The following is a 57,485-nucleotide window of genomic DNA, read 5'->3' on the forward strand; positions in this document are numbered from 1 at the left end:
TTCGGTATCGAAGTCGAGCTGGATATCAGCCTGCCGGGCATGGACAAGGCCGAGGCGGATGCGCTGGTCGAGAAGGCGCACCAGGTGTGCCCCTACTCCAACGCGACGCGTGGCAACATCGATGTGACGCTGAACGTCAGCGTCTGATGACTGACGGCTGATCGCCAGACACAAAAACGCCGCCCCTCGGGGCGGCGTTTTTGATAGTGCGAGACGCTCATTGCTTTCTAGCGTGCGAGTCGATCAGACGCCCTGCTCGCGCGCCATGCGGCGGGCAATCAGCGGAGCGTTCCACAGGCTGGGCAGCAGAATCAGCGACACCGGCACGGCGGTGACGACGATGAAGGATTGCAGCGCATTGATGCCGCCATTGCCCATCGAGATCAACAGCGCCGCGACCACGCCCATCATCAGGCTCCAGAACACGCGCACGCCGCGCGGCGGGTTGTCGTTGCCGCTCATCACCATCGAGACCGCGTAGGTCATCGAGTCACCGGTGGTGGCGACGAACAGCGTGGTCAACACGAGGAACAGCACCGAGATGGTGAAGCCGAACGGCAGCTGCTGAGTGATGGCAATCAGCGCTGCCGGCAGATTGAAGCCGGTGAACGGGCCGGAGACGCTGCCCGGGTTGCTCAGCTCGAAGGCCAGACCGCTGCCACCGATGATGGTGAACCACAGGCAGGTGACCAGTGGCGAGATGACCGCGATCAGCAGCACCATCTGACGCAGGGTGCGGCCACGCGAGATACGCGCGACGAACATCGCCATCAGCGGACCATAGCCGATGAACCAGCCCCAGAAGAACAGCGTCCAGCCATTCAGCCAGCCATCGTCACCCCGGAAGGAGGACATGGCGACGAAGTCACCGACGTAGCGCACCAGGCCCTGCGGGAAGGCTTCGAGCAGGAAGCCGGTAGGGCCCATGATCAGGATGAACAGCAACAGGGCGCCACCGAGCAGGACGTTGGTGCTGCTCAGGAACTGGATGCCACGGGTCACGCCGCTGACGGCGGACAGGGTGTAGATGACGGTCAGCAGGAGCAGCAGCGTGAGCTGGGTCGCGTAAGTATCGGGAATGCCGAACAGCGCATTGAGGCCATAGCTGACCTGCAGACCGAGGAAGCCGATGGGGCCGACGGTACCGGCCACCACTGCCAGCACGCAGCAGGCATCGACCAGCGCCCCGATGGGACCACGCATGACGCGGTCGCCGAACAGCGGATAGAGCAGCGTGCGCGGCTTGAGCGGCAGGCCCTTCTCGTAGTGCAGGTACATGAAGATGATGCCGGTCAGGCTGCCGAGCATCGCCCAGGCCAGAAAGCCCCAGTGCATGAAGCTCTGCGCCAGCGCATTGTAGGCGGCATCGGCATTGCCCGTCGGGGCATCCGCACCGAACACCGGCGGCGGTGAGGTGAAGTGAGCGATCGGCTCTGCCGCTGCCCAGAAGACACCACCGCCCGCCAGCAACGTGCACAGGATGATGGCCATCCAGCGCAGCGTCGAGATATCCGGCGCCGCCAGCCCGCCCATGCGCACCCGTCCGGTACGTCCGAGGGTCAGCACGATGGCGATGACGAAGGTCGCCAGCATCAGCGCTTGCCAGTAGGCACCGAAGTATTGGGTCGAGACACCGAAGGCACTCTGGATGAGCGCGGAGACAGCGTCGAGATCCACCAGTGCGGCGATGGCGAACAGTGCCAATACGCCACCACTGATGATGAAGACGGGCCAGTCGATACCTTGCGGGGTGTGGGCGGGTTCAGCGGGGGGATTTACCGGTGTGGCGGAGCCGGACGAAACTGTCCGGGAAGAATCCGTCATTAGTCAGCCTCTGGGCATGATCTGAGTGACGGGGCAGTGTATCAGCCGTAGAACGCTGAACTGTGACACAAGCCGTTGTTTTTACACCCATGTAACGCGACGTATCACCAAGCCTACAGCCGTTTTACATCCGGGCATCGGTGATAACAACTCATGACCTTCCTGACCTGCTTCAGCTACCATCTCCGCGCCATGCCAGGCTGATCCGAGCTTGACGACATGCAAAGGCCGCGCGGAATCCAACGCCCCGCCCGCACACAGGACATACATACCGACGGTGATGATGAACTGCACCCTCACACCTCCACTGAGGAGGAAGACAGGCCAGTCCAGACGGCGGGAGCTGTCGAGCACGCCAAGCTCGGAATCCGCAGGCGATGCTGCTTGATGACAGGCCTGCCACTCCATGATTGCAAGCAAGGGCTCGCCGCGGGAGCGCACAGCTGCGAGGATGGAGTCTCACGGTGGCCAGCCTGCCGGTCGCCTTCTATCCACTGCCGCTCGCGGCCCCTGCAACGAACGCAAGCCATGACCTCGCCCCGTCGCCGCATCTTCACCCCCGCGATGAAGCGTCGCAATCAGCATCTGCTCAAGGACGTGACCTGCGCCCAGAGCACACCGCTCAATGTCGCCTTCATTCTCCTGGAACATTTCTCGATGCCCGCCTTCACCAGCGCCCTCGATGTGCTGGTCACGGCCAATCTACTCAGAGACGTTCCCTTCTATCGCATTCACACCTTCGGGGTGACGACGGGCAGCGTGCGCAGTGATCTGGGCATCGACATCATGGCCAGCGCCGGGCTCGAGTCGCTGGGGCAGGCGCAGATCGACATGATCATCGTGTGTGGCGGCTACCGGGTGCAGCTGGACGAGATACCCTTGCTGAGCGAAGTCTTGCGGCGAGCCGACCGTCAGGGCTGTCGCCTCGGCAGCCTGTGGAATGGCAGCTACTTCCTGGCGGCCGCCGGGGTGATGGCGGGCCATCGCTGCACCATCCATCCCGAGAATGCGGCGCTGTTCCGCGAGTCATTCCCCCAGCTGGAGCTGTCACGTGCTCAGCTGGTGGTGGAAGCGGCGCGCTTCAGCTGCACCAATGCCGGCAGCGCGCTGAACATGATGCTGGAAGCCATGCGCCAGCGTCACGGCGATGACCTGGCGCGCAGTGTCGAGGAAATCCTCGCCTGCGAGCGCCCCGCGACGCCCAGTCCCTGGCATCCGGATCAGACGCTGCCCGCGCCGGACAGCCAGCACCCGGAGGCACTTCGCACCATCCTCGAGCTGATGAGCAGCAACCTCGAGGAGCCTTTGAGCATGAGCGAGATCTCGCACTGCGTGACGCTGTCACGCCGCCAGATCGAGCGCCTGTTCACCCGCCATCTGGATACCACGCCCTCGCGCTATTATCTGGAGCTGCGCCTGACCCGGGCCCGCCAGCTGCTGACACAGGGCAGCGCCAGCATCACCGAGGTCACCGTGGCCTGTGGCTTCGTCAGCACGACCCACTTCAGCCACTGCTTCCGCGATTACTTCGGCATGTCGCCGACGCGTGCGCGTCAACAGCGCTGACAGTGTCCTGTTGCTGACGTGCCGGTGCCGCTACCAGGACAGCCCTGCACAGACTGCCTTCCACAGACTTTTCGCCCCGCAAACGCAGAACGCCGCCCCGAAGGGCGGCGTTCTTTCGTTGCGGCTTGTGCTCACGAGACTTTCTTGCCTCACTTTCCTGGCCTCGCGCTCACGACCTCACTTCAGGCAGAAGCCGTCTGCAGCTCGCGGCGCTCATGACGCTGACCGAGCAGGAAGACGATCAAGCCCGCGATGGCCATCGCCACCCCGACCAGACCGATGGAGGAATGCGACGGGCCATAGGCGAAGGCCATGCCGCCACACCAGGCACCCAGCGCATTGGCGATGTTGAAGGCCGCATGATTGAGCGTCGCCGCCATGGTCTGGGCGTCTTCCGCCACATCCATCAGGCGCATCTGCAGCGCCGGTGCCAGACCGATACCCGTACCGACCAGCCCGACGAACAGGATACCGCTCCAGACACCATCGGCGGCGAAGTAGAAGCCACCCTGCACCAGCGCGCTCCAGATCAGCACGGCAGGAATGGTACGCATCAGGTCGATGTCCGCGGCACGACTACCGATCAGGTTGCCGATGATGGTGCCCACCCCGAAGACGGCCAGCACCATCGGCACCAGATTCTGGGACAGCCCGGCCTGGACATTGAGCGTCTCCACCGCATAGCTGTAGACACTGAACATGCCACCGAAACCGATGCAGGCGATGCCGAGGGTATAGAGCACCCGCGGCTTGATCAGGGCTGCCAGCTCGGTGAGCGGGGTCGCGTCCTGATTGCCGGCCTGATAGGGCACGAAGCCGCGCACCAGCAGCGCCGTGGCCAGCGCCAGCAGACCGACGACGAGGAAGGCGGAATGCCAGCCGAACAGGCTGCCGAACCAGGTCGCCGCTGGCGCCCCGATCAGAATCGCCACCGTCAGGCCCATCATCACGCGACCGACGGCCCGCCCGCGCTCGCCGGCGGGGGCAGCATCCGCCGCCACCAGGGCCGCGACGCCCAGATAGACACCATGCGGCAGGCCGGCGATGAAGCGCAGCGCGGCAAAGCTGGTCAGCGACGGTGTCAGCAGGCTGGCCACGTTGCTGACCGCGAACAGCAGCATCAGGCCGATCAGCAGCCCGCGACGCGGCAGGCGTGCGCCCAGCGCCGAGATCAGGGGGGCACCGACCACCACGCCCATCGCATAGGCACTGATGGCGTAGCCGACCTGCTGGGATGACACATTGAAATCCGCCGCGATGTTGGGCATCAGGCCCATGATCACGAATTCGGTAGTGCCGATGGCGAAGGCGCCGAGCGCCAGCGCCAGTTCGGCGATGCGCGGATGGCGCGCAACGGGGGAGGCAGACATGTCCGGGTCTCCTGAAACTTGAAAAGGGGATATCACCCGTGGCCGTACTCAGCCGTGGCACCGCTGTCAGGGGCAGGCCACGGCTGACATTGCCCGCGCATGGCTGGCGCTGCACAAGGCAAAAGACCGCGCGCCATTCATCATCAGCCGGAAGGCGGGAATGAATGGCGCGCGGGACAGGTAACGGGTGATGCGCTCGTGCGCGGCCTCTCTGGCGGAGGCCTGCGGCACGTCTGGCGCTGCTCTATCGATGTATACACGCGATTTACGTACGCGGCTTGCGAAGCAAAGTTCACGAACCTCGTCTAGCAAGGCGCGATGGGAATCACGGGAGTGCGCAAGCCCAAGCCTGAGTGACGAGGTGGCGACAAGCCGTGTCTCCCATCAAGGCACAAGCGGCGCGAGCACTGGCTGACGCGAGCGCTGGCCGACGCTTGAGTGACAACTGAAATATACAACTATTGTTGCAGATAACGCCCCGCCAACCCAGCCACCTCGCGACGACAACTGTGATGCCCGAGCTGCAACATTGCATCACGGGACTGTCATGCGCGTGTGCAGCCCAAGCGGGGTGGATTATGCGATAATGCCGCGATTCAGCGACAGCAAGCGGATCACTTCCATGTCTTCGACTTCTTCAGCATCTTCCTCGGCGGCCAGCAACGCACGTGGCACGCTCTACATCATTTCCGCGCCGTCCGGCGCCGGCAAGACCACCCTGGTCAAGGCACTGCTGGAGCGCATGGACGGTATCGGCGTGTCCGTCTCGCACACCACCCGCGCCCAGCGCCCGGGCGAGCAGGATGCCGTCAACTACCACTTCGTGGATGTCGATCACTTCAAGACCATGATCGAGCAGGGCGACTTCTTCGAGCACGCCCAGGTCTTCGACAACTTCTATGGCACCTCGCGCCCGGCGGTCGAAGCTCGCCTGAGCAAGGGCGAGGACGTCATCCTCGAGATCGATTGGCAAGGTGCCCAGCAAGTGCGCGCCCAGGTGCCGGAAGCCGTCTCCATCTTCATCCTGCCGCCGTCGCGTGAAGCGTTGCTCGAGCGTCTGTCCGGTCGCGGTACCGATGGCGAGGACGTGATCGCGCGTCGCATGCGCGATGCGGTCAGCGAGATGTCCCACTACGACGAATACGACCTGATCGTCATCAATGATGACTTCGAGCAGGCCCTCGACGAGCTGTGCGGACTCGTCAATGCCCAGCGTGCGCGTCTGCCGCGCGTGCAGCATCGCCACGCGGCACTGCTCGATTCCCTGCTGGCCGACTGATGACGGCGGCGGGAATCCGGCTGCTCACTCAGCCGCGCTGACCGGCCGTTCTGACAGCAGTTCGAACAGCCTGACAGTCGGGCAGGACTTGCCGGCTTTCGTCCTGATCATGCGCGCTGTGGTCGCGTACGCCGCCGACAGGCGCGCCGGGCGAAGGAGTTGATCGCGTCTGACTTGTCATGTCACGACGGCGTCGAGTAGACTCGATTCCCTTTCAGAATCATTGGCCGCTGAGCCGTCTCGCCCCTGGCGGGCCGGCTCAGCGGCATTGTGCTTGCGTCGTGTGCGAGATACTGTCAGATGATCAGGGTAAGTGGCCCCTAGCGGTCGCGGTACTCTGCGCTGATTACACGCCGACAGCGAACCCCGAATATCCCGCTATTGATAGGTGCACCGCCATGGCTCGCGTAACCGTAGAAGATTGCCTCGAGAACCTCGACAACCGCTTCCAGCTGGTGATGATCGCCACACGTCGTGCCCGTCAGCTGTCACGCGGCAGCCGCAACGCCCAACTGCCGTGGGAAAACGACAAGCCCACCGTCCTCGCCCTGCGCGAAGTGGCGGCGGGTCTGGTCGGTCGTGACATCCTGAACGAGCCGGTCGAAGCTCCGATCCAGCGCAAGCCGGTAATGCCGCAGATCGAAGACTGAGCCCACGCTCAACCTGCCGACTGCATGTGTGCTTCCGCACCTCTGCCACTCCCGTCCTCGCGGCCGGAGCACGGGGTGCGGGCCCGGAATCACTCTGAGCCAAGGCCGCTGAATGTTCACGATCGATGACCTGGCAGACCGCCTGGGCGGTTATCTTCCCGAGGAAGAGATCCGTCAGGTTAGGCGCGCCTTCTATTACGCCGAGCAGGCCCACGATGGCCAGCGCCGGCGTTCCGGTGAACCCTATGTGACCCACCCGCTAGCGGTGGCGAACATTCTCGCCAACATGCACATGGACCATCAGAGCCTGATGGCCGCCATGCTGCACGATGTCATCGAAGACACCAGCGTGACCTTCGAGGCACTGGCAGGCCAGTTCGGCGAACCCGTCGCCCTGCTGGTGGATGGCGTCTCGAAGCTGACCCAGATCACCTTCGAAGACAAGGCCGTCGCCCAGGCCGAGAACTTCCAGAAGATGGTGCTGGCGATGTCCCAGGACATCCGCGTCATCATCGTCAAGCTGGCCGACCGTCTGCACAACATGCGTACCCTCGGCGCCCTGCGCCCCGAGAAGAAGCGTCGCATCGCCCGTGAGACGCTCGAGATCTACGCCCGCGTCGCCAACCGTCTCGGTATCAACACCATTCGCGTCGAGCTGGAAGACCTCTCCTTCCAGGCGCTGCACCCGATGCGTTCCGAACGCATCAAGCGTGCCGTCACCGCCGCGCGTGGCAATCGCCGTACCCTGATGCGCGAGATCCAGGCCAGTCTGCAGAACGCGCTGGAGCGCGATCAGCTGCCCGGCTCGGTGATCGGTCGTCAGAAGCATCTGCTGTCCATCTATCGCAAGATGCGTGACCAGCAGAAGCCCTTCAATGAATTGATGGACGTGTTCGGCTTCCGCATCATCACCGATGACGTGGACAGCTGCTATCGCATCCTCGGCGTGGTGCACAATCTCTACAAGCCGGTGCCGGGTCGCTTCAAGGATTACATCGCGATCCCCAAGGCCAACGGCTACCAGAGTCTGCACACCACGCTGTTCGGCATGAATGGCATGCCCATCGAGGTACAGATCCGTACCCGCGAGATGGAAGCGATGGCCAACAACGGCATCGCGGCGCACTGGCTGTACAAGGCCGGCCAGACCGACCGCCCCATCGGCGCCGGCAGCCATGCGCGCGCCCGCGAATGGGTGCGGGGTCTGCTCGAGATGCAGCGCCATGCCGGCAACTCGCTCGAGTTCATCGAGCACGTCAAGAACGACCTCTTCCCCGACGATACCTACGTATTCACCCCCAAGGGCGACATCATGGAATTGCCGCGCGGCGCGACGGCGGTCGATTTTGCCTATGCGGTGCACACCGATGTCGGCAATAGCTGTATCGCCTGCCGCATCGATCGTCATCTGGCGCCGCTGTCCTCGCCGCTGGAGAGTGGCCAGACCGTCGAAGTCATCACCGCGCCGGGCGCCAAGCCCAATCTGGCGTGGCTCAACTTCGTCACCACGGCCAAGGCGCGCTCTGCCGTGCGTCATTACCTCAAGCATCAGCAGCGCAGCGAATCCGTAACCCTGGGTCAGCGCCTGCTCAACAAGGCACTCGCCGGGCTGGACGCTTCCCTCGAGCAACTGCCGCCCAGGCGTCTCGATACGCTGGCCGCGGAGCTGGAGCTGGAAGGTGGGCGTGATGATCTGCTCGAGTCCATCGGGCTCGGCACCCGCGCCGCCTACAGCGTGGCCCAGAGCCTTCTGAGCGACACGACCAGCGCCACGGCGCAGCAACCCAAGTTCTCGGCCAAGGACGGCAATGTCCAGGCGGAGAACAGCGGCAACAGCCCGATGCAGGTCAGCGGTGGCAACAGCATGGTCACCAGCTACGCGCGCTGCTGTCACCCGCTGCCCGGCGAGCCGATCATGGGCCATCTGTCGGCCGGCAAGGGACTGGTGGTCCATCGTCAGGAATGCAGCAACATCACCGAACTGGCCAGCGACCCGGAACGCGTCTTCCCGCTGACCTGGGCCGATCAGGTCGAAGGCGACTTCACGGTGGCGCTGCGTATCGAGGCACAGACCCAGCGCGGCCTGATCGCCGAGCTGGCAGAGCTGGTCACCGATGCCGAAGCCAATATCGAGCGCATCGGTATCGAGGAACGCGACGCCCATCTGGCCATCGTCAATCTGACGCTGGCCGTGCGTGACCGCATTCATCTGGCGCGCATCATCAAGCGCATGCGCAACCTGTTGCACGTGGAGCGAATCACCCGCGTCCTCAGCTGATCTACCGTACTGGCCGCGTCGTCCGCCACTGGCGGGCGGCGCGGTTTTTGTTTTCAAGGCTGCCGCAGAGTAGCCATCGGGCACGTTCTTCTTGAACACCCGTGTCGCGGCCAAGGCCATGCACGTCAACTCGACGGTACGTCAGCTCGACGGCAGTGCATGACCTTGGCCGTGACCGAACTCGCTGTGGACGGCGAGCCCCTATAACCACAATCGTAATCCGCTGCTGAAAGCCGCCACCGCACAACACTCGCAACCGGCAAGGCGTGAACGCAGTCACAAGGAGCATGTCATGAGCAATCGCGCGATCATCAACACCGACAAGGCCCCTGCTGCCATCGGTCCGTATTCCCAGGCGGTCAAGGCGGGCAACACCGTCTATCTGTCCGGCCAGATTCCGCTGGACCCGCAGACGATGGAAGTCGTCGAAGGCGGTATCGAGGCGCAGGCGCGTCAGGTCTTCACCAACCTGAATGCCGTGTGCGAAGAAGCCGCCGGCAACCTGGGAGACATCGTCAAGCTCAACCTCTACCTGACCGATCTGAACGACTTCGCGCGCGTCAACGCGGTGATGGAAGAGTTCTTCACCGCGCCCTTCCCGGCGCGCGCCGCGGTCGGCGTCAAGGCGCTGCCCAAGGGCGTGGCCTTCGAAGCCGAAGGCGTGATGGTCATCGGTGACTGAACACCCGCTCACTGACGATGGCAGGTCACCCGCAAGGAGTGCCTGACGCAGAGACGACAGTGCCCGCCCCGGGATTCCGGGGCGGGCACTGTCAGTTATCGGTCAATGCTTGATCAACCTTCAACTTATCCACATCCGGTCGGACGAGTCGACGCGCAACCGCATGTGGACAAGTGAAAGATCAGCGGCCCGACAATTCGCTCTTCGGCACCGTCACGCCGTGCTCCTTGAGCACCTCGGCATAGCCTTCGCGGAAGGTCGGATAACGGAAGGTGTAGCCACTCTCGAGCAACAGGGCATTGCCGCAGCGCTTGCTGGAACGCCGCCGCAGCGGTGACTGGATCACCTCGGTGGACTCGACCTTGAGCTGACGCGCCAACCAGGCCATCACTTCGTGCAGCGGTGCGCCATCACAGTCGGTGGCCAGATAGATCGGCTCGACCGGCTTGCCCTCGAGGCTCAGCGCGATCAGGTGCGCCAGCACGCCCGCGCAGTCGTCACGGTGGATGCGGTTGGAATAAAGTGGCGGGTTGCTGGCGGCGATGCGACCATCACGCGCCTGGCGGATCAGCATGTCGCGGCCCGGCCCGTAGATGCCGGAGAAGCGCACCACGGTGCCGTCGAGCGAGGAATCGAGCAGTGCCTGCTCGCCTTCGCGCATCAACTGGCCCGAGAAGCTGGTGGCATCGGTGGGCGACTGCTCGTCGACCTCCTCGCCATCCTTCTGGGCGTAGACGGAGGTCGAGGACACGAACAGCACGCGGGTCGGCGGTTTGGCGCGCGACTCGAGCTCCGTCACCAGCGCCCGAATGCCGTCGACGTAAGCGGCGCGATAGGCTTCTTCGTCGAAGCGGTCGGCGCTCAGCACATGTACCACCGTGTCGGCATCTGGCAAGCTGGCCAGTGCACCTTCGGCAGTGATGTCCAACGCCAGCGTCCCGATATCGAGATCCGCCAATGCGGACACATCACGCCTGACACCGATGACGTGCTGACCGGCCTTGAGCAGTTCGCGCGCCAGCGCACTGCCAACGTCGCCACAACCGAGGATGAGACTCGTCTTCTTCACCTTTGCCGTGCTCCTTGGTAAAACGAATCGGTACCCACCGCATCCCAGGATGCCAGTTCCGGGCAGGAATCATGACTCTAACAGAACTCCGCTATATCGTAACCTTGGCCCAGGAGCGTCATTTCGGACGCGCCGCAGAGCGCTGCTTCGTCTCGCAGCCCACCCTGTCGGTGGCCGTCAAGAAGCTTGAGGAAGAGCTGGGAGTCGCACTGTTCGAGCGTTCCAAGTCCACCGTACAGGTCACACCGCTCGGCGAGAAGATCGTTCAGCAGGCCCAGCGCGTGCTGGAGCAGTCCAGCGTGATCAAGGAACTGGCCAATTCCGGCAAGGACCAGCTCTCAAGCCCCCTGCGCATCGGCGCCATCTATACCATCGGCCCTTACCTTTTCCCGCACCTGGTGCCGGAACTGACGCGGCGTGCGCCGAAGATGCCGCTCTACATCGAGGAAGGCATGACCGGCGACCTGCGGCGCAAGCTGCGCAATGGCGAGCTGGACGTGATCATCGTCGCGCTGCCGTTCACCGAGACCGACGTGCTGACCAAGGCGCTCTACGAGGAACCCTTCGAAATCCTGCTGCCGGCCGGCCACTCCCTGCTCGGGCAGGACAGCATCGCCAAGGAGCAGCTGCTCAACGAGCGACTGCTGATGCTCGGCGAGGGCCACTGCTTCCGTGATCAGATTCTCGAGGCCTGCCCGGCCATCGGCAATCAGATCAACAACCCCGAGAATACACTGATCGCCGAAGGCGGCTCGCTGGAAACCATCCGCCACATGGTCGCCTCCGGCCTCGGCATCACCGTGCTGCCCTACTCGGCCACCGGTACCGGTCACTACGAGAGCGGCGTGCTCGAGACGCGGCCCTTCAAGGACCCGGCTCCAAGCCGCAGCGTGGCGCTGGCATGGCGTGCCAGCTTCCCGCGCCCCAAGGCCATCGACGTGATCAGCCAGGCGATCGCCGAGTGCTCCAATCGTGCCCGCCAGAGCAATGAGAACGGCATGCAGGGCTCCGCTTCCCAGAGCCACGAACCGGCATGAGCAGGGCGGGCACGGACGCCTCATCTGCCGGGCCCGCCAGCGCTGGTGTCTTTGCCACCGGCGCGCTGGCCCGACCGCTGGACAGCCTGAGCGGCGTCGGCCCCGCGCTGAGCGAGAAGCTGTCGCGCCTCGGGCTGGAACGCGTCGCAGACCTGCTGTTCCATCTACCGCTGCGCTATCAGGACCGCACTCGCGTCACGCCCATCGGCACGCTCAAGAGTGGCATGGAGGCAGTGGTGGAAGGCGAGGTGACAGCCTGCGACATCGTCAAGGGTCGCCGCCGCAGCCTGCTGGTGCGTCTGCGCGATGGCAGCGGCATTCTCAGTCTGCGCTTCTTCCACTTCTCCCCAGCCCAGCAGCAGCAATTCCAGCGTGGCCATAGCGTGCGCTGCTTCGGCGAGGCACGCGCCGGAGCCACCGGTCTCGAGATCTACCATCCGGAATACCGCCTGCTTGGCCAGGGCGCCGCACCGGTGGAAGACCACCTCACACCCATCTATCCGGCCACCGAAGGCCTCAACCAGGCACGCCTGCGCGCCCTGATCGCCCAGGCGCTCAAGCAGCTCGAGGAGACGCCCCACGAGCTGCCGGACCTGATCCCCGAAGCGCTGCGCACGCGCTTTCGCCTGCCCGGCGTGATCGAGTGTCTGCGCTTTCTTCACGAGCCGCCGCCGGACGCCCCCGTCGACCAGATGAGTGACGGCGTGCACCCCAGTCAGCGCCGCCTCGCCCAGGAAGAATTGCTCGCCCACCAGCTGAGCCTGCGTCAGGTGCGCGCGCGTATCCAGCAGGATGGCGCGCCCTCGCTGAGCGCCAGTGGCGGCCTGAGCACGCGCTTTCTGGCCCAGCTGCCCTTCTCGCTGACCGGTGCCCAGCGCCGCGTGCTGGATGACGTGCGCCGTGATCTCGTGCGCGAGGTCCCGATGCTGCGCCTGGTACAGGGCGACGTGGGCTCGGGCAAGACGGTGGTGGCAGCCATGGCGGCGCTGATCGCCATCGGCGGCGGCTGTCAGGCGGCCTTGATGGCACCCACCGAGATCCTCGCCGAGCAGCACTACCGCAACTTTCGCGAATGGCTGGAGCCATTGGGCATCGAGGTGGCGTGGCTGGCCGGCAAGCTCAAGGGCAAGGCGCGGCTGGATGCCAAGGCCGCCATCGCCGATGGCCGGGCGCGCATGGTGGTCGGCACGCATGCGCTGTTTCAGGCCGATGTGACCTTCCAGCGCCTGGGGCTGGCGATCGTCGATGAGCAGCACCGCTTCGGCGTGCATCAGCGCCTCGCGTTGCGGGCAAAGGGGGAAGCCGGTGGTCTGACACCGCACCAGCTGATCATGACCGCGACGCCGATTCCGCGCACCCTGGCGATGAGCGCCTACGCCGACCTCGACCTGTCGGTGATCGATGAGCTGCCGCCGGGGCGCACCCCGGTGCAGACCGTCGCGGTGGCCGACCCGCGGCGTCCCGAGGTGGTCGAGCGCATCCGCGCCGCCTGCTTCGAGGGCCGTCAGGCCTATTGGGTGTGTACACTGATCGAGGAATCCGAGGTGATGACCTGTCAGGCCGCCGAGGTGACGCGTGACGAGCTGACCGAGGCGCTGCCGGAGCTGTCCATCGGCCTGGTCCATGGCCGCATGAAGGCGGCCGAGAAGGCCGAGGTGATGGCGGCGTTCAAGGATGGCGAGCATGACCTGCTGGTGGCGACCACGGTGATCGAAGTCGGGGTCGATGTGCCGAATGCCAGCCTGATGGTGATCGACAATCCCGAGCGTCTCGGCCTGTCGCAGCTGCACCAGCTGCGTGGCCGAGTCGGGCGTGGCAGCACCGAGAGCTTCTGTGTGCTGCTCTATCATCCGCCGCTGTCGCAGCACTCCAAGCAGCGCCTGGCAGTGATGCGCGAGACCACGGATGGCTTCAAGATCGCCGAGAAGGACCTGGAATTACGCGGACCCGGCGAAGTGCTGGGCACGCGCCAGACGGGGCTGGCGGGAATGAAGATCGCCGATCTAGAGCGTGACAGTGACCTGATCGCTCCGACCACGACCCTGGCCGATGCCATCCTCAGCGAGGCCCCGCAGGCCGCGGAGCCCTTGATTCGCCGCTGGCTGGGCGAGGCGGCCGGGCAATACGGCGCCGTCTGAGCGCCATCTTCCTCCCGCCACGCGTCAGCGACTCAGCTGGCGCGGCTGGCCTTGATCAACTGAGTGCCGGCGCTTTCCAGCGGCTGCAACAGCCGCAGCACCAGAATCAGCTGCGACAGCGCCAGGCGTCCGGTGGTGGATTCGACCTGCTCGACCTCGGCTTCCAGCGCCGCTATCTCGTCTTCGCTGTCCAGCGTGACGGCGATCTCGCCGCCCGCCTCCAATTGCTCCCCCAACGCCGTCAGCTGCTGACTCAGGCGCTCGCCATGGCGCAGCAGCGTCTCGATGCCGCTGCTGGCCGAGGCGGTCGATTCCAGTTCGCCACGATGCGCTGCCAATGCCGAGAGATAGCCGAGCACGGTGTGCGCGTGGAGCAGGAAGCCGAAGCCCGGCTCGACATCGCGCCGGAAGTGGCCGGGCTCCTTGCGGGCCGTGGCCAGCAGATTGGAGAAGGCCGCATCGGCGTTATGGGCATTGCGGCGTGCCAGACGGTAGGCCAGATCATCGCGCTTGCCGTGACGGTACTGGGACAGCACCTCGCCCAGATAGCGGCCGCTGGTCTTGAGGCTGACGCCGGCCTGTCGGTAGAGCTTGCGGCCCTGCCAGTCCGGCAGGATCAACACCACCGACAGCCCGGCCAGCAGGCCACCGACCAGCGTATCGAACAGGCGCGGCCAGATGAGATCGAAACCATCGCCGACCTGGTTGAAGCACGCCAGCACCATCAGCGTGATGGCGGCGGTGGCCAGGGTGTAGCGCGAGCCACGGGTGGCGAAGAACAGCACCCCCGCCACCACAGCGATACCGGCCTGGATCGTGGGCGCCGGGAAGAGGCTGATCAGCGCCCAGCCGGCGACCAGACCGATCAGCGTGCCCAGAATCCGCTGCGCCAGCGTGCGGCGCGTATCGCCGTAGCTGGGACGGCACACGAACAGCCCGGTCAGCAGAATCCAGTAACCCTGGGTCGGGTGTACCGCCAGCAGCACGCCATAGCCGGCCACCAGCGTCGCGGTCAGGCGCAGCGCATGGCGAAAGATCGGCGAACGCGGCGTCAGGTGGCTGCGGATACGCTCGAACATGTCGCGCGTGCCGTGGGGCGAGCGGTCCAGCAGGCTGTTGTCGCTTTCATTGCTGACGGCTTCGAGATCATTCAGGCGCGCGATCTGGCCTTCGATCAGGCGCAGGTTGCTGGCGAGAGCTTCCAGCGCCTGCATCAGATGATGCCACTCGGGCCGCTGCTGTTGCTTGAGATAGACGAGCGAGGCGTTGAGGTCTTCCAGCGCCTGCTGGCTGTCACTGGCATCGAAGGGCTGGCGCATCAACAGCGCCTTGCCGAGCCCGCGACAGGCGCGCCCCTGCTGCTCCAGCAGGCGCTGACAGCGAAACAGGATGTCGTGATGGAAGAAGGCGTCGGTGAGCTGGCCGTAGGGATAATGGCTGGAGCTGGCGCGCTCGTGGAGGTCCTGGGCGATGAAGTAGAGGCGCAGGTAGCGGTCGAGCTTGGTGGTATCGCGCCGTCCGGCGAGGCGCCGAAAGACCATCTCCTTGGTCTGGTTGAGCGCCACCACCACGCGGCCGTTCTGCTCGGCCAGCGCCAGACGGCGGGCAGACTGGTCGACATTGCGCAGCGGCTCGAACAGCTGCGCCTTGAGAATCAGGTAGCGCCCCAGCTCACGGTAGAGCGTCGCCATGCTGTGCTTGAGCGGCTGGCGCGAGAACAGCGCACACCACACGACCGAGAGCAGGCCATACCAGGACGCCCCCACCACCAGCAGCAACGGCTGGACCAGATTGATGCCCAGCCCCGGCTCCCGCAGCCATTCGGGCAGGCTGCGCTCCAGCACCGCGATCTGCCCATCTCCATGCTGCTGCTCGAGGCTGATCATGGTGTAGACGGCCAGAATCAACGAGGCGCGCGCGATGGCGCCGTAGCGGGCATCGATGGCGCCCAGCATCGGCATCGCGAAGGTGGCCAGCGCCAGCCCGATCACGAAGGGCAGCGGCATGCCGAACAACAGCTCCACCGAGACGGCAGCGATGCTGAAGCAGGCCAGCGTCATGCCCAGCGCGCGCAGTCGGCCGCGCCAGTGATCATCGGTTTCTGCCAGCCCCGAGGCGATCACGCCCAGAAACAGCGGAATCACCACTGCCATCTCGTCAAGCCAGAACCCCACCGCCATCACGCCACCCAGCGCGATCAACATGCGCAGCGAATAGCTGAAGGCATCCAGCGTCCACAGACGACGCAGGGAGTGCATGAGGGAGTCCAGGAGAGAGCGTGTCATGAAGTGTTCCGTGACCAGGGCGCCGTGCAGCGCATTAGACTTTAGATTTATATCGCTAGCATAACACCCCGTTCTGCCGTGTCCGAGAGCCATGGTGCATGCAAGCGTTGGCGGGCGCGTCGAATGTCGAATCGCCGCGACGTGCCACTCTGAAGACTCCTGACCTCATTGGCTTTCATGGAGAATACCGATGCATCCTCTTATCGAACGCGTCACTGGCTCCCTCGGGCTGTCACCGGAAATCGCCGAGCAGGCGGTCGGCATGGTTCTCAAGTTCGTGCGTGAGCAGGGGCCGGATGGCCCGGCCGCCTCACTGCTGGGCGCCATTCCGGGGGCCGAAGGCCTGATCGGCAGCGCAAGCGAGGAAGCCGCCGAGTCAGGTGGCGGTGGCCTCATGGGCGGCCTGATGGGCGCCGTCAGCGCCTTCACCGGCGGCAGCGGTGGCGGTGCGCTGGAACTGGGCCAGAAGCTGATGGGGCTGGACCTCGACATGAACCAGGCGCGTGGCGTGGCCGACGAGACGCTCAACTATGCCCGCGAGGAAGCCGGCGATGGCGTGGTCGACCAGGTACTTGAAGGCATTCCCGGTCTCAAGCAGTTGCTCGGTTGAGGGAAAGCCGAGAGAGGCGGAGAGACGGAGAGCGCCTGAAGGTGTGAAACGCCCTGCTGAGTGGATCAGCAGGGCGTTCTTGTTGCCATGCTCAGCAACAAGAGCGGCAACAAGGTCGGCAACGGCGGGACTGCCGGGTTATTCAGCGAATGCGCTTGAGCAATGACTGCAGACGGTTGAGCTGGGCCGAATCGCCGACCAGGCGTACGCGCTGGTCCATCAGGCCTTGCAGAAAGGCGCGCGGCGAAGGCTTGAGCAGGAAGGCCACCGCACTGTCGGCATCGGCGAAGCGCAGTTCAAGCTCGGTATCCACCGGCAGGCCATTGTCGCTGGTGACCCCTGCGCGAGACATGCGGTAGTGGCGCGCGATGCGCATGTCTTCGGTCGCGACTCCCCAGTCCAGCGGGCGCTTTTCCAGCTCGGCACGAAATTCGGGGTCGCGCTTGAAGGCGCGCTTGAGCAGCAGCCCCAGCACCCACAGCAATATCTTGAGCTTCATGGTGTCAGTCCTTGAATCGCGAAGCGGCGTTCACGCAGGCCATATGAAAATGCCACCGGCCCCGCAGGGCGGAACCGGTGGCATCAGCACGACAGCCGACATGGCCTTGGATGACGACGATTGAAGGCCATGACGACAGCTACCCGGAATCGTGCGCTGAAGCACGAAACGGGATTACTTGGTCACGGCGTCCTTCAACGACTTGCCGGGTTTGAAGGCAACGGTCTTGCTGGCCGGGATGGTCAGCGGCTTGCCTGTCTGGGGGTTCTTGCCGGTACGCGCCGCACGCTGGCGCACGGTGAATGACCCGAAACCGATCAGTGAGACGTCATTGCCTTTGGCCACGGTATGAGTGATCTCGTCGAGAATCACGTTCAGTACCTGACTGGCCTTGTCCTTGGATAGATCCGCACGCTCGGCGATGGCCGCAGCGAGTTCTGGCTTGCGCATGAAAAGCCCTCCTGATTTGGCATTCTGCACGGGCGGCCAAGCCGCCGTTTCCATTGTTGTTCTTGCACTTGCTAACGGTGGCGTATGGCGGCGACGCAATCCGCTTCCGGCAAGCTTAGCCGTATCAAACCTGTCGATGGCAGCAATCTGTCAGACCACGCCCGCCGGGCAGCATGTCTGACGGAGCATTCACTATCGTGCCTGACCGCGCTGGCAGCAAGGGATTTACGACCATCGATCATGGCATCGCCTAGCCTAGCAACGGCGGCGCCTGCCGCGCTAGCTCGACTTTCCTGCGAACGGCGGCGCCTGTCAACGCATATCCAATCAAGCGTTCGTTCATATCCAGTGCACGCGCTTCGAGATCATCGCCTTCACCGGTGATTTGCCAGCGCGCCACGGCCGAACGCGGCGGATAGGCCACCACCGGCAAGGCCGGTGTCTTGACCAGCACCGGCCACGCCTTCCAGTCGAGCACGCTCGGCTCGCCACACAGGTTGGCCGCCAGGGTGCGCGCGGCCATCTGCAGCGGCTGGACATACATGGCATTGACGCCCTCGACACTGGCGCAATCGCCAAGCGCCCAGATATGCGGCTGTGAGGTGGCCAGGTGGCGGTCGACACGGATGCCATCGCCGCCGGCACTCAGACCCGCGGCCTGCGCCAGACGAATGCGCGGCGCCAGGCCGGTCGCCAGCAGAACCACGGAGCCCGTCAGGCGACGACCGCTCTGCAGGCGCACCTCGACCGGCGCGGCCTGGCGCTCGGCCTCCTCGCCTGAGCTGGCGGCGATGGTCTCGACCATCTCGCCCTGGCGACGCGTCACACCGAGCCCATCCAGCGCCGCGCCCAGACGCTGCCCCAGTGCTTGCGGCAGCAATCCATCCAGCGGAGTTTCCTCCGGCGCGACCAAGGTGACGCAGTGGCCGGCGGCCGTCAGATCATTGGCGTATTCACAGCCGACCAATCCGGCACCGACAATCACCACATGCCCGTCTTCTCCGCGCTCGCGGGCCTTCGCCAGCGTCGCGCAGAAGGCCGCATAGTCGTCGAGGTCATTGATGCTCTGCACGCGTGAGGCCACTTCCGCGGCGACGGGGAAGGGGCGACGCGGCGCCGCGCCGAGTGCCAGCACCAGCTCGTCATAGGCCAAACACTCCTCGCCCAGCCAGAGCCGGCGGGCATCACCGTCGATGGCAGTGACGCGTTGATGGGTACGCAGCTCGGCATTCAGCTCGTCTGCCAGCGCCACCGGCGCCTGACGCGACAGGTCGGTGGCCGACATCTTCTTGGCGAAGGCGGTGGACAGCATCGGCTTGGCGTAATCGTGGCCGCTGTCCTGGCTGATGAGGATCAGCCGGCTGTCCTTGTCACGCGCACGCAGCGCGCGCGCCAGACCAATGCCCGCCATGCCGGTACCAATGATGACAAGGGTGCGAGGGTCGCGCATGGCACCATCTCCTGAGATCGATCCGAGGGAAGCGCTGATGAAGGAGCGCCAGCAGCGTCCGTCATGAACGCCGATGAATGCGCCCAGCATACCAGCCCGTCAGCAGTGCAGGCATGCCTGAGCGGGAGGCCTTGCCGCCCGGCCATGCTAGACTCGCCATTTCGTCATCCTGACAGGGAATTCACCGTGGTCCGATGCCCAGCAGGCGAGCCTCACCGCGCAGCGCTCACGCCACAGACCTCCACCTGTGAGGCGCCTCATTCGTCAGCCGAGAACCCGTACCAGCCTGCGCCTCGCTGGCCTTCGCCCACGCGCGCCGCACCCGCTGCTTCGGCGGCGGTGCGCCGTCATTGGCAGCCGGCTGCCGCGCTGCAGGGTGTCATGCCGGCCGGCTGGTGGGCGTGGCTCTCCTCGACGGACTCGCTGACCCAGCGTCTTGCCGGCGCCATGCAGCAGCAGGATGAACGCGATGGCCAGCCAATCCAGGGCCTGCGCGTGCGCCTGCTGCTGCAGGACACCGGCCCCGCACGGCTGGATGAGGCACGCCTGCTGGGCATCGGCCCACGCCGGCATGTCTGGCGACGCGAAGTGGCGCTCTGTCATGGCGATACGCCATGGGTGATCGCACGCTCTCTGGCGGCGCTGGACCTGGCCCACGGTCATCGCCTCTCGACGCTGGGCGAGCGCTCGCTGGGCCATTGGCTGTTTCGCCAGCCCGACCTGATACGCAGCGCCATCGATGTCAGCCGCGCCCCGCTGGTGCTTTCAAGCTCCAGGCCGCTGGCCCGCACCACCAGCCTGTGGATGCGCCGCTCGATGTTCTCGCATGGTCGCTTCAAGGTGCTGGTGCAGGAGGGCTTCACGCCAGCCTTCCAGCACGCGCTGCAACTGGCCTGAGCCGTGCGGCCGACTAGCCTCGTTTCCCTCTCTTCCCTTGCCCACTACCACCCGCCCAGGAGCCCCGATGACCGCGTCATCCACTTCCGCCGCTTCGCGTCCTTCCAGACTGGCCGACTACCTCGCCCTGACACGGCTGGACCGCCCCATCGGCACCTGGCTACTGATGTGGCCGACCCTGTGGGCACTGTGGCTGGCGGCAGATGGCATCCCCGAGCGCACGACCCTGCTGATCTTCATCGCCGGGGTCTACCTGATGCGCGCCGCCGGCTGCGTCATCAACGACTACGCCGATCGCCATTGGGACAAGCATGTCGAGCGTACGCGAGACCGGCCGCTGACTTCGGGCCGTATCTCGGAGCGCGAGGCACTGACGCTGTTCGGGGGGCTGGTCGCGGCCGCCTTCGTGCTGGTGTGCTTCACCAACCTGACCACGGTGCTGCTGTCGATCGTCGCCGTGCTGCTGGCGGCCAGCTACCCGTTCATGAAGCGCTTCCATCATCTGCCTCAGGTAGTGCTGGGCGCCGCCTTCGGCTGGGCGATTCCGATGGCCTTCGCCGCGACACTGGAAGAAGTGCCGACCTACGGCTGGTGGCTGTTCGCGGCCAACCTGATGTGGACGGTGGCCTACGACACCGCCTATGCGATGGTCGATCGCAACGACGACCTCAAGGTGGGCATCAAGTCCACCGCCGTGCTGTTCGGGCGGGCCGACAAGCTGATGATCGGCCTTCTGCAGCTGGGCATGCTGGCGGTATTGATCGGCATCGGACTGCACCTGGCGCTGGGCATCTTCTACTGGCTGGGGCTGGCTGCCGCCGCCGTCACCTTCGTCTGGCAGCAACGTCTGATCCGTGAGCGTGAGCGTGCGCCCTGCTTCCAGGCGTTCCTCAACAATCATTGGACGGGGCTGCTGATCTTCGCCGGTATCGCCCTGGCGACCTGGCCGATGAGCTGACGCCTGCATAAACATTCGCATTATTTAATTTAAAGCGATCCCTGCCCTCTGTTGCGCCCCAGCCCACGGTTCATGCCTGCCTGCCGCGCCTCCAAGGCGGCTGGCAGGCTTGCGTGCAAGCTGCCATGCTGGCAGTTGTCATCTCGTTGTCATATAAGCGGGTTGTAATCGTCATCGACTTGTCATTCTGGCGCGTGCGCCGACTGCTGCATGGGATCTAGCGATGAGCTCCAAGACCGTACTGATTGTCGACGATGAATCCTCGATTCGCGAGATGATCGCCGTTGCCCTCGAAATGGCGGATTACCGCGTGCTGGAGGCAGACAATGCCCAGGACGCCCACGCCATCGTCGTCGATGAAAAGCCCGATCTGCTGTTGCTGGACTGGATGATGCCGGGCACCAGTGGCCTGGAGCTCGCGCGGCGTCTCAAGCGTGACGAGACCACCTCGGAGCTGCCGATCATCCTGTTGACCGCCAAGGGCGAGGAAGACAACAAGATTCAAGGCCTGGAAGCCGGCGCCGACGACTACATCACCAAGCCCTTCTCGCCGCGCGAGCTGGTCGCCCGTCTCAAGGCCGTACTGCGTCGCACCACTCCCAAGGGGGTCGAGGAGGCGGTAGAAGTCGAGGGCCTGATGCTCGACCCGGCCAGCCACCGCGTCACCGCCCACGGCAACTCGCTGGATGTCGGCCCGACCGAATATCGCCTGCTGCAGTTCTTCATGACGCATCAGGAGCGTGCCTACACGCGCAGCCAGCTGCTCGATCAGGTATGGGGCGGCAACGTCTATGTCGAGGAGCGCACCGTGGACGTGCACATCCGTCGCCTGCGCAAGGCGCTGGGCACAGGCCATCAGCATCTGATCCAGACCGTCCGCGGCACCGGTTACCGCTTCAGCGCCCAGGCCTGAGGGATTCATGCGCTATTGGACCAACGAGCTATGGCGCCTCGGCTACCTTGCCGGTGGCTTCGGCCTGATCGGTGGCCTGCTGGGCCATCTGGGCTGGGGCCTGGCACTGGGCCTTTCGCTGTATCTGTTCGTCCATCTCAAGCACTTGAAGAGCCTCTATACCTGGCTGATCACCAATCCCCATGAAGAGCCACCACCCGGCGATGGCGTGTGGGGAGACCTGCTCGATCGTCTCTACCGCTATCAGAAGGGCCAGCGCCAGACTCAGGAGCGACTGCGCAGCATCCTCAACCGTATCCAGGAATCCTCCGAGGCCATGCGCGACGGCCTGGTGATGCTGGACAACCACGGTGACATGGAATGGTGGAACAGCGCTGCCGAGCAGCTGGTCGGTCTCAAGGCCAGCCACGACCGCGGCCAGCACATCACCAACTATCTGCGTGACCCCGTCTTCATCGATTACTTCAATCGGCTGGCCTACCGCGAGCCGCTGACGCTGCAGTCGCCGCTGTCTGACAACCTGACGCTGCAGATATCCATCACCCTGTTCGGTGACAACGAGCGTCTGGTCATGCTGCGTGACGTCACCCGCCTCTATCGCCTGGAAGAGATGCGCCGCGACTTCGTGGCCAATGTCTCCCATGAGCTGCGCACGCCGCTGACGGTGCTGGCCGGCTATCTCGAGACCTACTCCGATTACGCCGATGACCTGCCACCGCGCTGGCAGCGTGGGCTGGGCCAGATGAAGAGCCAGACCGACCGCATGCAGCACTTGGTCGAAGACCTGCTGACCCTGTCACGCCTGGAAACCGACGAGTTGTCCGACAATGGTCGCTGCATCGACATGGGTGCCCTGCTCGGCCATATCCGCGACGACGCCGAAGGCCTGTCCCAGGGACGTCACACCTTCTCCATCGAGGCCGATGCCAGCCTGTCTCTGCGCGGTGAGGAGCAGGAACTGCGCAGCGCGATCTCGAATCTGGTCTTCAATGCAGTGCGCTACACTCCCGAAGACTGCCATATCACCCTGCGCTGGAAGGCGGATGAACAGGGCCTGCTGGTCGAGGTGGAAGATGACGGGGACGGCATCGACCCGGTCCACCTGCCGCGCCTGACCGAGCGTTTCTACCGCATCGACAAGGGCCGCAGCACCGCCACGGGAGGCACCGGTCTGGGGCTTGCCATCGTCAAGCATGTGCTGATTCGCCATCAGGGCCATCTGGAGATCGACAGCCACCCCGGCGAGGGTGCGCGCTTCCGCTGTCACTTCCCCGACGAGCGCGCCTGTCAGGCGAGCGCTCCCCAGGCCAGCAGTGCGCTAGCCCAGTGATGTGCTGATTCAGTGATGAGCTGAGTCGGAGGCCAGCCCAACGCGGAACGCCCCGCAGCCACCTCGAAAGGAGGCGACTGCGGGGCGTTTCTTTTGCTCCGCCAGACGACGCTGCGGCTATCTCAATGACAAGCCAGTACAGCGGCAAGCCAGTTCAGCAACAAGCCACCTCTGCGACAGGCTGTCTTAACGACGCGGCGCCGGCAACTGACGGTAGTGGCTCTGCCACATCAGTACCGCCCCGGCGACAGCGCCCGGGATGAACAGCAGATTGGCCAGCGGCACCAGCGTCATGACGAACACCGCGGCGCCGAAGGTCAGTGAGGGCCACCAGCGCGCCTTGAGGCGCTGCTTCATGTCACCGAAGCTGACCTGATGGTTGTCCATCGGGTAGTCGAGATACTGGATCGACATGCTCCAGGCCGAGAACAGCCCCCACAACAGCGGCGAGAGCAGGTTCAGGCCCGGGATGAAGCCGATGATGAACAGCGCGATCATGCGCGGGATGAAATAGGCCAGCTTGGCCATTTCACGCTCCAGCGAGTCGACACCAATCTTCACCAGCCCACGGTCATCATCGATCAGGGTGCCATCCAGGCGATGCTCGACCTTCTCGGCCAGAATGCCGTAGAAGGGCGCGGCGATCAGGTTGGTCACCAGGCTGAAGGAGAAGAACACCACCAGCAACAGACTCACCACCAGCAGCGGCCAGATCAACCAGCTGAGCCAGTCCAGCCACGCCGGTACCTTGAGCATCCAGTAATCGATCCAGCCACCGAACTGGTTGAACAATACCCACAGCGTGATGCTGTAGAGCACCAGGTTGATCGCCAGCGGTACGAATACGAAGCGGCGCAGCCCGGGGGTATAGACCATGCGGGTCCCGCGGACCAGCGCCGATACGGCATCAATCATGCGACGTCCTCGTCATCTCAAAAGAACCGGCCAGCCAGCGGGCTGACCGGAGCCACACCCTAGCACTCCCGCCTGCGCGGCGCAGCTGTCGGCCGCCTGACACCGTTCGCGCGCCCACGACGCAATCGCCCCGCACCTGTCTGTGGGCAGGTGCGGGGCGAAAGAGGCGACACAGGGACAGGGAAACGCGTCAGCTCACTGCTTGTCCAGGTCCTGCGGCTTCAGCTCGTGGGTATCGGTATGACGCACATCCACGCCCTTGACCAGGAAGATGACGTACTCGGCCAGGTTGTCGGCGTGGTCACCGATACGCTCCAGCGCACGCAGAATCCACATCACGTTGAGCACCGGCGTGATCTGGCGCGCGTCTTCCATCATGAAGGTCATCAACGAACGCATGGCACTTTGATATTCCAGATCCACCGAGGCATCTTCACGCAGCACCTTGAGGGCAAGGTCGGTATCGAAGCGCGCGAAGGCCGTCAGAGAGTCACGCACCATGCTGCGCACGTGCTGACTGAGGTGACGCACCTCGACCATGCCGCGCGGGCTCTGGCCGTTCTCGACCAGCGAGATGGCGTTGCGTGCGATCTTGCTCGATTCATCACCGATACGCTCGAGATCGGAGGTGGCGCGGATGACGGCCAGCACCAGGCGCAGGTCGGAGGCCGCCGGCTGACGGCGGGCCAGCACCCGGGTGCACTCGTCATCGATCTTGAGCTGCATGTCGTTGACAGCCTTGTCGTTGTCGCGCACCCGCGTGGCGGTTTCACTGTCGCCTTCCAGCAATGCCGTGACGGCATCCTGCAGCTGCTTCTCTACCAGTCCGCCCATGGCCAGCAGGTGTGTCTTCAGTGCATCCAGCTCGTGATTGAACTGCTCTGAGATATGCTTGCCGTGCGAATCGCTGGTGATATCCATTTCCCTCTCCCGGAAAGTCGCCCACCGAGTCAGGGGGCGTGACATGAATGACGTGACAAGTATGGCCCACTACTGACTGACACAGCGGGCTCCCCCTCAGCATGCCGACACTTGATTGCAGTTATGTTTCACCCGGGGCGCAAAGGCGGTATCTGGCCGCCATCATCAGCAATATCAGGGCCAAAAGGCTACCTGGGTGCACGTTCGCGCATGAGCGCGCTAACCGAAACGCCCCGTGATGTAGTCTTCCGTCTGGCGGCGCCGCGGGTTGGTGAACAGCTGGTCGGTCGGGGCGAATTCCACCAGGCGGCCCTCATGCAGGAAGGCGGTGTCGTCCGAGACCCGCGCGGCCTGCTGCATGTTGTGCGTGACGATGATCAGCGTCAGGCGCGAGCGCAGCGAACGGATCAGCTCCTCGATCTTGAGCGTCGAGATGGGGTCCAGCGCCGAGGCCGGTTCATCCAGCAGCAGCACCTCCGGCTCGACCGCCAACGTCCGCGCGATCACCAACCGCTGTTGCTGGCCACCCGAGAGCCCCAGCGCGCTGTCGTGCAGGCGGTCCTTCACTTCTTCCCACAGCGCCGCGGAGCGCAGACAGGATTCGACCTTGTCATCGAGGTGGCGCTTGTCATTCTCACCGACCAGCCGCAGCCCGAAAGCCACGTTCTCGTAGACCGACATCGGAAAGGGGTTGGGTGTCTGGAAGACCATGCCGATCCGGCGGCGAAGCATCGGCACGTCCACGCCGCGCGCATGGATGTCCTCGCCCTCCAGCAGTACCTTGCCGGAAAGACGTGACTGTTCATCGAGATCGGTCATGCGATTGAAGGTACGCAACAGGCTCGACTTGCCGCAGCCGGAAGGGCCGATGAAGGCCGTCACGCGCTTGCGTGCGATCTGCAGGCTGACGTCCTCCAGTGCGCGGCGCGTCTGGTTCTCCTTGCCGACACGTGCCTGATAATCGAGGCTCAGGTGGCGGGTTTCCAGGCAGATGTCCTCAGCCGGCCGCGCAGGCGCCTCCTGAAGAAACAACTGAGGCTTGGGCTGTTCAGAGTCACGCCTCATTCGGTGGCTCCCTTGTAACGTTGTGCCAGCATGTGACGCAGGCGAATGGCACTCAGATTGAGGCATAGAATCACGACCACCAGCACCAGCGCGGTCGCGTAGACCAGTGGCCGACTGCTGAAGGCGTCGCTACTCTGGAAGGCCAGATCATAGACCTGATGCCCCAGATGCATGAATTTCCGGTCCAGATGCAACCACGGGAAGCTGTCATCCAGCGGCAGGTCCGGGGCCAGCTTGACCACCCCGACCAGCATCAGCGGCGCGACTTCACCCGCCGCACGCGCCACGGCCAGAATCAGCCCCGTCATCAGCGCCGGCGAGGCGGCCGGAATCACCACGCGCTTGAGCGTTTCCAGGCGTGTCGCTCCCAGCGCCAGCGCGCCTTCGCGCAGACGACGCGGCACGCGCGCCAGCCCCTCTTCCGTGGCGACGATCACCACCGGCAAAGTCAGCAGGGCCAGCGTCAGCGAGGCCCACAGAATGCCGCCGGTCCCGAAGGTCGGCGTCGGCAGTCGCTCGGAGTAGAACAGCTCATCGATTCCGGCGCCCAGTCCATAGACGAAGAAGCCGAGACCGAACACGCCGTAGACGATGGAGGGTACCCCGGCCAGATTGCGCAGCGCGATGCGCGTCAGGCGCGTCAGGCGCCCCTGATGGGCCACCTCGTGCAGATAGAGCGCCGCCATCACGCCGAAGGGCATCACCATGATCGACATCAGCACCACCATCAGCACGGTGCCGAAGATGGCGGGCCAGAGGCCGCCAAAGCCCTCGGTGGGCGCGCCGGCCACGAAGTCACGAAAACGCTTGAACGTCATCATCAGCCGGCCGCTGAAGCCCATCGCATTGGGCTGCCAGGCATTGCGGATATCATCGAGTGCGATGCGGCCTTCGTAGCCGCCATTGCCGCCCAGCAGCAACTGTCCGCCCGCCAGGGCATCACGCAGGGCACTCAGCTGACCTTCACGCTCGATGAAGGCGCTGCGCACCTCCTCCAACTCCTCCAACTCCTCCTGCATCTCCTGCTCGAGCTCAGCGTCCTCTTGAGTCCGCGCTGCGTCACCGTCAGCAGTGGCGCTGCGCCGGGATGCCAGAGACTGCTGCAGCGCCTGGTAGCGACTGCTCAAGGCTTCACTGTCCAGGCGCAGTGCCTGCAACTGGCGGCGCTCGCTCTCGATCATCTTCAGGCGGGCAAACAGTGGCTCGGCGTCCTCGGACAAGGGCCGGGCAGGTCCGTCGCCGACGTCAGGCGTGTGGTCCATCTCCCCTGTCATCGGGTCACTCAGCGCCCGTGGCATGCCGTAGAGAGTGCGACCGTCACGCATTTCCAGCATCAGCGCCTGGCGGGGGAAGGTCATCCTGTCGAGCAGCGTCTCCGGCAGCCACTGCCAGCTGGCCGCGGCCCCGTCACGCGAAGATGTCTGCAGCAACCACCATTGCTGGCGAGCGTCGTCCCCCTCGCCCGAGGCGACACGGCGCATCTCCTCGTGCATCAGCTCGCCGAGCAGATGGCGATTGTCGGCCGCCGGCTCTCCGCGCGTGGTGGTCAGGGCCGTGGGACTCTGGCCCGGCTGCGCCGTCAGCTCCACCTCGACCAGCCGGGAGGGCCAGAAGTGACTGAAGGAGCCCACCACCAGCAGGCTGAGCAGGCCCAGCACCAGCACCAGCGAGACACTGACAGCCATGGCGTTCAGCCAGCCCCACGGGCCGCCGTCACGCCAGTAGCGCTGCAGGCGCCCGACCAGCGGCTCGCGCGGGCGCAGCAAGGAGGAGCTGGCACGATTGGTGTCAGGGCGACTCATCCCCAGCTCCCCTGATTGGGCGGCGTGAAGCGCTGTCGCAGCACTTCCGCCAGCGTATTGACCACGAAGGTGAAGACGAACAATGCCAGGGCAGCGAGGAACAGCAAGCGGTAGTGGCTGCTGCCGACCTCGGCCTCTGGCAGCTCGATGGCCAGGGTCGCGGCCAGTGAGCGAAGGCCCTCGAACAGGCTGGCATCCACCAGCGGCGTATTGCCGGCCACCATCAGCACGATCATCGTCTCACCGACGGCACGCCCCATGCCGATCATCATCGCCGAGAACAGCCCGACCGCAGCGGCTGGCAGGATGACGCGGCGCAGGCTCTGCCAGGGCGTCGCGCCCAGCGCCGCAGAGCCGGCGGCCAGGCCACGCGGCACCGACGAGAGGGCATCCTCACTGAGCGTGAACAGGGTCGGCATCACCGCCAGCCCCAACGCCATGCCGGTCACCAGGGTATTGCGCTGGGCATAATCGATGCCGTAGTGGCTGAACAGCCACTGACGGAGGTCGCCGTCGAACCACCACTGCTCGACCTGGCCGGCGATGGTCACATCCAGCCACAGCAGCACGAACAGCAGCGGCAACAGCCCGAAGGCCGCCATGTTTTCCGGCAGCAGATTGCGCCATGCGCGCGGCGACAGGGTCCACAGGAAGCCCGCCACCATGGTGCCCAGCGGAATCAGGACCAGCCCCAGCAACACCGCCATCAGCTCACGCTCGACGAAGGGCGCGACCACCAGGGCGGCGATGAAGCCGATCACCACGGTCGGCAGTGCCTCCATCATCTCCAGCAGCGGCTTGATGCGGGAACGCTGGCGCGGCGCCATGAAGCAGGCGACATGGATGGCACAGCCGAGCCCCAACGGCACGGCAAACAGCAGCCCGACCAGCGCCGCCTTGAGCGTGCCCCACATGATGGGCACCAGCGACAGACGGGGTTCGTGGGTGCCGGTGCTCTCCAGCTGCCAGATCCACTCCGGCGCAGCGCGCCCCTCGTACCAGACCTTGCCGAAGATGGCGTCGAGCCCGACGGCCTGATGCGGGTCGTGTATCGCAAGCCCGGCATAGGCCTTGCCCAGCGCCCCCAGCGGCGCGTCCTGAGCGAGCTGGCCAGGCAGCCTTGCCTCCCGGGACGCCGACGCCAGCAAGCGGCGGTCATCATTGTCGAATTCCAGCGCTACGCCTGCCGCGACCCGGGTGGCATCCAGCCAGTCCAGCACCTGACGGCGACGCTCGCTGGTGGCCAGATAGAGGCCAAGGCGGCCGTTGGCGTCCAGCGCGGCAAAGCCGAGGCTGTGATGGGCAGCCGCCATCGTCACCACCGGCGCCGACAGGCCACTGTCAAAGACGCCGGCCTTGACCAGCGGCTGCGCGTGCGCCGGCAACAGGTAATGGGTCAGGCCACCTGCCGCGTCCCCGACGATCAGGCTTCTACCGCCACGCAGGACGCTGAGCGCGGTGATCGCCGGCGATGACGCGGAGGCAGAAGAGGCCATAGCGTGATGTGCCAACTTGCGCGCCAGCGGCTTGGTCCCGGTGGAGGCCTCGCTCAGTTGCCACTGGGTGAAGCCATCGCGGTCAGCGGTGACCAGCAGACGCCCCTGCTGCGAAGACAGCCTGGCCGGGCCCGGCAACCACTGCTGCTGCCACTCGGAGAGCGGAGTCTGGCTTGCTGCATCATCCTCCAGCGCGCCTGCGGAGGCGTGTGGAGATGACAAGGCCAGACGCGCCAACCACAGACCATCGCCCTCCTCGTACGGAATGCGCAGCCACAGCTGGTCACGGCTGAGCATCAGGCTTGCCTGACGGCGCTCAAGCCCTGCGGGAACCTCGATGGCACTGCCGCGCAGGCGCACGCCAGCGGCGGACTGCTGTACCACCTGCAGACGATCATCCGCGAGCCAGACACCCGACAGCGGCGAGGTGCGCAAGTCCGCCGTCGAATCATCACTGGCCAGCACGGGAGGCAGCCCGTCACGCGCGGCAAGCGGCATGTCAGGCAAGGCGCTCAGCCCGTCAGGATCGGACAGCCAGTCAGGTTCGGTCTGAGCGGCAGGCATCTGCTGGTCGCTCACTTGCTGTTCGAGCGCCTGCTGAGGAAGCGACGTGACGCTGGCGGACTTGAGCAGCGGCCATGACACGCTGACCAGATAGGCCAGCATCACGACGACGATGACCATCACGCCCAGCCCGGCCGCTGTCAGCCACAGACTGGCAAGACGGTCATGCCGCAGACGACGACGCTGCATTCGGGAGGCATCAACTGCCGACATGAAATATCACCACGAAAGGATTCGCGCACTGGAGTGTCGACTCCGCAGACGCATGAAGCGGGTATGGCACCGAGATTATGTCCAAGTGATGACAGAGAGATGACAAAGGCGAATCAAAGGGCATCCACATCCTGAAGCCCCAGTTGCTGACGCCAGTGCAGCAGCTGCTTTTCCGGCAGTGGCACATAGCCACCACGCAGGATGGCCTGCTGACCCTGGCGCGACATGATCAATGACAGGAAGGCCTGCTCCAGCGCCGGGAGCGGCTCGTCAGGCACGCGATTGACGTAGATGTACAGGGCACGGGTCAGCGGATAGCGGCCATCGCGAATGCTGGCCCGGCTCGGGAAGACAGCGTGGCCGCCCGCCTCACGGCTGACGGACAGCTGCTTCACCAGCGGCGAAGAGGTGCTGAAGCTGGCATAGCCGATGCCATTGGGCGAGGAGCCTACCGCGCCGATGATGGAGGCCGAGCCCGGCTGTTCACTGACATCGAGGCGGAAGTCGCCATCGCACAGCGCGATACGGCGGAAGGCGCCGTAGGTGCCCGAGGTGGCACTGCGTCCGAAGCGCATGATCTGGCGGTCATTCCACTCATCACTCAGCCCCAGCTGGCCCCAGCGATTGGCCGCCTGGCCACCACAGCTGTGCGTGGCGGAGAAGATGACATCCAGCTGCGCGATGCTGATCTCCTCCAGCGGGTTGCTGCGATGCACGATGATGCCCATCGCATCCAGCGCCACGGGCACACCCAGCGGCGGATAGCCGAATTCATGCGTGAAGTCCTGACGCTCCTGGTCGCTCATCGGACGCGACATCAGCCCGATGCGGGTAGTGCCGGCGATCAATGCCGGCGGGGCCGTCGAGGAGCCCGCGGCCTGCAGCTGCACGCGTACCCCCGGATGATAGCGACGCAGCTGGGCAGCCCAGCGCGTCACCAGCACCGACAGGGTATCGGAGCCCACCGCCGTCAGGTTGCCCACCACCCCGGACACCGGGCGATATTCGGGCACCTTGTCGGCCAGTGCCGGAGCCGAGAGCGTCGAGAGCCCCAGCAGGCAGACAAGCGACATCAGCCGCAGCGACGGCAGCCCTGAGCGCAGGCGGGGCGCGCATGAGGAGGACGCATATAAGGAGGACACGGATGACCCGCGACGCGACGCGAACACGGCGCGAAAGCCTGAACGGACAAGCGACCCGACGGAAACTGACATGGCGACTTCCCACCAGAGAATGAACGAGATGACGATGCGACACGGAGCTGGCCACTGCTTGCCACGCCCATGGTGACGGGCAGGCGACGGTGAAACAAGGTGGCCCGTGCAGCACAGCGAAACACTACGAGTATCCGTCATTGCTGCGTTGAGGAACGATACTCCATGCTGCAGCGCAAAAAAATTTCCTGACAGTCCCTTATCAGTGAGGACAGTGCTTTGTCCGCCAGAGTAGGATACAGAAGATGATGAAGCCGCTGCGGCTCATCCGCCATGGTCTGCGTCGAACTGATGCTATCGATGGCCCCCGGTGACTTTCTTCGGCGATTGCCGAAGTGCCCTATATAAGGCCCCCTGTGCAAGGCAGTGCCCTGCGCCAAAAGACGCACCTTTTTCAGATGGAAGGGTGCAGAAATGAAATGACCATTTTATAACAACAAGATAGCGAGTCATGACATGCAAGCTCTGGATGATATCCCGACGCCGAACGGCACACTGACGCTCAAATTGATCGCCCAGCGCCAGGACACCAATCTCTATGGCGACATCAGCGGCGGCTGGCTGATGCACCGCATGGACGAGGCCTGTGAGCTGGCCGCCGGGCGCGTCGCCCACGGGCGCACTGCCACCGTGGCCGTCGAAGGCCTCGATTTCCTTTCGCCGGTGCGTATCGGCTCAGTGGTCAATATCTTCACTCAGGTGGCCGAGGTCGGGCGCAGTTCGATCAGGCTCGCCGTCGAGGTCTGGATCCGCCCGCCGCAGGAGCGCAATCAACACGCGCTGACCAAGGTGACCGAAGCCTGCTACGTGATGGTGGCACTCGATGACAATGGCCGCATCCGTGCCGTACCGGAGCAGGCCAGCACCGCCATCATCGAGGAGCAGGACTGATCCTGAGCAGGACTGAGCCAAGCGCCTCGCCTCTCTTCCTGTCAGCCACACGCCAAGAAAAAGCCGCCCTCAGGGGCGGCTTTTTCGTCAACAATCAGTCACGCGCTCAGACAGTCAGTCAGACAGTGCGGCAGGCAGTCCAAAAGAGACTCGCTCAGGCTTCGCCCAGCACCCGACCACGCGCATCCAGATAGGCCTGCTCACCGATACGCGACCAGGGCGCGACCTGCTGCTGGAAGGCGCGGTAGGACTCATAGACGCGCCTGGCGTCCTCATCCTTGGCGATGAACTCGTCCAGCACCTCGTTGGAGGCATCGAACAGCGCCGCATAGACGTCCTGGGGGAATTCACGCAGCTCCACACCGTGCTCCTCGACCAGCGAGGTCAGCGCGGTGGCGTTGCGCAGCGCGAATTCATCCACCATGGCGTGATTGGCGATTCTGGCCGCCTGAATCACCACCTGCTGCAGGTCTTCCGGCAATGCCTGCCAAGCCTCGAGATTGACGGTGCCTTCGAGGATGGCGGAAGGCTCGTTCCAGGCCGGTGAGTAGTAATACTTGGCCACCTGATGCAGGCCGAAGGCCAGATCATTGTAGGGGCCGACCCAGTCGGTGGCATCGATCACGCCGGTTTCCATCGCGGTGAAGATCTCGCTGCCCGGCAGATTGACCGCGCTGGCGCCGATGCGATTCATCACTTCGCCCGCCAGCCCCGGCAGGCGAATCTTCAGGCCCTTCATTTCCTCGAGACTGTTCACTTCCTTGTTGAACCAGCCGGCCATCTGGGTGCCGGTGTTGCCCACCGCCAGCGGCTTGAGGTTGTGGCGCGAGTAGATCTCGTCCCACAGCTTCATGCCATCGCCGTGATACAGCCAGGCGTTGGTCTCTGTAGTGTTCATGCCGAAGGGCACGGCGGTGAAGAACTGGGCCGCGGGGACCTTGCCCTTCCAGTAGTAGGAGGCCGAGTGGCCCATCTGGGCGGTGCCGGAGGACACGGCATCGAAGACTTCCAGCGCCGGCACCATCTCGCCGGCGCCATAGACCTTGACCTGCAGGCGACCACCGGAGAGCTGACCGATCAGGCTGGCGAACTCATTGGCACCGGTGCCCAGTGCCGGGAAGTTCTTCGGCCAGGAGGTGACCATCTTCCAATGGATGGTCTCGCCCTCGGCGGCATTGGCGGTGGACACGAAAGGCGCGGCGGCGAGACCGGCAGCACCGGCCCCCAGAGCAGAGAGAAAACGGCGGCGTTGCATGGGACTTTCCTTGTTCGAGTTGTGGGCAATGCATGACGCGGCATCAAGGCAGCATGGCTGCCACTATGCCGCGTCCCATGGATGGCCCACAACTGCACCAAGGCCGTAATGGCGCACGAATACCGCGCCCCCTGCGCCACTCTTCACCCCTTGCCAGCGCCTCGTATCAGCACCTGCTATCAGGACTTGCTGTCAGCTCAGCACTTCCAGCTTGGCAAAGCCCAGCACCAGCCACTTGTCGCCTTCGCCCTCGAAGCTGATCTGCACGCGCGCTCGCTCGCCCTGGCCTTCGGCATTGATGACCACGCCTTCCCCGAACAGCGGGTGGCGCACCAGGCTGCCGAGCGAGAGTGCCGGCATGTCGCCATTGGCCTCGACACTCTCCTGACGCGGGCCGGATGGACGGCGATTCGGCGTGGCGCGCTGGGTCGAGACCGGACGCGAGACCTGGCCACGCAGACGCACCTCTTCCAGCAGCTCTTCCGGCAGCTCACGCAGGAAGCGCGACGGCCGCTGGAAGGTCTCCTTGCCGTGCATGCGACGCAGCTCGGCGTAGGTCAGGTAGAGGCGCTGCATGGCGCGGGTGACACCGACATAGCACAGGCGACGCTCTTCCTCGAGACGCCCCGGCTCTTCCAGCGACATCTTGTGCGGGAACAACCCCTCCTCGACCCCGGCGACGAATACCACCGGGAATTCGAGCCCCTTGGCGGAATGCAGCGTCATCATCTGCACGCATTCCTCGCCTTCGGCGGCTTCATGATCACCGGCATCCAGCGCGGCTTCGGCGAGGAAGGGTTCCAGCGCCTCGGCCCCTTCGCTGGGGGCTTCCGGGTCCATGCGCTCGCCCTGACTGAAGGCACGGCAAGCATTGACCAGCTCCGAGAGGTTCTCGAGGCGCGCCTGGCCCTTCTCGCCCTTCTCGGCGGCGTGATGCTCACGCAGGCCGGTGGCGTGGATGACGTGCTCGACCAGCTCATGCAGCGCCATGCCGGCGGTGTCGTTGTCGAGGCCATCGATGATGTCGGCGAAGGCTCGCACGGCAGTCGCGGCGCGTCCCTTGAGGACGCCATCGGAGACCGCATCGCTCATCGCCTGCCACATGGTCAGGCTGCCGTAACGTGCGCGCTCGCGCAGCTGCTCGACGGTGCGCATGCCGATGCCACGCGCCGGCACGTTGATCACGCGCTCCAGTGCCGCATCGTCCTCGCGGTTGTTCATCAGGCGCAGATAGGCGAGGGCGTTCTTGATCTCGAGACGCTCGTAGAAGCGCTGGCCGCCATAGATGCGATAGGGCATGCCTTGGCGGATCAGCGTCTCTTCCAGCACGCGTGACTGGGCATTGGAGCGATACAGGATCGCGATCTCGTCGCGGCTGTAGCCATGCTCATTGACCAGCTCGCGAATGGTATCGGCGATATAGCGCGACTCGTCGATATCATTGAAGCCGGCATAGACACGAATGCGCTCGCCACGACCGCTGTCGGTCCAAAGCTCCTTGCCCATGCGCCCGCCGTTGTGGCTGATCAGGGCGTTGGCGGCCTCCAGAATGGCGCTGGAGGAGCGGTAGTTCTGTTCCAGACGCACCACACGGGTGTTGGCGAACTCCTCGGTGAAGCGCTGGATGTTCTCGACCCGCGCGCCACGCCAGCCGTAGATGGACTGGTCATCATCGCCGACCACGGTCATGCACTCGCGATCACCGGCCAGCAGCTTCAGCCAGGCGTACTGCAGGGTGTTGGTATCCTGGAACTCGTCGACCAGCAGGTGGGCGAAGCGCTCGCGGTAATGCGCCAGCAGATGCGGCGTATCACGCAGCAGTTCCAGCGAGCGCAGCAGCAGCTCACCGAAATCGACCAGGCCGCCGCGTTCACAGGCGAGCTGATAGAGCTCGTACATCTCGACCATCTTGCCCATGTAGGCATCGCCATGGGTCTGCACCTGATGGGCGCGCAGACCTTCCTCCTTGCAGCCGGCGATGAAGTACTGGACCTGCTTGGGCGGCCAGCGCTCATCGTCGACGTTGTGCTCCTTGAGCAGCCGCTTGACCATGCGCAGCTGGTCATCGCTGTCGATGATCTGGAAGTGCTCGGGCAGGCGCGCCTCCTGCCAGTGGGTGCGCAGCAGACGGTGACTGATGGAGTGGAAGGTGCCGACCCACATGTGGCGCAGGCTGCTGCCATTGAGCGCCTCGAGACGCGTGCGCATCTCCCGCGAGGCCTTGTTGGTGAAGGTCACCGACAGGATGGCGTAGGGCGAGAACTGATATTGGTCCATCAACCAGGCGATGCGGTGAACCAGCACGCGGGTCTTGCCGGAACCGGCCCCCGCCAGTACCAGCATGTTGCCCGGCGGCGCGGACACGGCCTCACGCTGATGCGTGTTGAGGTGATCGAGGAGGGGCGATTCGGACATGCAGGGCTCACCACAGGGCAGAGGAGTCGAGGAGCGGAGCAGCGTGAGATTCGCTGCCCCTGTTCAGGCATCCACCTTATCACAGCGGCCTGCCCTGCTCTTCCCCGCGCCGGCCTTCCTTGCACATACGTGCCTTGCACTTGCCTTCAAGACAGATGATGCCCGGACGGTGCTCAGTGGGTATCGAAGTCGTGGTCGTCGATGCGCAGGGTGGCGAGGCTCTTCTTGACCGCCTCCAGCTGCTCCTTGAGCTTGGGCCCGCGCGCCTTGGCGACACCGACCGCCAGCGTATCGACGATCACCAGGTGCGCGATACGTGAGCTCATCGGGGTGTAGATCTCGGTGTCTTCGTGCACATCGATATGCAGCGGCAGCGTGACTTCATCCGCCAGTGGCGAACCACTCGGGCACAGCCCGATGACGGTCGCGCCGGCGTCCCGCGCCAGACGCACGCTGGCGATCAGCGCCTTGGTGCGGCCGGTCTGGGAGATGGCCACCACCACGTCGCGCGGCCCCAGCGTCACCGCTGACATGTTCTGCATGTGCGGGTCGGTGTAGGCGGCGGTGGAAATCTGCAGGCGGAAGAACTTGTGCTGGGCATCGTGCGCCACGGCGCCCGAGGCACCATAGCCGTAGAACTCGACCCGGCTGGCGGAGGCCAGCGAGTGGATGGCACGCGCGACGGCTTCGGCGTCCAGGCGGTCACGCACCGACAGCAGGGTGCCGATGGTGGAATCGAACAGCGAGTGCGAGAACTCGGCCACGCTGTCGGAGTCATTCATGGAGAACTGGGCGAACTGGGTGCCGGTGGCGAGGCGTTGCGCCAGCTGCAGCTTGAAATCCTGGAAGCCGGCAAAGCCCATTGCCCGACAGAAACGCACGACCGTCGGCTCACTGACCGATGACTCGCTGGCCAGATCGACGATCCGCATGTGAATCACTTCCTCCGGATGGCGAAGGACATAGCGTGCGACCTTTTGTTCAGAGCGGCGGAAATTCTCCATCCGGCTCCTCAGGTCGTCGAAGATGGCATGGCTCACGGCACACTCCTTGCAGACTTCATGGGCATGCCTGAGCTTACGTCATCCCCCCGGGGGTGTCGCCTGCACAGGCAGGCGATAGTCACAATTTTGTCAAGTGAGCTATAGTAAAACGGTGTGGCGCCAGTGAAAGCCCACATCCTTTGGATGCCATGGAGGTCGAATCATGCGTAATTCAGAGCAGGTAGATACGCTCAAGAAAGAGCTTCTCGATATTTTCATGACTCTCGGTGCCGACGAACATCAGGCCCGCAAGAAACAAAGCGCAGTCCGCCATCTCCGCGCCCGTCGTGGAATAGAATTGCACAACGAAATCAAGCGCCTAAGCGAGGATTTAAGCGACATCGAAGTGCTGGAAATGGATACTGAAAGCGATATCGACACCCACTGATTCCAGGCGGGGAGGCGATACGCTCCCCGCCGATCAGTGATGTTTTCACGCTCTGATCCGCCAGGATTCGGGCTCCATGCGACACCTTCCACCATCTCTTTCGAGCATGGTCGTACCCCCCTCTCGCGGTATTTCTCGCCAGATCCTCCCGACGAACACTTCTTGTTACGGCCCTTGTTGCGTCTGGATTCTCCTGAAATGGCGCGTTTTCTACACAAGGCCTGAAGATATCTCGCCGAAAGATCGTGATATTCATGCCTCATATTGCAAAACCCTACGACCAATGACGCACCATTACAGTGCGAGCGCTCACTGACCCTCTCTGACCTCAGAAAATCCGCCTCTGCCTCGTCAGAAACACGAGAGGCCCGCCGGATAGGCGAGCCTCTTGAGGTACTGCATCTTCGTGCTGAGTGTGACGTGCCGCTGCTGCGGTCAGCGAGGGCGGAGGTAGTTACAGGCTGGACGCGAACACCACGACTACACCGATCGGGGCGATATAGCGCGCCACGAAGCTCCACAGCGAGAAGGCCGAGTCGCTCATGTTGAGCTGGCTGCGCACCTCGTCACGGCCCATGAACCAGCCGACGAAGACGATGGTCGCCAGACCGGTCAGCGGCAGCATCAGCTTGCTGGTCGCGTAGTCGAGCAGGTCGAAGATGGTCATGCCCTCGAACTTGCCGAACATGCCCAGCGGCGCCACGTCACTCCACAGGTTGAAGGACAGGATGGTGGCGATGCCCAGCAGCCAGGTGGCGATACCCGCGACCCAGGCCGAGCCGACGCGCGACATCGGCGTCTTCTCTTCCAGCCATTCGACGATGGGCTCCAGCAGCGAGATGCCCGAGGTCCAGGCCGCGAATACCAGCAGCACGAAGAACACCACGCCGAAGACTTCACCGCCCGGCATGTGACCGAAGGCCAGCGGCAGGGTCTGGAAGATCAGGCCCGGGCCCGCGGCGGCGTCGAGGCCGTTGGAGAACACCACCGGGAAGATGGCCAGGCCGGCCAGCAGGGCGATGACGGTATCCAGCACCACCACGACCAGCGCGGTACGCCCGATGTTGACGTCATCGGACAGGTAGGAGCCATAAGCCATCATGATGCCCATGCCCAGTGACAGGGTGAAGAAGGCATGCCCCATGGCCGCCAGCACGCCATCCTTGTCGAGCTTGGAGAAGTCCGGCGTCAGCAGCCAGGCGGCCGCATCAGCGAAGCCATCGGTGGTGGCGGCGTAGCCGACCAGCACGATCAACATCACCGCCAGCAGCGGCATCAGGATCTTGGCGGCACGCTCCAAGCCACCGGCGACCCCGCCAGCCACGACCAAGATCACCATCAGCATGAAGGCACTGTGCCAGGCCAGCAGCGTGGTCGGGTCCCCCAGCAGACCGCCGAACAGACTACCGGCCGTGTCAGAGGTCAGGGTTTCGAAACTGCCACTGGCCGCGTCGGCGATGAAGGCCAGCGCCCAGCCGCCGATGACGCTGTAGAAGGACAGGATCAGGTAGGCGCCGAGCACGCCGGCCACCCCGATCAAGACCCAGGCGGGACTGCGTTTGAGCCGGGCGCTGATGTGGCTCATGGTCGAGATGGGGTTCTTCTGACCCAGGCGACCCAGCAGCCATTCCGACATCAGGATCGGCAGGCCGATCAGCAGGATGCAGATCAGATAGACGAGGACGAAGGCACCGCCGCCGCTCTCACCTGTCATGTAGGGGAATTTCCAGATATTGCCCAGACCGACGGAAGAACCGACGGCAGCCAGGGTAAAGGCCAGGCGAGAAGACCACTGTGCGTGGGAATGCGGTTTGGATGACATGTGAATCCCTGATTCGTCGCGAGGGCGCCAGTCGCTGGTAGCGACTTCGGGCACCTTGTTGTGCTTGTTGCATCATGCTGCCAATGCGGACGGATCATCCGTGGCCAACACGATGGCGTCGCAGGATCACTGCTGTGGTGCTCCCGGCATTCACGCTGACCGGGTAGGTCGTGGGGAATGACAGGCAAGTGCCGATAGGCACGCCGGAACGGGCAGACTGCCCATCTCCGGTAAATATCGCCGCGGTAACGGCAACATGTGGCTAAAGCTACTCGATTGAGGGGCCATCTGCCAGCAAGCCACCATCAGACCATGGCCTCACAGGAGAAACCTCACGCCCTGATGAAGCGTCAGAACAGGCTGCCCTGCCCCTCGCCCGGAAAGGCCCCGACCAAGGGGCGGTCCAGTTTCGCCAGCACCTGATTGGCCAACAGGCGTGCCAGTGCGGGCGCTGCCTTGTTGTCCGGTGTATGCACGAAGAGGAACGGGCTTTTCCCCTGACTTATCCACAAGAAAAGTCGCTCTACCCAGGGAGCAAACAGTGCCCGATTGGTGGCTTCATCGTAATGACCGATGAAACGCACCACGGGATGTTGTCCGCTGGAGAACACATGCAATGGGCGGTGAGGCTTTTCCGAGCGCGCCACCGCAAGGCCCGGATGCGCGGTGGCAGGGCCACTGAAGAGTGGACGCACATCCAGCATCACGCGATCGACTGCGTGAGTTATCAACAAGCGATTCAACTGTCGTTCCACCTCACCCTTGGCGAAGAAAATCGGGTCGCGGGGCTCCACCGCCCAGGCGAGCCCTGCTCCCTTCACCGACTGCAGGAATTGCTCGAGGCGTGGCAGGACTTCCGCCCCGAGGTCACGTGGCAGCTGAATCATGATCGGACCGAGGCGGTCCTTTATCGGTACCAGGCAATCGAGAAATGCCGCCAATTCCTGCTCGATGCCCTGCAGGCGCAATTCATGCGTCAGTCGGCCCGGCAACTTGAAGCAGAAGCGAAAATGGGCCGGCGCCTGACGAGCCCAGCTGGCGATGGCAGCAGGCGTGGGTTGAGCATAGAAGCTGGTATTGCCCTCGACGCTATCGAAGACCCGGGCGTAATCCGCCAGATGTTCCCGCGGGCCGCTGCCCGGCAGCAGGCTGCCACGCCAGTCGTCATTGGCCCACATCGCGAGCCCGAGATGAAGATGCCCCGCCGTGTGCGAGGCATCCGACGGTGTGGAGGATGCATGAAAATGGTGCATGAAGAGGCCAGAACTAGAGGAATATAAGGGCCAAAGAGCCAACAAGCCGAAGAATATCGTCTGCCAGAGCGACGTAAGCACAATAAAAACTGTCATCACGGCGTGCTATGGTCCGCATCCTGCATGACACGTCAGCAGGCGGTCCACCCACCGCCCTGACTCCGCTTCCCGCCAGCCACAAGCCGCGCCGGAAGACACTCTTGTTGACTGCCCATACCCCGGAGCCTGTCATGACTGCTTTCCAACGACTCATACTGCGCGCCAGCGGCAGCCGCTCACGCGCGGCAAATGCCATCACCCTGCGTAGCCTGATCACGCTCATCGAGGGCTGCCTGCTGGTGGCGCTCGGCGTACGCCTGCTGCAGGCCGGTGGCCTGCTGGTCAGTGGCACTGCCGGCATGTCGTTGCTGGGTGCCGACCTGACAGCACTGAGCTTCGGCAGCCTGTTCTTCCTGATCAACCTGCCCTTCTACGGCCTGGCCTGGAAACAGCTGGGGCTGAATTTCACCCTGCGCACGCTGGGCTGCGTCAGCCTGCTCTCCGTGCTGTCCGATGTGTTGGCGGTCAGCTTGCCGCTGGGTGCCGTCAGCCTGCCGGTCGCGGCGATTGCCGCAGGCCTGTTGATCGGTCTGGGCATCACACTGCTGTTTCGCGAGAACGCCTCGCTGGGCGGCCTGAACATTCTGGCGCTGCATTTGGAGCGACGCTTCGGCATCCATGCCGGTCGCACCACCTTCGCCTTCGACCTGCTGCTGATCGCGATCGCTGCACTGGTCTACCCCTGGCCACAGGTCATCTGTTCGGCGCTGGCATTCGCGACACTGTCCTTCGTGCTGGGCCGCTATCATCGCCGCACGCCTCAGACCGCACAGCCTGCCTCACCGGCGCATGACAAGCAGGTGCAGACGGCTCACTAGCGGCGACCGCGTCCCCCATTGGAGGAACCGCCCCCCTTGTACGAGTCGCCCTTGCCAGCCGGGCTGTTTTTCCCCGAGCTCGTGTTGCCGTAACTCTTGCTGCTGCCGCCCTTGTTGGCAGCGGTCTTACTGTTGGCAGAGCCCTTGTTGGCAGAGGTCTTGTTGACAGAGCCCTTGCTGTTGGCCGCGCCACGCTCATTGCGGCCATCACTGGCATTGCCACGCGTGCGCGGCTTGAGGCCGCCGGCGAGCTTGCCGGCGCCTCCCGAACTCTTGGTGGTATTCCTGCGGGCACTTCTACCGTCACTTCTGCCTTCCTGATTGCCACGCCCTGGGGTGCGCTCATCAGAACGCTCGCGACGCCCTGTACCCTCTTGCTTGGTTCCTGCCTGCTGAACGCCTGAACGCTGGCCCGGATGGCGTTGACCAGCACCGCGCTGACCTGTGTCGCGCTTATCAGAGCTGCGCTGGCCGGATCCACTCTTGCCACCTACATGACGCCGAGTCCCGTTACGCCGCCCAGCGTCCGTATCCCGGGCGGCGCGCTGATGGCGCGCGGCCGTCGCGTGCTGGGAAGGAGGCGGTGCCGCCGCCAGGCGCGAGGCTTCCTCAGTGCCGCTGGAGCCCTCGATCATCTGCTGGATATCCGCCATCTCGCGCTGGGTGAGATAGCGCCATTCGCCGACTCCCAGCCCGTCCAGGCTGACATTCATGATGCGCACCCGCTTGAGCTTGAAGACCTCATAGCCCAGCGCCTCACACATGCGACGGATCTGACGGTTGAGGCCCTGGGTCAGGATGATGCGGAACACATAGGTCGAGATCTGCTCGATGCGACACGGCTGGGTGATGGTGTCCAGAATCGGCACGCCAGCGGCCATGCGCTTGAGGAAGTCGCCGTTGATCGGCTTGTCGACCCGCACCACGTATTCCTTCTCGTGGGCATTGCCAGCACGCAGGATCTTGTTGACGATATCGCCGTCACTGGTCAGGAAGATCAGGCCATCGGAGGGCTTGTCGAGGCGACCGATCGGGAAGATGCGCTTGGGATGACCGATGTAATCGATGATGTTGCCGTCGACATGGCGCTCGGTGGTACAGGTGATGCCCACCGGCTTGTTGAAGGCCAGATAGACCGCTTCCTGCTTGGCTTTCAATGGCTTGCCATTGACCAGCACCTCATCGCCCGGCGCGACCTTGGTGCCCATTTCGGGCACGACACCATTGATGGTCACGCGTCCTTCGGCGATGTAGCGATCCGCCTCGCGTCGCGAGCAGAAGCCCGTTTCGCTGATGAACTTGTTGAGGCGGGTAAGCGATGCGTCGCGATCAGTCATGGCAGGTCACGTGCGTGCGCCGGGCGATGAACGCGCAGCGGACGGAAGGGGGTAAGAAGGCAGGCGCACAGGATACCAAAAACGGCAGCCCTGAGGCTGCCGTTGGCACAATGAGGCTGGGCTCATCTGCTGCTGCGCCAGATAGGGCGCAGCCGTCCTGCATCGCAGATCACTCGACCGTAACACTCTTGGCCAGGTTGCGCGGCTGATCGACATCGGTGCCCTTGAGCACGGCGACGTGATAGGACAGCAGCTGCAGCGGCAGGGTGTAGAGAATCGGCGCCAGCACTTCGCTGACATGCGGCATGCGCAGCACACGCACGCCTTCGCTCTCTTCAAGGCTGATGTTCTCGTCAGCGAACACGTAAAGCTCGCCGCCACGCGCACGCACTTCCTGCAGATTCGACTTGAGCTTCTCGAGCAGCTCGTCGTTCGGCGCCACCGCCACTACCGGCATGTCGGCATCGACCAGTGCCAGCGGGCCGTGTTTCAGCTCACCCGCCGGATACGCCTCGGCGTGGATGTAGGAGATTTCCTTGAGCTTGAGCGCGCCTTCCAGTGCGATGGGGAACTGGGTGCCACGCCCGAGGAACAGCGCATTGTGCTTGTCGGCGAAGGCCTCGGAGAGACGTTCGATCTCACTGTCCATGGCCAGTGCCTTGGTGACCAGCGACGGCAGCTGACGCAGCTCACGTACCACCTCGGCTTCACCCGCCTCGTCACCGCCACCCACACGACGCAGCGACAGTGTCAGCAGCATCAGACCGATCAGCTGGGTGGTAAAGGCCTTGGTGGAGGCGACTCCGATTTCCGGGCCGGCCATGGTCATCAGGCTGAGGTCTGATTCCCGCACCAGCGAGCTGCCCGGGACGTTGCAGATCGCCAGGCTACCGAGGAAGCCACCCAGCGACTGGGCATAGCGCAGCGCGGACAGCGTATCGGCGGTCTCGCCGGACTGGGACAGTGTGACGAACAGGGTGCCATCGGCGACCACCACCGGACGGTAGCGGAACTCGGAGGCGACCTCGACCGCCGCCGGAATGCCGGCCAGACGCTCGATCCAGTAACGCGCGACCATGCCGGCGTGGTAGCTGGTCCCACAGGCGACGATCTGCACCTGCTTGACCTGGCGGAAGAGGTTCTCGGCCTCGCTGCCGAAGCTGCGCACCAGTACATGATCACCGTTCAGGCGACCTTCCAGCGTGGCGGCCAGCACGCGCGACTGCTCGTGGATTTCCTTGAGCATGAAGTGACGGTAATCGCCCTTGGAAGCGGCATCCTGCGCGTGCTCGAAGGTCTGCACCGGACGCTCGTTGGCCTCGGTGACCAGGCGCTCGCCCTGCTCGAAGATCTCGATCTGCTCGGCGGTCATGCGCACCAGATCGCCTTCCTTCAGGTAGATAAAGCGATCGGTGACCTGCAGCAGCGCCAGCTGATCAGAGGCCAGGAAGTGCTCGTCGATCCCGACACCGATCACCAGCGGGCTGCCCTGACGCGCGCCGATCAGCACGTCCGGCTGGGCGCGATGCACCACGCCCAGCGCGAAGGCGCCATCGAGCAGCGCCACCGCCTTCTGCACCGCGGTCAGAAGGTCCTGACTCAGGGTGTATTCACGCGCCAGCAGGTGCGCGACGACCTCGGTGTCCGTCTCGGAGGTGAAGACATAGCCCTGCCCTTCCAGCTCGCGCTTGAGGGTCTCGTAGTTCTCGATGATGCCGTTGTGGACCACGGCCAGGCTATCGCCGGACTGGTGCGGGTGGGCATTGGCCTCACTCGGCGCGCCATGGGTGGCCCAGCGGGTGTGTGCGATGCCGACACGCCCCTTGAGCGGCGCTTCCTCGAGACGCTCCTGCAGCGCTGCGACCTTGCCCAGTGCACGCACGCGGTTCAGGCGACCCTCTTCGGAGAGGACGGCCATGCCCGCGCTGTCGTAGCCACGGTATTCGAGGCGGTGCAGGCCCTCGAGCAGGATATTCTGGACGTTACGACTGGCGACGGCGCCGACGATGCCACACATGAGCGATCTCCTTATGCAGTTGCTGGCTCGATGAGCGGGGCGATCAACACCTCGACGCCATGAGCACGAATCTGGTCACGCGCGGCATCAGGCAACGCGTCATCGGTTATCAGGGTACTGACGCTGGACCAGGCCAGCTCCAGGTTGGGAATGCGGCGGCCCAGCTTGTGGGATTCCGCCATCACCACCACTTCACGCGACACCTCGGCCATCACGCGCGACAGGCCGATCAGCTCGTTGAAGGTGGTGGTGCCACGCTCGAGATCGAGACCATCCGCGCCGAGAAACACCTGATCAAAGTCATAGCTGCGCAGCACCTGCTCCGCCACCTGCCCCTGGAAGGAATCGGAGTGCGGGTCCCAGGTGCCGCCGGTCATCAGCAGCACTGGCTCGTTTTCCAGCTCGCGGATGGCATTGGCCACGCTCAGCGAGTTGGTCATCACGATCAGGTCATCCCGGCCCTTGAGCTCGGGAATCAACACCACCGTGGTGGTGCCGCTGTCGATGATGATGCGCTGGTGCGCGCGGATACGGCTCGCGGCGAGACGGGCGATGGCCTGCTTGGCGGCGCTGACCGGCTCGTCATGCACCAGCAGCTCACGCGGCATGGCCACGGCACCGCCATAGCGTCTGAGCAGCAGGCCACTCTTCTCGAGGAAGGCCAGGTCCTTGCGGATGGTGACCTCCGAGGTGGCAAGCTCCCGCGCCAGTGCCTCGACACTGACCTCACCGTCACGCGCCAGCTGATCAAGGATCTGGTGACGCCGTTGTGGTGTCAGTCGCTTTGACATCGGGGCCCCCTATAAAGTTTCGAATCGAAAGATAAGAGAGATGAATCGAAACATCAAGTGAAAGACGATAGAGGATGAGACGATTCACTCCTGGCAGGTCGTCCAGCGCAACCGGCCGAAACGAAAAACGGGGAGGCACCTGTCGGTGCCTCCCCGCCAGTGATGCTCATCTCCCCTCAGGGGCAAGCATCGCTACCACTACTGCCGATCACTGCAGCCGATCACTTCTTGGTCGGACGCGGCCATTCCGGCTTGTCGATACGCTTGCCACGCGCCACGCTCAGCGCACCCTCGGCGACATCGCGGCTCAAGGTAGAACCGGCACCCACGGTGGCACCGGCACCGATCTTGAGCGGTGCCACCAGCGCCGAGTTGGAGCCGATGAACGCATTGGCGCCGATTTCGGTGCGGAACTTGTTGGCACCATCGTAATTGCAGGTGATGGTGCCGGCGCCGACATTGACGGCCTCACCGAGGGTCGCATCGCCGACATAGCTCAGGTGATTGATCTTGGCATCGACACCGACCTGGGCATTCTTGGTCTCGACGAAGTTGCCGATGCGTGCGCCACGCGCAAGCTCAGTGCCCGGACGCAGACGCGCAAACGGGCCGACATTGTTGTCGCCTTCCAGCACGGCACCATCGATGACGCTGTGCGACGCGATATGGGCGCCGGCACCGATGATGGCGTTGCGGATCACGCAGTGGGCACCGATGACCACATCATCCGCCAGGGTGACGTCGCCTTCGAAGATACAGCCGACATCGATGCTGATGTCAGTGCCGATGGTCAGCTTGCCGCGCACGTCGATGCGTGACGGATCGGCCAGGCTGGCGCCTTCGGTCATCAGGCGGTTGGCCTCACGACGCTGGAAGGCACGCTCGAGATCGGCCAGCTGCAGGCGGTTGTTGACGCCCTGCACTTCCTCGACCGCCGCCGGCTGGGCGGTGGCGATGTTGATGCCTTCGCTGGCTGCCATGGCGATGATGTCGGTCAGGTAGTACTCACCCTGGGCATTGTCGGCGGACAGCGCCGGCAGCCAGCGCTTGAGCTGGGCACCGGTAGTGGCGAGGATACCGGTGTTGCCTTCCTGGATGGCCAGCTGCTCCGGCGTGGCATCCTTGTGCTCGACGATGGCGCTGACGCGGCCTTCGGCGTCACGCACGATACGGCCATAGCCTGTCGGGTCTTCCAGAATCACCGTCAGCAGGCCCAGGGTCTGCTCACTGACTTCGGCCAGCAGCGCCTCGAGGGTTTCACGGCGGATCAGCGGCACATCCCCATACAGGATCAGCACCTTGCCATCACCGATGGCGTCCAGTGACTGGGCCACGGCGTGGCCAGTGCCCTTCTGCTCTGCCTGCACCGCGAAGCTGGCGCCGGTATCGGCCAGCTGCTGCTGGACGCGCTCACCACCATGACCGATGACGACATTCAGATGCGCACCGTCCAGAACTGCCGCGGTGTCAGCCACATGACGCACCATCGCCCTGCCTGCCAACGGGTGCAGCACCTTCGGCAATTTGGAACGCATGCGGGTGCCCTGACCTGCGGCAAGAATGACGACGTCGGTACGCTCTGCGCTGCTCATCGGTGAACTCCTGTAGAAAGCGGGCCTTCATACCTGAAGCCCTGAAAATAGTGGCGCCATGATAGCAGCTGATCCGTGACCTGCCAGTGACGAGGTTTACCCACGGGACTGTCGCCGAGAACAGACCCGAGAAAGTAGCAGTGCTCACGCAAGAGCTCTCAGCCAACCGGCTCAGCGCTCAAGGTACTGGCGAATGAGCACGCTCAACCTTGAATCGCGCCAGGCTACCCCAGCGGCAAGACTGTCCATTCCCGGGTGATGAGCACAAAAAAAGGCGACCCGAAGGTCGCCTCTTTCCTGTCACTGGCCGTCATGGCCCAGTGCATCTCAGCGCGTGTGACGACGCATCTGCTGCACGGTGCGCAGCTTGGCCATCGCCTCGGCCAGTTCGGCCGTGGCGCGTGAGTATTCCAGTTCGGAAGCCTGGTCGTTCATGGCCTTCAAGGCCACTTCCTTGGCTTCCTGGGCTGCCGCCTCATCCAGATCGTCGGCACGTACTGCGGTGTCGGCGAGGACTGAAACGAGGTTCGGCTGCACTTCGAGGAATCCGCCACTGACGTAGTAGATTTCCTCGGCCCCACCCTGACGCTGAACGCGAATCGGGCCGGGTTGCAGCTCGGTCAGCAGCGGAGCGTGACCCGGCATGATGCCGAGGTCACCTTCGCTGCCGGCAGCCACGAGACGCTCGACCAGGCCGGAAAAGATGCCTTTCTCAGCGCTGACGATGTCGCAGTGGACGCTCATAGCCATACCTGTTTCCTCATGCCTGAACAGGGAAATTACATGCCCTTGGCTTTCTCGACAGCTTCGTCGATGGTGCCGACCATGTAGAACGCCTGCTCCGGCAGTGCGTCATATTCGCCGTCCAGGATACCCTGGAAGCCGCGGATGGTGTCCTTGAGGGACACGTACTTGCCCGGCGCGCCGGTGAAGATTTCCGCAACGAAGAACGGCTGTGACAGGAAGCGCTGGATCTTGCGCGCACGTGCCACGGTCTGCTTGTCTTCGTCGGACAGCTCGTCCATCCCGAGGATGGCGATGATGTCTTTCAGCTCCTTGTAGCGCTGCAACACACCCTGAACGTTACGGGCAGTGTTGTAGTGCTCTTCGCCAACGACCAGCGGGTCGAGCTGACGAGAGGTGGAGTCGAGCGGGTCGACAGCCGGATAGATACCCAGCTCGGCAATCTGACGGGACAGTACGACAGTCGCGTCAAGGTGCGAGAAGGTGGTCGCCGGCGACGGATCGGTCAAGTCATCCGCGGGGACGTAGACGGCCTGCACGGAAGTGATCGAGCCAGTCTTGGTAGAAGTGATGCGCTCCTGCAGGACGCCCATCTCTTCCGCCAGAGTCGGCTGATAACCCACCGCGGACGGCATACGACCCAGCAGTGCGGACACTTCGGTCCCCGCCAGGGTGTAACGATAGATGTTGTCGACGAACAGCAGAACGTCACGACCTTCGTCACGGAACTTCTCGGCGATGGTCAGGCCGGTCAGTGCCACACGCAGACGGTTACCCGGCGGCTCGTTCATCTGGCCATAGACCAGGGCAACCTTGTCGAGAACGTTGGATTCCTTCATTTCATGGAAGAAATCGTTACCTTCACGAGTACGCTCACCCACGCCCGCGAACACGGAATAACCGCTGTGCTCTGTGGCGATGTTGCGGATCAGCTCCATCATGTTGACGGTCTTGCCGACACCGGCGCCGCCGAACAGACCGACCTTGCCGCCCTTGGCGAACGGGCAGACCAGGTCGATGACCTTGATGCCGGTTTCCAGAAGCTCGCTGGACGCTGCCTGTTCCGCGAAGCTCGGGGCTGCACGGTGAATCGGCATGTGCTCTTCAGCACCCACGTCGCCAGCTTCGTCGATCGGCTGACCCAGCACGTTCATGATGCGACCCAGCGTCGCCGTGCCGACCGGCACGGAGATCGGAGCACCGGTGCTCTCAACTGCGAGACTGCGCTTGAGGCCTTCGGTCGAACCCATTGCGATAGTACGGACCACGCCGTCGCCCAGCTGCTGCTGGACTTCGAGTACGGTCTCGCTATCGGCGACGTTCAGGGCGTCGTAGACCTTGGGCACTGCGTCCCGCGGAAACTCGACGTCAATCACCGCGCCGATGATTTGTACGATACGTCCGCTCATTCCTGGTTCCTCTTAAACCTGCGATTGAAACCTGCTTGCCTGTTGCCACGCTGTCATCAGACGGCGGCGGCACCGGATACGATCTCGGAGATTTCCTGAGTGATCGCTGCCTGGCGGGCCTTGTTGTAGACCAGCTGAAGGTCGTCGATCAGGTCGCCGGCGTTATCGGTCGCACTCTTCATTGCGATCATTCGCGCTGCCTGTTCGCAGGCGATGTTCTCGACCACGGCCTGGTAGACCTGGGCCTCGACATAGCGCTTGAGCAGCTTGTCGAGCAACGAGACGGCATCCGGCTCATACAGGTAGTCCCATGTAGTGGGACCGGTTTCTTCGTCATTCAGATCAGCTTCGAGAGGAAGCAGCTGACGCACGACCGGCTTCTGCGTCATGGTGTTGACGAACTCGTTGAACACCACGTACAGACGGTCGAGGCTGCCCTCGTCGAATGCGTCCAGCATGGCCTTGACGCTACCGATCAGATCCTGGGTACCCGGGGAATCCCCGAGACCGGACTTGGCGGCAAGCAGGTTGCCACCGTAGTTGCGGAAGAAGGTACCGGCCTTGGAGCCGAGGGCACAGAAGTCCACCTCGACACCCTGGTCTCGCCAGCTCTTCGCATGCTTGGTGACAGCCTTGAACAGATTGGCGTTCAGGCCACCACACAGGCCGCGATCACTGGAGACCACGATATAACCGACACGCTTCACATCGCGTTCCATCAGATAGGGATGGCGATATTCCGGGTTGGCCCGGGCGATGTGTCCTACAACCTTGCGGATCTGATGAGCATAAGGCTGGCTGGCCGCCATGCGATCCTGCGCTTTACGCATCTTGGACGCAGCCACCATTTCCATGGCGCTGGTGATCTTTTGCGTATTTTTGATGCTCCCGATCTGGGAGCGAATCTCTTTTGCAGCTGCCATAGCGATCTGCCTTATTCATGCCACCCGAAGGGAAACGACAGGGCCCGGCCTGGCCGGGCCATGCCACTTACCAGCTTTGAGTCGCCTTGAACTTCTCGACGCCAGCCTTGAGACCATTCTTGATCTCGTCATCGTAGCCGCCGGACTGATTGATCTTGTCCAGAAGATCCGCGTGCTCGGAGCGCATGAAGTCCAGCAGCGCCTTCTCGAAGCCCAGCACCTTGGCGACGTCGACGTCATCCAGGTAGCCTTCGTTGGCCGCGAACAGCGAGATCGCCATGTCGGCCACGGACATCGGAGAGTACTGCTTCTGCTTCATCAGCTCGGTGACACGCTGACCATGCTCGAGCTGCTTGCGGGTCGCTTCGTCCAGATCAGAGGCAAACTGGGAGAAAGCTGCCAGCTCACGGTACTGAGCCAGTGCCAGACGCACACCACCACCCAACTTCTTGATGATCTTGGTCTGAGCAGCACCACCGACACGGGAAACAGACAGACCCGCGTTGATGGACGGACGGATGCCGGAGTTGAACAGGCTGGTCTCGAGGAAGATCTGACCGTCGGTGATGGAGATCACGTTGGTCGGGACGAACGCAGACACGTCGCCACCCTGGGTCTCGATGATCGGCAGCGCAGTCAGGGAGCCGGTCTTGCCTTTCACTTCACCGTTGGTGAACTGCTCGACATATTCGGCGTTGACGCGTGCGGAACGCTCAAGCAGACGGGAGTGGAGATAGAAGACGTCACCCGGGTAGGCTTCACGGCCCGGCGGACGCTTGAGCAGCAGGGAGATCTGACGATACGCCCATGCCTGCTTGGTCAGATCGTCATAGACGATCATCGCGTCTTCACCGCGGTCACGGAAGTATTCACCCATGGTGCAACCGGCGTACGGTGCCAGGAACAGCATGGCAGCCGGGTCGGAAGCGCCAGCCGCGACGATGATGGTGTGTTCCATCGCGCCGTGCTCTTCGAGCTTGCGCACGACGTTGGCAATGGTGGACTGCTTCTGGCCGACGGCGACGTAGACGCAGGTAATGCCCTTGCCCTTCTGATTGATGATGGCATCAATCGCGATGGCGGACTTACCAATCTGACGGTCACCGATGATCAGCTCGCGCTGACCACGGCCGATCGGCACCATGGCATCGATGGACTTCAGACCTGTCTGCACCGGCTGGTCGACCGGCTCACGGGCGATGACGCCCGGAGCGACCTTCTCAACCGCGTCAGTCAGCTTGGCGTCGATCGGGCCTTTGCCGTCAATCGGGTTACCCAGCGCGTCGACCACACGGCCGACCATTTCCGGGCCTACCGGCACTTCGAGGATACGACCGGTGCACTGCGCGGTCATGCCCTCTTCGAGCTGGAGGTAGTCACCCAGAACGACAGCACCGACGCTGTCGCGCTCAAGGTTGAGCGCCATACCAAAGACGCCACCCGGGAATTCAATCATCTCACCGAACATGACGTCTGCGAGGCCGTGGATCTGCACGATGCCGTCGGAGACGCTGACGATGGTGCCCTGATTACGGGCTTCGGATGCGACGTCAAGCTTTTCGATACGCTGCTTGATGATGTCGCTGATCTCGGAAGGATTCAGTTGCTGCATGCCATGTCCCTCGGACTCAGGAGTTCAGTGCTTCGGAAAGCCGGGCCAGCTTGCCGCGCACGGAGCCGTCAATGACGGTATCTCCGGCACGGATGATGACGCCGCCGAGCAGCGTACTATCCACCTGAGTGGTAATGGAGATGTCGCGGTTCAGACGCTTGCGCAGGGCAGTGGCGAGCTTTTCTTCCTGCTCACTCTCCAGTGCAAAGGCAGACACCAGGGTCACCTCGACACGCTGTTCCTGCTCGGCCTTCTGGGCCTCGAACAATTCGGCCACGGAGGGCAGGGCCGCAAGGCGGTCCTGCTCACCAAGAGTCCGGATGAAGTTGCGGGCGCTGTCATCCAGCGCCTCACCGCACACGTCCAGGAAGGTGCCGACCTTGTGCTCGGTGGAGAGCTTGGGGTTGTCGAGCACCGCCTTGACGTTTGCGTCGACAGCGACGAGCGCCGCTGTCGACAACATGCCGGACCAGGCCTCTAGCGCCTGCTGGCCGCGTGCAAACTCGAACGCCGCCTTGGCGTACGGGCGAGCCGCGGTGGAGGTAGACGTTTCAGCCATGGAATCAGTCTCCTCAGAGCTCGGCAGCGAGCTTGTCAATCAGCTCGCGGTGCTTGGCTTCGTCGATGGAGGATTCCAGGATGCGCTCGGCGCCGACCACTGCAAGAGCAGCGACCTGACCACGGAGCTCGTCCTTGGCCTGGTTGATCTCCTGGGAGATTTCGGCACGGGCCTGCGCAACGAGACGCTCGCCTTCCGCACGTGCAGTTTCACGTGCTTCCTCGATCATCTGGTTGGAGCGCTTATGGGTCTGCTCAATGATGCGTGCTGCTTCATCCTTGCTTTCCCGCAGAGTCTCGGTGGCTTTTTCCTGCGCCAGTTCGAGGTCACGGGTAGCACGGCTGGCAGCATCCAGACCATCTGCAATCTTCTTCTGACGTTCTGCCAGAGCCTGTGTGACCGGCGGCCAGACATACTTCATGCAGAAATAAACGAAGACCGCAAAGGCGATGGCCTGACCAATCAGGGTTAAGTTCAGATTCACGCCAGCACCTCTCGCTTCACGATTGTTGGGTCAAAAACACGGTAGGCCGGAGGCCAGCCGATGTTTAACCGACAAACGGGTTGGCGAAGGTGAAGAACAGCGCGATACCAACACCGATCATGGTCACGGCATCCAGCAGACCAGCGACGATGAACATCTTGACCTGCAGCTGCGGGATCATTTCCGGCTGACGCGCTGCGCCTTCCAGGAACTTACCACCCAGGATACCGAAACCGATGGCGGTGCCCAGGGCGCCCAGGCCGATCAGCAGGGAGACGGCGATAGCGGTCATGCCAAGAACTTGTGCTTCCATTGTGGAACTCCAGTTTTAGTCAAGTTTACGTCAAGGGTTGAGGGTGTGAGCAGAGCTCGGAAATCTTGCCCCACACCACGGATGGCGTGGGGCGAATTGCATCAGTGGTCTTCGCTGGCCATGCTCAGGTAGACGATGGTCAGCATCATGAAGATGAATGCCTGCAGGGTGATGACCAGGATATGGAAGACCGCCCACGGGAAGTGCAGGGGCAGCTGCCAGATACCGACCAGCGAGATCAGGATGAAGATCAGCTCGCCTGCATACATGTTACCGAACAGACGCAGCGCCAGAGAGATCGGCTTGGCGACCAGCGTCACGAACTCAAGCAGGAAGTTGACCGGAATCAGCGCGATCTGTGCCAGCTTGTTCGGGGTGTTGAACGGGTGCAGCGTCAGTTCGGCCAGGAAGCCCTTGAGGCCCTTGACGCGAATGGAATAGAAGATGATCAGCGCGAACACGGACAGTGACATGCCCAGCGTGGCATTGATATCAGTGGACGGCACCACCTTGAAGAACACGTGAGCCGGATCGGCGCCGAACATCTCACCGACCTTGGCAGCAACGCCAGGCAGCCAGTCGACGGGGATCAAGTCCATCAGGTTCATCAGGAAGATCCAGCAGAAGATCGTCAGTGACAGCGGTGCGATCAGGCGTGAACGGCCGTGGAAGGTCTCACGCACGGACTGATCGACGAACTCGACCATCAATTCGACGAAGTTCTGCAGACCGCCGGGAACGCCAGTGGTGGCGGACTTGGCGACCTTGCGGAACAGGCACAGGAAGATCAGGCCCAGACCGATGGACCAGCCCATGGTGTCCAGGTGGATGGCCCAGAATCCCATGTCGGCCGCTTCCTGAGCGCTGTGCGCCAGTGACCATCCGTGTTCCGGGTGGTTGCCGTACGTCAGATTCTGCAGGTGGTGCTGAATATATTCGGAGGGACTCGGGTTGGTGCCTGCCATGACTCTGCCTCAGGTTCGTGTGTACGGTGTTCGCTTCACCAGCCAGGGGCCCAGCCAGTGAACCGCCATTGCCGCCACGTAAGCGCAAAAAAATAAAGCGGGGTTTGAGGGCGGCACTGCAATGAAGAAGAATGCAAACAATACGGCCGTCAAACCGAACTTACCGGCCTCGGCCTGATAGAAGGCCTTGACCATTGCCTGGGCGTAGCGTGCACCGGTCACACGCAGTGAACGCCAGGCGAAAAACAGATTGGGCAGCAGGCAGACCAGCCCACCACACAGCGCGGAAAGCGCCGCACCACTGCCTTTCATCACTCCCGCCAGCAAGACGGCAATCACGATGACCAGCGCCTGGCCCCAGAGCAATCGAGCCACCTGAGGGCGTTGTAGAGCAGCGGGTGTCGTCTTGTGCATCTTGGACCTGTGTCTCGCAATGATGGCCTTCGCCATTTCTGGCGCTGCGCTGGACACAGCCCGGGAGCAAACTCGCCGGATTATAGGGGAGCGCTTCACCGCCATCAACCAAACGACAAGCTAAATTCCTTGATCTTTCGCAAGCTTACGACCAAAGCCTCACTATCTTGCGGGAAAGCGATGACAGTTTGCTTACGTTGACAGTCGCTTGCGGTGCGAGCGACACAGGGTTGCATGAATCACAACCTGACGTCAGCAACATCCTTCAATATCTTGAACGTCAGATGCATTTCGCGCCCCTGCGACAATGAGTCACAGGGGCGCGAAAGAAGATCGTGATCCGTCATGCAGAAAATTGCCGCCAGGGAAGGTGTGACGCACGGTCAGCCCTCCCCTGCTCACCCATTAGTGGATATGGCCGAGAATGCCGTCCAGCTCATCCAGACTGGTGTAGGAGATGGTGACCTTGCCCTTGCCGCTCTTGCCATGACGGATGTTGACGGCGGCGCCCAGCTGCTCCGAGAGGCGCGTTTCCAGACGCTGGATGTCGGCGTCCGGTCGTGCCGGCGCCGGCTTGGGCTGTTCACCCTTCTGCACGCTTTTCACCAGCGCTTCGGTCTGGCGCACGGTCAGCTCGCGTTCTACCACTTCATGGGCCAGCTTGCGCTGGCGTGCCGGAGTCAGGCCGATCAGGGCACGCGCGTGCCCCATGTCGAGCTCACCGCGCTCCAGCAGGGTCTGCACTTCCTGTTCCAGCGTCAGCAGCCGCAGCAGGTTGGTGACCTGTGCGCGTGAACGCCCGACGGCGTCGCCCACCTGCTGCTGGGTCAGCTCGAATTCCTCGAGGAGACGCTTGAGCGCCAGGGCTTCCTCGACCGGATTGAGGTTCTCGCGCTGGATGTTCTCGATCAATGCCAGCGCAAGCGCGATTTCATCGCTGATACCTTCGCGGACGACGGCAGGAATGGTATCCAGCTCCGCCAGCTGCGAAGCACGCCAGCGGCGCTCGCCGGCGATGATCTCGTAGCGCCCCTCCCCCACCGGTCGCACCACGATGGGCTGCATCACGCCTTGAGCCCGGATGGAATCCGCCAGCTCCTCGAGCGCTTCCGGCTGAATGTCACGCCGTGGCTGATACTTGCCACGCTGCAGCTGCCCGAGCGGCAGGCGCTCGAGGCGCTCGCTGGGCAATTCCGCCGTGGCAGCGGCCGGATTCGCGGCCAGAGCGGCATCCGGTGACGCATCGATGGCGTTGCCATCAACAGCTTCTATATCGGCTTCGACATGGCGGCGGCGGTTTCCGGCGCCAATCAGGGCATCCAGGCCCCTTCCCAGGGCACGCTTACGCGTCATGGACCTTCCTCGGTGAAGTTACAGCGAGAGACGACGAATCAATTCCTTGGCGAGCACTCGATAGGCCTGGCTGCCACGCGACAGACGCGCATACTTGGTCACCGGCAGGCCGTGGCTCGGCGCTTCCGCCACCCGCACGTTGCGCGGAATGGTCGCCTTGATCAGAGTATCGCCAAAGTAATCGGAAAGTTGCTTGCTGACATCGCGGGTCAGACTGTTGCGAGCGTCGTACATGGTACGCACGATCCCGAACACGTCGAGGGCCGGATTCACGTTGCCTTGAATCTGCTCGACGGTATCGAGCAGTGCTGACAGACCTTCCAGTGCATAGAACTCGCACTGCAGCGGGATCAGCACGCCATGGGCCGCGGTCAGGGCATTGACGGTCAACATGTTGAGCGAGGGCGGGCAGTCGATCAGTACCACGTCATATTCCGCGGCGATCGGCGCCAGAGCTTCCGTGAGGCGGCGCTCACGCCCCTCGACATCGAGAAGATCGACCTCGGCGGCAGTAAGGTCGCCATTGCCGGGCAACAGGGCGTAGCCGGCATCGGGACAATCGAGAATCACGTCACTGGCACGCAGCTCGCCCAGCAGCACATCCAGCACGCTGCCTTCGAGGTCGTGCTTGTCGATGCCGCTGCCCATGGTGGCATGGCCCTGCGGGTCGAGATCGATCAGCAGAACGCGGCGATCGAGTGCCGCCAGCGACGCCGCCAGATTGACGGCAGTGGTGGTCTTGCCGACGCCACCCTTCTGGTTGGTCAGCGCGATGATCTTGGTCACGAGCGACTTCCTTGGTTCCTTGAGAAGCGGGGCCATTGGCACCAGCCACATGCTCACGAGGACAGATCAATGATCTGCCCTCGTGAAAACATCAGGCTGCCTGCCTTTTGCGCCCGGCACAATCCCTGCGCACACCTTGAGGCGCTTTATCAGTCGCGCTTGAGGCGCAGAAGGTGACGCTCCCCTTCCTCGCCCGGCACTTCCAGCACCAATGTCTCGACCAGCGAGACACCCATCGGCAGGCGGGCAATCTCATCACTGGGGATGCGCCCTTTCATGGCCAGCCATTCGCCGCCCTCGGCGAGCACGGCCGCCGACAGATTGACGAAGGCATCGGTATCGGCGAAGGCACGCGAGATGATCTGCTCGAACGGCGCGCCATCATAAGCTTCGATACGGACCTGGGTCGGGCTCAGATTCTTGAGGCCCAGTTCGTGGCCGGCCTGAATCTGGAAGCGCACCTTCTTGCCATTCGAATCCAGCGGCACGACGGCGATGTCGGGACGCATGATCGCGATCACGATGCTGGGCAGGCCCGGGCCGGCTCCCACATCCAGTAGGCGAGGTCCATGGATATAGGGCAGCACACTGAGGCTGTCGAGCAGATGGCGAGTCACCATCGCCTCCGGCTCACGTATCGCGGTGAGGTTATAGGCGCGATTCCACTTGTGCAACAGCACCAGCAACGTCATCAGCTGAGCATGTTGTTCCTCGCTCAACTCTACTC

At 63.6% G+C, this 57,485-nt stretch carries 50 protein-coding genes (2 of these 50 cut by a window edge); 16 read left to right on the top strand and 34 right to left on the bottom strand.

Annotated elements, in window-relative coordinates:
• Positions 1 to 147, top strand: the 3' end of a protein-coding gene (locus FLM52_17285) for an organic hydroperoxide resistance protein (protein ID NVN57477.1). It extends 282 nt beyond the left edge of the window; only the last 147 of its 429 coding nucleotides appear in the window; its start codon lies off the left edge, out of view; its stop codon occupies positions 145 to 147.
• Positions 148 to 243: 96 nt separating this feature from the next.
• On the opposite strand, the gene FLM52_17290 is transcribed toward FLM52_17285, so the two are convergent.
• Complete coding sequence (locus FLM52_17290; protein ID NVN57478.1) at positions 244 to 1,824, bottom strand: BCCT family transporter; 1,581 nt, start codon at positions 1,822 to 1,824, stop codon at positions 244 to 246.
• 528 nt (positions 1,825 to 2,352) lie between these two features.
• Between FLM52_17290 and FLM52_17295 the strand changes: the two genes are divergently transcribed.
• Positions 2,353 to 3,390, top strand: a complete 1,038-nt coding sequence (locus FLM52_17295) for a GlxA family transcriptional regulator (GenBank protein ID NVN57479.1) — start codon at positions 2,353 to 2,355, stop codon at positions 3,388 to 3,390.
• 182 nt (positions 3,391 to 3,572) lie between these two features.
• Here FLM52_17295 and FLM52_17300 read toward each other — a convergent pair whose 3' ends face one another.
• The gene (locus FLM52_17300; protein ID NVN57480.1) at positions 3,573 to 4,760 is read right to left on the bottom strand and encodes an MFS transporter; all 1,188 of its coding nucleotides are present in this window, start codon (positions 4,758 to 4,760) and stop codon (positions 3,573 to 3,575) included.
• 622 nt (positions 4,761 to 5,382) lie between these two features.
• On the opposite strand from FLM52_17300, the gene FLM52_17305 reads away from it, so the two are divergent.
• The 4 genes from FLM52_17305 (at position 5,383) to FLM52_17320 (ending at position 9,649) form a co-directional block, all read left to right on the top strand.
• Positions 5,383 to 6,039, top strand: a complete 657-nt coding sequence (locus FLM52_17305) for a guanylate kinase (GenBank protein ID NVN57481.1) — start codon at positions 5,383 to 5,385, stop codon at positions 6,037 to 6,039.
• A 398-nt stretch (positions 6,040 to 6,437) separates the two neighbouring features.
• Positions 6,438 to 6,689 carry a DNA-directed RNA polymerase subunit omega gene (rpoZ, locus tag FLM52_17310; GenBank protein ID NVN57482.1) on the top strand — a complete coding sequence of 84 codons (252 nt, stop codon included), beginning with the start codon at positions 6,438 to 6,440 and terminating at the stop codon, positions 6,687 to 6,689.
• Positions 6,690 to 6,801: 112 nt separating this feature from the next.
• Complete coding sequence (locus FLM52_17315) at positions 6,802 to 8,967, top strand: bifunctional (p)ppGpp synthetase/guanosine-3',5'-bis(diphosphate) 3'-pyrophosphohydrolase (GenBank protein NVN57483.1); 2,166 nt, start codon at positions 6,802 to 6,804, stop codon at positions 8,965 to 8,967.
• 292 nt (positions 8,968 to 9,259) lie between these two features.
• Entirely contained in the window at positions 9,260 to 9,649 is a 390-nt protein-coding gene (locus tag FLM52_17320) for a RidA family protein (protein ID NVN57484.1), read from the top strand.
• Between the two features lie 181 nt (positions 9,650 to 9,830).
• Here FLM52_17320 and FLM52_17325 read toward each other — a convergent pair whose 3' ends face one another.
• Entirely contained in the window at positions 9,831 to 10,718 is an 888-nt protein-coding gene (locus FLM52_17325; GenBank protein ID NVN57485.1) for an NAD-dependent epimerase/dehydratase family protein, read from the bottom strand.
• A gap of 71 nt (positions 10,719 to 10,789) precedes the next feature.
• Between FLM52_17325 and FLM52_17330 the strand changes: the two genes are divergently transcribed.
• Both FLM52_17330 and recG read left to right on the top strand, forming a co-directional pair.
• Positions 10,790 to 11,755: a hydrogen peroxide-inducible genes activator gene (locus FLM52_17330; protein NVN57486.1), complete on the top strand. Its 966-nt coding sequence runs from the start codon at positions 10,790 to 10,792 to the stop codon at positions 11,753 to 11,755.
• Positions 11,752 to 13,893, top strand: a complete 2,142-nt coding sequence (gene recG, locus FLM52_17335) for an ATP-dependent DNA helicase RecG (protein ID NVN57487.1) — start codon at positions 11,752 to 11,754, stop codon at positions 13,891 to 13,893. The genes FLM52_17330 and recG overlap by 4 nt, the downstream gene beginning before the upstream one ends.
• Before the next feature lie 32 nt (positions 13,894 to 13,925).
• Here the strand turns inward: recG and yccS are convergent, their stop codons facing one another.
• On the bottom strand, positions 13,926 to 16,178 hold the full coding sequence (gene yccS / locus FLM52_17340; GenBank protein NVN57488.1) for a TIGR01666 family membrane protein: 2,253 nt from the start codon (positions 16,176 to 16,178) through the stop codon (positions 13,926 to 13,928).
• A gap of 190 nt (positions 16,179 to 16,368) precedes the next feature.
• Here yccS and FLM52_17345 point away from each other — a divergent pair, with 190 nt between their 5' ends.
• Positions 16,369 to 16,788 carry a DUF2780 domain-containing protein gene (locus FLM52_17345; GenBank protein NVN57489.1) on the top strand — a complete coding sequence of 140 codons (420 nt, stop codon included), beginning with the start codon at positions 16,369 to 16,371 and terminating at the stop codon, positions 16,786 to 16,788.
• Positions 16,789 to 16,930: 142 nt separating this feature from the next.
• On the opposite strand, the gene FLM52_17350 is transcribed toward FLM52_17345, so the two are convergent.
• From FLM52_17350 to FLM52_17360, 3 genes are all read right to left on the bottom strand, one after another.
• The gene (locus tag FLM52_17350) at positions 16,931 to 17,287 is read right to left on the bottom strand and encodes a hypothetical protein (GenBank protein NVN57490.1); all 357 of its coding nucleotides are present in this window, start codon (positions 17,285 to 17,287) and stop codon (positions 16,931 to 16,933) included.
• Positions 17,288 to 17,461: 174 nt separating this feature from the next.
• Entirely contained in the window at positions 17,462 to 17,737 is a 276-nt protein-coding gene (locus FLM52_17355; GenBank protein ID NVN57491.1) for an HU family DNA-binding protein, read from the bottom strand.
• Positions 17,738 to 17,987: 250 nt separating this feature from the next.
• Entirely contained in the window at positions 17,988 to 19,187 is a 1,200-nt protein-coding gene (locus tag FLM52_17360) for an FAD-dependent oxidoreductase (protein NVN57492.1), read from the bottom strand.
• Between the two features lie 144 nt (positions 19,188 to 19,331).
• On the opposite strand from FLM52_17360, the gene FLM52_17365 reads away from it, so the two are divergent.
• The 4 genes from FLM52_17365 (at position 19,332) to phoR (ending at position 23,285) form a co-directional block, all read left to right on the top strand.
• Positions 19,332 to 20,084 (top strand): chorismate lyase, encoded by a 753-nt coding sequence (locus tag FLM52_17365; GenBank protein ID NVN57493.1) that lies wholly within the window; start codon positions 19,332 to 19,334, stop codon positions 20,082 to 20,084.
• Positions 20,085 to 20,151: 67 nt separating this feature from the next.
• Positions 20,152 to 21,042, top strand: coding sequence for a 4-hydroxybenzoate octaprenyltransferase (locus tag FLM52_17370; protein ID NVN57494.1), 891 nt, complete (start codon positions 20,152 to 20,154; stop codon positions 21,040 to 21,042).
• 223 nt (positions 21,043 to 21,265) lie between these two features.
• A complete protein-coding gene (phoB, locus tag FLM52_17375) occupies positions 21,266 to 21,955 on the top strand; it encodes a phosphate regulon transcriptional regulatory protein PhoB (protein ID NVN57495.1) in 690 nt (229 codons plus the stop codon).
• A 7-nt stretch (positions 21,956 to 21,962) separates the two neighbouring features.
• Positions 21,963 to 23,285, top strand: coding sequence for a phosphate regulon sensor histidine kinase PhoR (gene phoR, locus FLM52_17380; GenBank protein ID NVN57496.1), 1,323 nt, complete (start codon positions 21,963 to 21,965; stop codon positions 23,283 to 23,285).
• A 186-nt stretch (positions 23,286 to 23,471) separates the two neighbouring features.
• Here the strand turns inward: phoR and cysZ are convergent, their stop codons facing one another.
• From cysZ to FLM52_17410, 6 genes are all read right to left on the bottom strand, one after another.
• Complete coding sequence (gene cysZ / locus FLM52_17385) at positions 23,472 to 24,200, bottom strand: sulfate transporter CysZ (protein ID NVN57497.1); 729 nt, start codon at positions 24,198 to 24,200, stop codon at positions 23,472 to 23,474.
• Positions 24,201 to 24,395: 195 nt separating this feature from the next.
• The gene (phoU, locus tag FLM52_17390; GenBank protein ID NVN57498.1) at positions 24,396 to 25,121 is read right to left on the bottom strand and encodes a phosphate signaling complex protein PhoU; all 726 of its coding nucleotides are present in this window, start codon (positions 25,119 to 25,121) and stop codon (positions 24,396 to 24,398) included.
• Positions 25,122 to 25,340: 219 nt separating this feature from the next.
• Positions 25,341 to 26,186 (bottom strand): phosphate ABC transporter ATP-binding protein, encoded by an 846-nt coding sequence (gene pstB, locus FLM52_17395; GenBank protein NVN57499.1) that lies wholly within the window; start codon positions 26,184 to 26,186, stop codon positions 25,341 to 25,343.
• Positions 26,183 to 27,988, bottom strand: a complete 1,806-nt coding sequence (gene pstA / locus FLM52_17400; GenBank protein ID NVN57500.1) for a phosphate ABC transporter permease PstA — start codon at positions 27,986 to 27,988, stop codon at positions 26,183 to 26,185. The genes pstB and pstA overlap by 4 nt, the downstream gene beginning before the upstream one ends.
• A complete protein-coding gene (locus FLM52_17405; GenBank protein NVN57501.1) occupies positions 27,985 to 30,261 on the bottom strand; it encodes an ABC transporter permease subunit in 2,277 nt (758 codons plus the stop codon). The genes pstA and FLM52_17405 overlap by 4 nt, the downstream gene beginning before the upstream one ends.
• Before the next feature lie 113 nt (positions 30,262 to 30,374).
• Positions 30,375 to 31,616: a phosphate ABC transporter substrate-binding protein gene (locus FLM52_17410; protein NVN57502.1), complete on the bottom strand. Its 1,242-nt coding sequence runs from the start codon at positions 31,614 to 31,616 to the stop codon at positions 30,375 to 30,377.
• 315 nt (positions 31,617 to 31,931) lie between these two features.
• On the opposite strand from FLM52_17410, the gene FLM52_17415 reads away from it, so the two are divergent.
• Complete coding sequence (locus FLM52_17415) at positions 31,932 to 32,366, top strand: acyl-CoA thioesterase (protein ID NVN57503.1); 435 nt, start codon at positions 31,932 to 31,934, stop codon at positions 32,364 to 32,366.
• A gap of 154 nt (positions 32,367 to 32,520) precedes the next feature.
• Here FLM52_17415 and FLM52_17420 read toward each other — a convergent pair whose 3' ends face one another.
• The 3 genes from FLM52_17420 to hexR all read right to left on the bottom strand — a co-directional run bounded on the left by FLM52_17420 (position 32,521) and on the right by hexR (position 37,076).
• Positions 32,521 to 33,621, bottom strand: coding sequence for a TRAP transporter substrate-binding protein (locus FLM52_17420; protein ID NVN57504.1), 1,101 nt, complete (start codon positions 33,619 to 33,621; stop codon positions 32,521 to 32,523).
• A gap of 192 nt (positions 33,622 to 33,813) precedes the next feature.
• On the bottom strand, positions 33,814 to 36,036 hold the full coding sequence (gene uvrD, locus FLM52_17425; protein NVN57505.1) for a DNA helicase II: 2,223 nt from the start codon (positions 36,034 to 36,036) through the stop codon (positions 33,814 to 33,816).
• A gap of 173 nt (positions 36,037 to 36,209) precedes the next feature.
• The gene (gene hexR, locus FLM52_17430) at positions 36,210 to 37,076 is read right to left on the bottom strand and encodes a transcriptional regulator HexR (protein NVN57506.1); all 867 of its coding nucleotides are present in this window, start codon (positions 37,074 to 37,076) and stop codon (positions 36,210 to 36,212) included.
• A 166-nt stretch (positions 37,077 to 37,242) separates the two neighbouring features.
• Here hexR and FLM52_17435 point away from each other — a divergent pair, with 166 nt between their 5' ends.
• Positions 37,243 to 37,467, top strand: coding sequence for a hypothetical protein (locus FLM52_17435; GenBank protein NVN57507.1), 225 nt, complete (start codon positions 37,243 to 37,245; stop codon positions 37,465 to 37,467).
• Positions 37,468 to 37,921: 454 nt separating this feature from the next.
• Here the strand turns inward: FLM52_17435 and FLM52_17440 are convergent, their stop codons facing one another.
• Complete coding sequence (locus FLM52_17440) at positions 37,922 to 39,289, bottom strand: sodium-dependent transporter (protein NVN57508.1); 1,368 nt, start codon at positions 39,287 to 39,289, stop codon at positions 37,922 to 37,924.
• A gap of 350 nt (positions 39,290 to 39,639) precedes the next feature.
• The gene (locus tag FLM52_17445) at positions 39,640 to 40,542 is read right to left on the bottom strand and encodes a DUF72 domain-containing protein (GenBank protein NVN57509.1); all 903 of its coding nucleotides are present in this window, start codon (positions 40,540 to 40,542) and stop codon (positions 39,640 to 39,642) included.
• Positions 40,543 to 40,772: 230 nt separating this feature from the next.
• Here FLM52_17445 and FLM52_17450 point away from each other — a divergent pair, with 230 nt between their 5' ends.
• Positions 40,773 to 41,459, top strand: coding sequence for a YitT family protein (locus FLM52_17450; protein ID NVN57510.1), 687 nt, complete (start codon positions 40,773 to 40,775; stop codon positions 41,457 to 41,459).
• On the opposite strand, the gene rluF is transcribed toward FLM52_17450, so the two are convergent.
• The 16 genes from rluF to rsmG form a co-directional block, all read right to left on the bottom strand.
• Positions 41,456 to 42,796 (bottom strand): 23S rRNA pseudouridine(2604) synthase RluF, encoded by a 1,341-nt coding sequence (gene rluF, locus FLM52_17455; GenBank protein NVN57511.1) that lies wholly within the window; start codon positions 42,794 to 42,796, stop codon positions 41,456 to 41,458. The genes FLM52_17450 and rluF overlap by 4 nt on opposite strands.
• A gap of 169 nt (positions 42,797 to 42,965) precedes the next feature.
• The gene (glmS, locus tag FLM52_17460) at positions 42,966 to 44,813 is read right to left on the bottom strand and encodes a glutamine--fructose-6-phosphate transaminase (isomerizing) (GenBank protein ID NVN57512.1); all 1,848 of its coding nucleotides are present in this window, start codon (positions 44,811 to 44,813) and stop codon (positions 42,966 to 42,968) included.
• A gap of 11 nt (positions 44,814 to 44,824) precedes the next feature.
• Positions 44,825 to 45,604 (bottom strand): DeoR family transcriptional regulator, encoded by a 780-nt coding sequence (locus FLM52_17465; GenBank protein NVN57513.1) that lies wholly within the window; start codon positions 45,602 to 45,604, stop codon positions 44,825 to 44,827.
• Positions 45,605 to 45,825: 221 nt separating this feature from the next.
• Positions 45,826 to 47,196: a UDP-N-acetylglucosamine diphosphorylase/glucosamine-1-phosphate N-acetyltransferase gene (gene glmU, locus FLM52_17470; GenBank protein NVN57514.1), complete on the bottom strand. Its 1,371-nt coding sequence runs from the start codon at positions 47,194 to 47,196 to the stop codon at positions 45,826 to 45,828.
• A gap of 327 nt (positions 47,197 to 47,523) precedes the next feature.
• Entirely contained in the window at positions 47,524 to 47,946 is a 423-nt protein-coding gene (locus FLM52_17475) for a F0F1 ATP synthase subunit epsilon (GenBank protein NVN57515.1), read from the bottom strand.
• Positions 47,947 to 47,975: 29 nt separating this feature from the next.
• On the bottom strand, positions 47,976 to 49,349 hold the full coding sequence (gene atpD / locus FLM52_17480) for a F0F1 ATP synthase subunit beta (GenBank protein ID NVN57516.1): 1,374 nt from the start codon (positions 49,347 to 49,349) through the stop codon (positions 47,976 to 47,978).
• Between the two features lie 56 nt (positions 49,350 to 49,405).
• On the bottom strand, positions 49,406 to 50,272 hold the full coding sequence (gene atpG / locus FLM52_17485; protein NVN57517.1) for a F0F1 ATP synthase subunit gamma: 867 nt from the start codon (positions 50,270 to 50,272) through the stop codon (positions 49,406 to 49,408).
• 67 nt (positions 50,273 to 50,339) lie between these two features.
• On the bottom strand, positions 50,340 to 51,884 hold the full coding sequence (locus FLM52_17490; GenBank protein ID NVN57518.1) for a F0F1 ATP synthase subunit alpha: 1,545 nt from the start codon (positions 51,882 to 51,884) through the stop codon (positions 50,340 to 50,342).
• 16 nt (positions 51,885 to 51,900) lie between these two features.
• Positions 51,901 to 52,443, bottom strand: a complete 543-nt coding sequence (locus tag FLM52_17495; protein ID NVN57519.1) for a F0F1 ATP synthase subunit delta — start codon at positions 52,441 to 52,443, stop codon at positions 51,901 to 51,903.
• A 13-nt stretch (positions 52,444 to 52,456) separates the two neighbouring features.
• A complete protein-coding gene (locus FLM52_17500) occupies positions 52,457 to 52,927 on the bottom strand; it encodes a F0F1 ATP synthase subunit B (GenBank protein NVN57520.1) in 471 nt (156 codons plus the stop codon).
• A gap of 64 nt (positions 52,928 to 52,991) precedes the next feature.
• Positions 52,992 to 53,240, bottom strand: coding sequence for a F0F1 ATP synthase subunit C (gene atpE, locus FLM52_17505; protein ID NVN57521.1), 249 nt, complete (start codon positions 53,238 to 53,240; stop codon positions 52,992 to 52,994).
• Between the two features lie 101 nt (positions 53,241 to 53,341).
• Positions 53,342 to 54,205 (bottom strand): F0F1 ATP synthase subunit A, encoded by an 864-nt coding sequence (gene atpB / locus FLM52_17510; GenBank protein NVN57522.1) that lies wholly within the window; start codon positions 54,203 to 54,205, stop codon positions 53,342 to 53,344.
• A gap of 9 nt (positions 54,206 to 54,214) precedes the next feature.
• Entirely contained in the window at positions 54,215 to 54,619 is a 405-nt protein-coding gene (locus FLM52_17515) for a F0F1 ATP synthase assembly protein I (protein NVN57523.1), read from the bottom strand.
• 405 nt (positions 54,620 to 55,024) lie between these two features.
• Positions 55,025 to 55,972 (bottom strand): ParB/RepB/Spo0J family partition protein, encoded by a 948-nt coding sequence (locus tag FLM52_17520; GenBank protein NVN57524.1) that lies wholly within the window; start codon positions 55,970 to 55,972, stop codon positions 55,025 to 55,027.
• An 18-nt stretch (positions 55,973 to 55,990) separates the two neighbouring features.
• Positions 55,991 to 56,758: a ParA family protein gene (locus FLM52_17525; protein NVN57525.1), complete on the bottom strand. Its 768-nt coding sequence runs from the start codon at positions 56,756 to 56,758 to the stop codon at positions 55,991 to 55,993.
• Positions 56,759 to 56,907: 149 nt separating this feature from the next.
• Positions 56,908 to 57,485: the 3' portion of a 16S rRNA (guanine(527)-N(7))-methyltransferase RsmG gene (gene rsmG / locus FLM52_17530; protein ID NVN57526.1), read on the bottom strand. The gene runs 73 nt beyond the window's last position; 578 of the gene's 651 nt are visible here — the last part of the coding sequence; its start codon lies beyond the right edge, outside the window; the stop codon is at positions 56,908 to 56,910.

Source organism: bacterium Scap17, assembly GCA_013376735.1.
Lineage (GTDB): Bacteria > Pseudomonadota > Gammaproteobacteria > Pseudomonadales > Halomonadaceae > Cobetia.

What these genes read in the sequence shown, in the direction of transcription:
- FLM52_17290 (NVN57478.1), bottom strand. Translation starts at nt 1,824, where the DNA reads ATGACGGATTCTTCCCGGACAGTTTCGTCCGGCTCCGCCACACCGGTA.
- FLM52_17295 (NVN57479.1), top strand. Translation starts at nt 2,353, where the DNA reads ATGACCTCGCCCCGTCGCCGCATCTTCACCCCCGCGATGAAGCGTCGC.
- FLM52_17300 (NVN57480.1), bottom strand. Translation starts at nt 4,760, where the DNA reads ATGTCTGCCTCCCCCGTTGCGCGCCATCCGCGCATCGCCGAACTGGCG.
- FLM52_17305 (NVN57481.1), top strand. Translation starts at nt 5,383, where the DNA reads ATGTCTTCGACTTCTTCAGCATCTTCCTCGGCGGCCAGCAACGCACGT.
- rpoZ (NVN57482.1), top strand. Translation starts at nt 6,438, where the DNA reads ATGGCTCGCGTAACCGTAGAAGATTGCCTCGAGAACCTCGACAACCGC.
- FLM52_17315 (NVN57483.1), top strand. Translation starts at nt 6,802, where the DNA reads ATGTTCACGATCGATGACCTGGCAGACCGCCTGGGCGGTTATCTTCCC.
- FLM52_17320 (NVN57484.1), top strand. Translation starts at nt 9,260, where the DNA reads ATGAGCAATCGCGCGATCATCAACACCGACAAGGCCCCTGCTGCCATC.
- FLM52_17330 (NVN57486.1), top strand. Translation starts at nt 10,790, where the DNA reads ATGACTCTAACAGAACTCCGCTATATCGTAACCTTGGCCCAGGAGCGT.
- recG (NVN57487.1), top strand. Translation starts at nt 11,752, where the DNA reads ATGAGCAGGGCGGGCACGGACGCCTCATCTGCCGGGCCCGCCAGCGCT.
- yccS (NVN57488.1), bottom strand. Translation starts at nt 16,178, where the DNA reads ATGACACGCTCTCTCCTGGACTCCCTCATGCACTCCCTGCGTCGTCTG.
- FLM52_17345 (NVN57489.1), top strand. Translation starts at nt 16,369, where the DNA reads ATGCATCCTCTTATCGAACGCGTCACTGGCTCCCTCGGGCTGTCACCG.
- FLM52_17350 (NVN57490.1), bottom strand. Translation starts at nt 17,287, where the DNA reads ATGAAGCTCAAGATATTGCTGTGGGTGCTGGGGCTGCTGCTCAAGCGC.
- FLM52_17355 (NVN57491.1), bottom strand. Translation starts at nt 17,737, where the DNA reads ATGCGCAAGCCAGAACTCGCTGCGGCCATCGCCGAGCGTGCGGATCTA.
- FLM52_17360 (NVN57492.1), bottom strand. Translation starts at nt 19,187, where the DNA reads ATGCGCGACCCTCGCACCCTTGTCATCATTGGTACCGGCATGGCGGGC.
- FLM52_17365 (NVN57493.1), top strand. Translation starts at nt 19,332, where the DNA reads ATGCTAGACTCGCCATTTCGTCATCCTGACAGGGAATTCACCGTGGTC.
- FLM52_17370 (NVN57494.1), top strand. Translation starts at nt 20,152, where the DNA reads ATGACCGCGTCATCCACTTCCGCCGCTTCGCGTCCTTCCAGACTGGCC.
- phoB (NVN57495.1), top strand. Translation starts at nt 21,266, where the DNA reads ATGAGCTCCAAGACCGTACTGATTGTCGACGATGAATCCTCGATTCGC.
- phoR (NVN57496.1), top strand. Translation starts at nt 21,963, where the DNA reads ATGCGCTATTGGACCAACGAGCTATGGCGCCTCGGCTACCTTGCCGGT.
- cysZ (NVN57497.1), bottom strand. Translation starts at nt 24,200, where the DNA reads ATGATTGATGCCGTATCGGCGCTGGTCCGCGGGACCCGCATGGTCTAT.
- phoU (NVN57498.1), bottom strand. Translation starts at nt 25,121, where the DNA reads ATGGATATCACCAGCGATTCGCACGGCAAGCATATCTCAGAGCAGTTC.
- pstB (NVN57499.1), bottom strand. Translation starts at nt 26,186, where the DNA reads ATGAGGCGTGACTCTGAACAGCCCAAGCCTCAGTTGTTTCTTCAGGAG.
- pstA (NVN57500.1), bottom strand. Translation starts at nt 27,988, where the DNA reads ATGAGTCGCCCTGACACCAATCGTGCCAGCTCCTCCTTGCTGCGCCCG.
- FLM52_17405 (NVN57501.1), bottom strand. Translation starts at nt 30,261, where the DNA reads ATGTCGGCAGTTGATGCCTCCCGAATGCAGCGTCGTCGTCTGCGGCAT.
- FLM52_17410 (NVN57502.1), bottom strand. Translation starts at nt 31,616, where the DNA reads ATGACGGATACTCGTAGTGTTTCGCTGTGCTGCACGGGCCACCTTGTT.
- FLM52_17415 (NVN57503.1), top strand. Translation starts at nt 31,932, where the DNA reads ATGCAAGCTCTGGATGATATCCCGACGCCGAACGGCACACTGACGCTC.
- FLM52_17420 (NVN57504.1), bottom strand. Translation starts at nt 33,621, where the DNA reads ATGCAACGCCGCCGTTTTCTCTCTGCTCTGGGGGCCGGTGCTGCCGGT.
- uvrD (NVN57505.1), bottom strand. Translation starts at nt 36,036, where the DNA reads ATGTCCGAATCGCCCCTCCTCGATCACCTCAACACGCATCAGCGTGAG.
- FLM52_17435 (NVN57507.1), top strand. Translation starts at nt 37,243, where the DNA reads ATGCGTAATTCAGAGCAGGTAGATACGCTCAAGAAAGAGCTTCTCGAT.
- FLM52_17440 (NVN57508.1), bottom strand. Translation starts at nt 39,289, where the DNA reads ATGTCATCCAAACCGCATTCCCACGCACAGTGGTCTTCTCGCCTGGCC.
- FLM52_17445 (NVN57509.1), bottom strand. Translation starts at nt 40,542, where the DNA reads ATGCACCATTTTCATGCATCCTCCACACCGTCGGATGCCTCGCACACG.
- FLM52_17450 (NVN57510.1), top strand. Translation starts at nt 40,773, where the DNA reads ATGACTGCTTTCCAACGACTCATACTGCGCGCCAGCGGCAGCCGCTCA.
- rluF (NVN57511.1), bottom strand. Translation starts at nt 42,796, where the DNA reads ATGACTGATCGCGACGCATCGCTTACCCGCCTCAACAAGTTCATCAGC.
- glmS (NVN57512.1), bottom strand. Translation starts at nt 44,813, where the DNA reads ATGTGTGGCATCGTCGGCGCCGTCGCCAGTCGTAACGTCCAGAATATC.
- FLM52_17465 (NVN57513.1), bottom strand. Translation starts at nt 45,604, where the DNA reads ATGTCAAAGCGACTGACACCACAACGGCGTCACCAGATCCTTGATCAG.
- glmU (NVN57514.1), bottom strand. Translation starts at nt 47,196, where the DNA reads ATGAGCAGCGCAGAGCGTACCGACGTCGTCATTCTTGCCGCAGGTCAG.
- FLM52_17475 (NVN57515.1), bottom strand. Translation starts at nt 47,946, where the DNA reads ATGGCTATGAGCGTCCACTGCGACATCGTCAGCGCTGAGAAAGGCATC.
- atpD (NVN57516.1), bottom strand. Translation starts at nt 49,349, where the DNA reads ATGAGCGGACGTATCGTACAAATCATCGGCGCGGTGATTGACGTCGAG.
- atpG (NVN57517.1), bottom strand. Translation starts at nt 50,272, where the DNA reads ATGGCAGCTGCAAAAGAGATTCGCTCCCAGATCGGGAGCATCAAAAAT.
- FLM52_17490 (NVN57518.1), bottom strand. Translation starts at nt 51,884, where the DNA reads ATGCAGCAACTGAATCCTTCCGAGATCAGCGACATCATCAAGCAGCGT.
- FLM52_17495 (NVN57519.1), bottom strand. Translation starts at nt 52,443, where the DNA reads ATGGCTGAAACGTCTACCTCCACCGCGGCTCGCCCGTACGCCAAGGCG.
- atpE (NVN57521.1), bottom strand. Translation starts at nt 53,240, where the DNA reads ATGGAAGCACAAGTTCTTGGCATGACCGCTATCGCCGTCTCCCTGCTG.
- atpB (NVN57522.1), bottom strand. Translation starts at nt 54,205, where the DNA reads ATGGCAGGCACCAACCCGAGTCCCTCCGAATATATTCAGCACCACCTG.
- FLM52_17515 (NVN57523.1), bottom strand. Translation starts at nt 54,619, where the DNA reads ATGCACAAGACGACACCCGCTGCTCTACAACGCCCTCAGGTGGCTCGA.
- FLM52_17520 (NVN57524.1), bottom strand. Translation starts at nt 55,972, where the DNA reads ATGACGCGTAAGCGTGCCCTGGGAAGGGGCCTGGATGCCCTGATTGGC.